General features: G+C 58.7%; 61 protein-coding genes (1 of these 61 running past the window's edge). 34 read left to right on the top strand and 27 right to left on the bottom strand.

Going from position 1 to position 54,473, the window contains the following annotated elements; all coding sequences use genetic code 11:
- Both sulA and lexA read right to left on the bottom strand, forming a co-directional pair.
- On the bottom strand, positions 1–107 hold the beginning of the coding sequence (sulA, locus tag BMZ57_RS25660; protein ID WP_010212066.1) for an SOS-induced cell division inhibitor SulA. 367 nt of this gene lie to the left of the window's left edge; only the first 107 of its 474 coding nucleotides appear in the window; the start codon lies at positions 105–107; its stop codon lies off the left edge, out of view.
- Between the two features lie 10 nt (positions 108–117).
- A complete protein-coding gene (lexA, locus tag BMZ57_RS25655) occupies positions 118–726 on the bottom strand; it encodes a transcriptional repressor LexA (protein WP_003172575.1) in 609 nt (202 codons plus the stop codon).
- 263 nt (positions 727–989) lie between these two features.
- Here lexA and BMZ57_RS25650 point away from each other — a divergent pair, with 263 nt between their 5' ends.
- Both BMZ57_RS25650 and nagZ read left to right on the top strand, forming a co-directional pair.
- Complete coding sequence (locus BMZ57_RS25650; RefSeq protein ID WP_010212061.1) at positions 990–1,697, top strand: TetR/AcrR family transcriptional regulator; 708 nt, start codon at positions 990–992, stop codon at positions 1,695–1,697.
- Between the two features lie 136 nt (positions 1,698–1,833).
- Entirely contained in the window at positions 1,834–2,844 is a 1,011-nt protein-coding gene (gene nagZ / locus BMZ57_RS25645) for a beta-N-acetylhexosaminidase (RefSeq protein WP_010212060.1), read from the top strand.
- Between the two features lie 49 nt (positions 2,845–2,893).
- Here the strand turns inward: nagZ and BMZ57_RS25640 are convergent, their stop codons facing one another.
- The 3 genes from BMZ57_RS25640 to mfd are packed head-to-tail and all read right to left on the bottom strand — an operon-like array spanning position 2,894 to position 9,624.
- Positions 2,894–5,587 (bottom strand): DEAD/DEAH box helicase, encoded by a 2,694-nt coding sequence (locus BMZ57_RS25640; protein WP_044286839.1) that lies wholly within the window; start codon positions 5,585–5,587, stop codon positions 2,894–2,896.
- Between the two features lie 9 nt (positions 5,588–5,596).
- A complete protein-coding gene (locus tag BMZ57_RS25635) occupies positions 5,597–6,163 on the bottom strand; it encodes a CsiV family protein (protein WP_010212058.1) in 567 nt (188 codons plus the stop codon).
- A gap of 11 nt (positions 6,164–6,174) precedes the next feature.
- Positions 6,175–9,624 (bottom strand): transcription-repair coupling factor, encoded by a 3,450-nt coding sequence (gene mfd, locus BMZ57_RS25630; protein WP_021490986.1) that lies wholly within the window; start codon positions 9,622–9,624, stop codon positions 6,175–6,177.
- Between the two features lie 340 nt (positions 9,625–9,964).
- On the opposite strand from mfd, the gene BMZ57_RS25625 reads away from it, so the two are divergent.
- Positions 9,965–11,428 (top strand): glyceraldehyde-3-phosphate dehydrogenase, encoded by a 1,464-nt coding sequence (locus BMZ57_RS25625; protein ID WP_021490985.1) that lies wholly within the window; start codon positions 9,965–9,967, stop codon positions 11,426–11,428.
- A gap of 161 nt (positions 11,429–11,589) precedes the next feature.
- On the opposite strand, the gene BMZ57_RS25620 is transcribed toward BMZ57_RS25625, so the two are convergent.
- Entirely contained in the window at positions 11,590–12,123 is a 534-nt protein-coding gene (locus BMZ57_RS25620) for a chalcone isomerase family protein (RefSeq protein WP_045791185.1), read from the bottom strand.
- 234 nt (positions 12,124–12,357) lie between these two features.
- Here BMZ57_RS25620 and sthA point away from each other — a divergent pair, with 234 nt between their 5' ends.
- Positions 12,358–13,752 (top strand): Si-specific NAD(P)(+) transhydrogenase, encoded by a 1,395-nt coding sequence (gene sthA / locus BMZ57_RS25615; RefSeq protein WP_010212052.1) that lies wholly within the window; start codon positions 12,358–12,360, stop codon positions 13,750–13,752.
- A 42-nt stretch (positions 13,753–13,794) separates the two neighbouring features.
- Here the strand turns inward: sthA and BMZ57_RS25610 are convergent, their stop codons facing one another.
- Together BMZ57_RS25610 and BMZ57_RS25605 are read right to left on the bottom strand one after the other, a co-directional pair.
- Positions 13,795–14,517 (bottom strand): glycerophosphodiester phosphodiesterase, encoded by a 723-nt coding sequence (locus tag BMZ57_RS25610; RefSeq protein WP_010212050.1) that lies wholly within the window; start codon positions 14,515–14,517, stop codon positions 13,795–13,797.
- A 46-nt stretch (positions 14,518–14,563) separates the two neighbouring features.
- Complete coding sequence (locus BMZ57_RS25605) at positions 14,564–15,148, bottom strand: PilZ domain-containing protein (RefSeq protein ID WP_010212049.1); 585 nt, start codon at positions 15,146–15,148, stop codon at positions 14,564–14,566.
- 94 nt (positions 15,149–15,242) lie between these two features.
- On the opposite strand from BMZ57_RS25605, the gene BMZ57_RS25600 reads away from it, so the two are divergent.
- From BMZ57_RS25600 to BMZ57_RS25590, 3 genes are all read left to right on the top strand, one after another.
- Positions 15,243–16,493 (top strand): lipoprotein-releasing ABC transporter permease subunit, encoded by a 1,251-nt coding sequence (locus tag BMZ57_RS25600; protein WP_010212047.1) that lies wholly within the window; start codon positions 15,243–15,245, stop codon positions 16,491–16,493.
- Between the two features lie 7 nt (positions 16,494–16,500).
- Complete coding sequence (gene lolD / locus BMZ57_RS25595) at positions 16,501–17,184, top strand: lipoprotein-releasing ABC transporter ATP-binding protein LolD (protein WP_017477213.1); 684 nt, start codon at positions 16,501–16,503, stop codon at positions 17,182–17,184.
- A gap of 61 nt (positions 17,185–17,245) precedes the next feature.
- Positions 17,246–18,490 (top strand): lipoprotein-releasing ABC transporter permease subunit, encoded by a 1,245-nt coding sequence (locus tag BMZ57_RS25590; RefSeq protein ID WP_010212046.1) that lies wholly within the window; start codon positions 17,246–17,248, stop codon positions 18,488–18,490.
- 106 nt (positions 18,491–18,596) lie between these two features.
- Here the strand turns inward: BMZ57_RS25590 and BMZ57_RS25585 are convergent, their stop codons facing one another.
- Together BMZ57_RS25585 and BMZ57_RS25580 are read right to left on the bottom strand one after the other, a co-directional pair.
- A complete protein-coding gene (locus tag BMZ57_RS25585; protein ID WP_021490983.1) occupies positions 18,597–19,943 on the bottom strand; it encodes a heavy metal sensor histidine kinase in 1,347 nt (448 codons plus the stop codon).
- Positions 19,940–20,620, bottom strand: coding sequence for a heavy metal response regulator transcription factor (locus BMZ57_RS25580; RefSeq protein WP_010212042.1), 681 nt, complete (start codon positions 20,618–20,620; stop codon positions 19,940–19,942). Before BMZ57_RS25580 ends, BMZ57_RS25585 begins: the two co-directional genes overlap by 4 nt.
- A 155-nt stretch (positions 20,621–20,775) precedes the next feature.
- Between BMZ57_RS25580 and copI the strand changes: the two genes are divergently transcribed.
- Positions 20,776–21,288, top strand: coding sequence for a copper-resistant cuproprotein CopI (gene copI, locus BMZ57_RS25575; protein ID WP_010212040.1), 513 nt, complete (start codon positions 20,776–20,778; stop codon positions 21,286–21,288).
- Between the two features lie 69 nt (positions 21,289–21,357).
- A complete protein-coding gene (queF, locus tag BMZ57_RS25570) occupies positions 21,358–22,188 on the top strand; it encodes an NADPH-dependent 7-cyano-7-deazaguanine reductase QueF (protein ID WP_021490981.1) in 831 nt (276 codons plus the stop codon).
- A gap of 136 nt (positions 22,189–22,324) precedes the next feature.
- Here queF and BMZ57_RS25565 read toward each other — a convergent pair whose 3' ends face one another.
- The gene (locus BMZ57_RS25565) at positions 22,325–22,591 is read right to left on the bottom strand and encodes a DUF4404 family protein (RefSeq protein ID WP_010212034.1); all 267 of its coding nucleotides are present in this window, start codon (positions 22,589–22,591) and stop codon (positions 22,325–22,327) included.
- Positions 22,592–22,701: 110 nt separating this feature from the next.
- Complete coding sequence (gene pcrP, locus BMZ57_RS25560; protein ID WP_010212032.1) at positions 22,702–23,310, bottom strand: HAD superfamily inactivated hydrolase PcrP; 609 nt, start codon at positions 23,308–23,310, stop codon at positions 22,702–22,704.
- Between the two features lie 195 nt (positions 23,311–23,505).
- Between pcrP and BMZ57_RS25555 the strand changes: the two genes are divergently transcribed.
- Positions 23,506–24,195 (top strand): MlaA family lipoprotein, encoded by a 690-nt coding sequence (locus BMZ57_RS25555; RefSeq protein WP_010212030.1) that lies wholly within the window; start codon positions 23,506–23,508, stop codon positions 24,193–24,195.
- 60 nt (positions 24,196–24,255) lie between these two features.
- Here the strand turns inward: BMZ57_RS25555 and BMZ57_RS25550 are convergent, their stop codons facing one another.
- Positions 24,256–24,552 (bottom strand): PilZ domain-containing protein, encoded by a 297-nt coding sequence (locus tag BMZ57_RS25550; RefSeq protein WP_010212028.1) that lies wholly within the window; start codon positions 24,550–24,552, stop codon positions 24,256–24,258.
- Positions 24,553–24,828: 276 nt separating this feature from the next.
- On the opposite strand from BMZ57_RS25550, the gene rssB reads away from it, so the two are divergent.
- Both rssB and rssC read left to right on the top strand, forming a co-directional pair.
- Positions 24,829–26,010 carry a two-component system response regulator RssB gene (gene rssB, locus BMZ57_RS25545; protein WP_010212027.1) on the top strand — a complete coding sequence of 394 codons (1,182 nt, stop codon included), beginning with the start codon at positions 24,829–24,831 and terminating at the stop codon, positions 26,008–26,010.
- On the top strand, positions 26,010–26,492 hold the full coding sequence (rssC, locus tag BMZ57_RS25540) for an anti-sigma factor antagonist RssC (RefSeq protein WP_010212025.1): 483 nt from the start codon (positions 26,010–26,012) through the stop codon (positions 26,490–26,492). The genes rssB and rssC overlap by 1 nt, the downstream gene beginning before the upstream one ends.
- A 212-nt stretch (positions 26,493–26,704) precedes the next feature.
- On the opposite strand, the gene tal is transcribed toward rssC, so the two are convergent.
- On the bottom strand, positions 26,705–27,631 hold the full coding sequence (tal, locus tag BMZ57_RS25535) for a transaldolase (RefSeq protein ID WP_010212023.1): 927 nt from the start codon (positions 27,629–27,631) through the stop codon (positions 26,705–26,707).
- A 387-nt stretch (positions 27,632–28,018) separates the two neighbouring features.
- Here tal and BMZ57_RS25530 point away from each other — a divergent pair, with 387 nt between their 5' ends.
- Positions 28,019–28,687: a class I SAM-dependent methyltransferase gene (locus BMZ57_RS25530; protein ID WP_010212021.1), complete on the top strand. Its 669-nt coding sequence runs from the start codon at positions 28,019–28,021 to the stop codon at positions 28,685–28,687.
- A 140-nt stretch (positions 28,688–28,827) separates the two neighbouring features.
- On the opposite strand, the gene dusA is transcribed toward BMZ57_RS25530, so the two are convergent.
- Entirely contained in the window at positions 28,828–29,847 is a 1,020-nt protein-coding gene (gene dusA, locus BMZ57_RS25525) for a tRNA dihydrouridine(20/20a) synthase DusA (RefSeq protein WP_069673296.1), read from the bottom strand.
- 102 nt (positions 29,848–29,949) lie between these two features.
- Between dusA and BMZ57_RS25520 the strand changes: the two genes are divergently transcribed.
- The 3 genes from BMZ57_RS25520 to BMZ57_RS25510 all read left to right on the top strand — a co-directional run bounded on the left by BMZ57_RS25520 (position 29,950) and on the right by BMZ57_RS25510 (position 33,114).
- Positions 29,950–31,041 carry a site-specific integrase gene (locus BMZ57_RS25520; RefSeq protein WP_069673295.1) on the top strand — a complete coding sequence of 364 codons (1,092 nt, stop codon included), beginning with the start codon at positions 29,950–29,952 and terminating at the stop codon, positions 31,039–31,041.
- 89 nt (positions 31,042–31,130) lie between these two features.
- Entirely contained in the window at positions 31,131–32,528 is a 1,398-nt protein-coding gene (locus BMZ57_RS29880; protein ID WP_069673294.1) for an AAA family ATPase, read from the top strand.
- Positions 32,515–33,114, top strand: a complete 600-nt coding sequence (locus BMZ57_RS25510) for an HNH endonuclease (protein WP_074900692.1) — start codon at positions 32,515–32,517, stop codon at positions 33,112–33,114. The genes BMZ57_RS29880 and BMZ57_RS25510 overlap by 14 nt, the downstream gene beginning before the upstream one ends.
- 37 nt (positions 33,115–33,151) lie before the next feature.
- Here the strand turns inward: BMZ57_RS25510 and BMZ57_RS25505 are convergent, their stop codons facing one another.
- The 11 genes from BMZ57_RS25505 to BMZ57_RS29375 are packed head-to-tail and all read right to left on the bottom strand — an operon-like array spanning position 33,152 to position 38,716.
- Positions 33,152–33,418 (bottom strand): pyocin activator PrtN family protein, encoded by a 267-nt coding sequence (locus tag BMZ57_RS25505; protein WP_069673293.1) that lies wholly within the window; start codon positions 33,416–33,418, stop codon positions 33,152–33,154.
- The gene (locus BMZ57_RS25500; protein ID WP_069673292.1) at positions 33,415–35,160 is read right to left on the bottom strand and encodes a DNA cytosine methyltransferase; all 1,746 of its coding nucleotides are present in this window, start codon (positions 35,158–35,160) and stop codon (positions 33,415–33,417) included. Before BMZ57_RS25500 ends, BMZ57_RS25505 begins: the two co-directional genes overlap by 4 nt.
- Complete coding sequence (locus tag BMZ57_RS29875; protein WP_254668496.1) at positions 35,157–35,834, bottom strand: hypothetical protein; 678 nt, start codon at positions 35,832–35,834, stop codon at positions 35,157–35,159. Before BMZ57_RS29875 ends, BMZ57_RS25500 begins: the two co-directional genes overlap by 4 nt.
- Positions 35,831–36,373: a phosphohydrolase gene (locus tag BMZ57_RS25490; protein ID WP_069673291.1), complete on the bottom strand. Its 543-nt coding sequence runs from the start codon at positions 36,371–36,373 to the stop codon at positions 35,831–35,833. Before BMZ57_RS25490 ends, BMZ57_RS29875 begins: the two co-directional genes overlap by 4 nt.
- Entirely contained in the window at positions 36,370–36,591 is a 222-nt protein-coding gene (locus tag BMZ57_RS25485) for a hypothetical protein (RefSeq protein ID WP_069673290.1), read from the bottom strand. Before BMZ57_RS25485 ends, BMZ57_RS25490 begins: the two co-directional genes overlap by 4 nt.
- Positions 36,588–36,986, bottom strand: a complete 399-nt coding sequence (locus tag BMZ57_RS25480; RefSeq protein ID WP_069673289.1) for a FliH/SctL family protein — start codon at positions 36,984–36,986, stop codon at positions 36,588–36,590. The genes BMZ57_RS25485 and BMZ57_RS25480 overlap by 4 nt, the downstream gene beginning before the upstream one ends.
- Positions 36,987–37,035: 49 nt before the next feature.
- Positions 37,036–37,362: a pyocin activator PrtN family protein gene (locus BMZ57_RS25475; protein ID WP_069673288.1), complete on the bottom strand. Its 327-nt coding sequence runs from the start codon at positions 37,360–37,362 to the stop codon at positions 37,036–37,038.
- On the bottom strand, positions 37,313–37,492 hold the full coding sequence (locus BMZ57_RS28965) for a hypothetical protein (protein WP_083266269.1): 180 nt from the start codon (positions 37,490–37,492) through the stop codon (positions 37,313–37,315). Before BMZ57_RS28965 ends, BMZ57_RS25475 begins: the two co-directional genes overlap by 50 nt.
- 25 nt (positions 37,493–37,517) lie before the next feature.
- Entirely contained in the window at positions 37,518–37,802 is a 285-nt protein-coding gene (locus BMZ57_RS25470; RefSeq protein ID WP_069673287.1) for a phage antirepressor KilAC domain-containing protein, read from the bottom strand.
- A gap of 9 nt (positions 37,803–37,811) precedes the next feature.
- Positions 37,812–38,393 (bottom strand): hypothetical protein, encoded by a 582-nt coding sequence (locus BMZ57_RS25465; RefSeq protein ID WP_069673286.1) that lies wholly within the window; start codon positions 38,391–38,393, stop codon positions 37,812–37,814.
- Positions 38,390–38,716 (bottom strand): hypothetical protein, encoded by a 327-nt coding sequence (locus BMZ57_RS29375; protein ID WP_139136482.1) that lies wholly within the window; start codon positions 38,714–38,716, stop codon positions 38,390–38,392. Before BMZ57_RS29375 ends, BMZ57_RS25465 begins: the two co-directional genes overlap by 4 nt.
- A 41-nt stretch (positions 38,717–38,757) precedes the next feature.
- Between BMZ57_RS29375 and BMZ57_RS25460 the strand changes: the two genes are divergently transcribed.
- Positions 38,758–39,783, top strand: coding sequence for a DUF2806 domain-containing protein (locus tag BMZ57_RS25460; protein ID WP_083266268.1), 1,026 nt, complete (start codon positions 38,758–38,760; stop codon positions 39,781–39,783).
- Here the strand turns inward: BMZ57_RS25460 and BMZ57_RS25455 are convergent, their stop codons facing one another.
- Positions 39,784–40,509 carry a LexA family protein gene (locus BMZ57_RS25455; protein ID WP_074900687.1) on the bottom strand — a complete coding sequence of 242 codons (726 nt, stop codon included), beginning with the start codon at positions 40,507–40,509 and terminating at the stop codon, positions 39,784–39,786. It abuts the gene before it with no gap.
- Between the two features lie 78 nt (positions 40,510–40,587).
- On the opposite strand from BMZ57_RS25455, the gene BMZ57_RS25450 reads away from it, so the two are divergent.
- The 17 genes from BMZ57_RS25450 (at position 40,588) to BMZ57_RS25370 (ending at position 54,376) form a co-directional block, all read left to right on the top strand.
- Positions 40,588–40,848: a hypothetical protein gene (locus BMZ57_RS25450; protein ID WP_069673285.1), complete on the top strand. Its 261-nt coding sequence runs from the start codon at positions 40,588–40,590 to the stop codon at positions 40,846–40,848.
- A 328-nt stretch (positions 40,849–41,176) separates the two neighbouring features.
- A complete protein-coding gene (locus tag BMZ57_RS25445) occupies positions 41,177–41,695 on the top strand; it encodes a phage regulatory CII family protein (protein WP_034106750.1) in 519 nt (172 codons plus the stop codon).
- Positions 41,688–41,915 (top strand): TraR/DksA C4-type zinc finger protein, encoded by a 228-nt coding sequence (locus BMZ57_RS25440; protein ID WP_074900684.1) that lies wholly within the window; start codon positions 41,688–41,690, stop codon positions 41,913–41,915. The genes BMZ57_RS25445 and BMZ57_RS25440 overlap by 8 nt, the downstream gene beginning before the upstream one ends.
- Positions 41,905–44,124 (top strand): VapE domain-containing protein, encoded by a 2,220-nt coding sequence (locus tag BMZ57_RS25435; protein ID WP_069673284.1) that lies wholly within the window; start codon positions 41,905–41,907, stop codon positions 44,122–44,124. Before BMZ57_RS25440 ends, BMZ57_RS25435 begins: the two co-directional genes overlap by 11 nt.
- Positions 44,117–44,482 carry a PA0613 family protein gene (locus BMZ57_RS25430; RefSeq protein WP_069673283.1) on the top strand — a complete coding sequence of 122 codons (366 nt, stop codon included), beginning with the start codon at positions 44,117–44,119 and terminating at the stop codon, positions 44,480–44,482. Before BMZ57_RS25435 ends, BMZ57_RS25430 begins: the two co-directional genes overlap by 8 nt.
- Before the next feature lie 527 nt (positions 44,483–45,009).
- On the top strand, positions 45,010–45,354 hold the full coding sequence (locus BMZ57_RS25425) for a phage holin family protein (RefSeq protein WP_069673282.1): 345 nt from the start codon (positions 45,010–45,012) through the stop codon (positions 45,352–45,354).
- A gap of 193 nt (positions 45,355–45,547) precedes the next feature.
- Positions 45,548–46,105 carry a terminase small subunit gene (locus BMZ57_RS25420; RefSeq protein WP_069673281.1) on the top strand — a complete coding sequence of 186 codons (558 nt, stop codon included), beginning with the start codon at positions 45,548–45,550 and terminating at the stop codon, positions 46,103–46,105.
- Between the two features lie 4 nt (positions 46,106–46,109).
- The gene (locus BMZ57_RS25415) at positions 46,110–48,107 is read left to right on the top strand and encodes a phage terminase large subunit family protein (RefSeq protein WP_069673280.1); all 1,998 of its coding nucleotides are present in this window, start codon (positions 46,110–46,112) and stop codon (positions 48,105–48,107) included.
- Between the two features lies 1 nt (position 48,108).
- Positions 48,109–48,315 carry a phage head-tail joining protein gene (locus tag BMZ57_RS25410; protein WP_069673279.1) on the top strand — a complete coding sequence of 69 codons (207 nt, stop codon included), beginning with the start codon at positions 48,109–48,111 and terminating at the stop codon, positions 48,313–48,315.
- Positions 48,315–49,796: a phage portal protein gene (locus BMZ57_RS25405; protein ID WP_069673278.1), complete on the top strand. Its 1,482-nt coding sequence runs from the start codon at positions 48,315–48,317 to the stop codon at positions 49,794–49,796. Before BMZ57_RS25410 ends, BMZ57_RS25405 begins: the two co-directional genes overlap by 1 nt.
- Positions 49,793–50,923 (top strand): head maturation protease, ClpP-related, encoded by a 1,131-nt coding sequence (locus tag BMZ57_RS25400; RefSeq protein WP_069673277.1) that lies wholly within the window; start codon positions 49,793–49,795, stop codon positions 50,921–50,923. Before BMZ57_RS25405 ends, BMZ57_RS25400 begins: the two co-directional genes overlap by 4 nt.
- The gene (locus BMZ57_RS25395; RefSeq protein ID WP_069673276.1) at positions 50,920–51,258 is read left to right on the top strand and encodes a head decoration protein; all 339 of its coding nucleotides are present in this window, start codon (positions 50,920–50,922) and stop codon (positions 51,256–51,258) included. The genes BMZ57_RS25400 and BMZ57_RS25395 overlap by 4 nt, the downstream gene beginning before the upstream one ends.
- 63 nt (positions 51,259–51,321) lie before the next feature.
- A complete protein-coding gene (locus tag BMZ57_RS25390; protein ID WP_069673275.1) occupies positions 51,322–52,317 on the top strand; it encodes a major capsid protein in 996 nt (331 codons plus the stop codon).
- A gap of 2 nt (positions 52,318–52,319) precedes the next feature.
- Positions 52,320–52,640 (top strand): head-tail joining protein, encoded by a 321-nt coding sequence (locus BMZ57_RS25385; RefSeq protein WP_069673274.1) that lies wholly within the window; start codon positions 52,320–52,322, stop codon positions 52,638–52,640.
- On the top strand, positions 52,637–53,293 hold the full coding sequence (locus tag BMZ57_RS25380; RefSeq protein WP_069673273.1) for a hypothetical protein: 657 nt from the start codon (positions 52,637–52,639) through the stop codon (positions 53,291–53,293). Before BMZ57_RS25385 ends, BMZ57_RS25380 begins: the two co-directional genes overlap by 4 nt.
- Positions 53,286–53,804, top strand: a complete 519-nt coding sequence (locus tag BMZ57_RS25375) for a hypothetical protein (protein WP_074900681.1) — start codon at positions 53,286–53,288, stop codon at positions 53,802–53,804. The genes BMZ57_RS25380 and BMZ57_RS25375 overlap by 8 nt, the downstream gene beginning before the upstream one ends.
- Positions 53,801–54,376, top strand: a complete 576-nt coding sequence (locus BMZ57_RS25370; protein ID WP_074900677.1) for a phage baseplate assembly protein V — start codon at positions 53,801–53,803, stop codon at positions 54,374–54,376. Before BMZ57_RS25375 ends, BMZ57_RS25370 begins: the two co-directional genes overlap by 4 nt.
- Positions 54,377–54,473: the final 97 nt, after the last annotated feature.

The following is a 54,473-nucleotide window of genomic DNA, read 5'->3' as shown; positions in this document are numbered from 1 at the left end:
CTCCAGGGCGCTTCGACCGTTTCCTTGAGAATGGGCGCAAGGGGTTGGGCCATGAAGGCCTCGAACAGCGACAGTTGTGTGTGTTGTGGGGTGTGGACGAGCTGCATGATGCCTCCTTTAGCGGCGAATGACGCCGACGCTCAAGCCTTCGATCACCAGGTCCTGATCTTTCAGGTTCACTTCAATCGGGGCGAACTCAGGGTTCTCGGCCAGGAGCCAGACCTTGCTGCCTTCGCGCTTGAAGCGTTTGACGGTGACTTCATCGCCGATACGGGCGACGACGATCTGGCCATTACGGGCTTCGCGGGTGGTGTGGACGGCCAGCAGGTCGCCATCGAAGATGCCCACGTCCTTCATGCTCATGCCATGGACCCGCAAGAGGTAGTCGGCGCGCGGATGGAAGAAGGTCGGGTTGATGTTGCAGGATTCCTCGACGTGCTGCTGCGCCAGGATCGGCGCACCGGCAGCGACGCGACCGATGATCGGCAGGGTCGATTCGTCGGCCTTGGCTTCGAAGCCAGGGATGCGGATACCGCGCGAGGCACCGGGGGTCATCTCGATCGCGCCTTTGCGAGCGAGGGCCTTGAGGTGTTCTTCGGCGGCATTGGGGGACTTGAACCCCAGTTCCAGCGCAATTTCCGCTCGCGTCGGCGGGTAGCCGTTGTCATCGAGGCAGCGCTTGATAAAAGCCAGAATCTCAGCTTGGCGTGGCGTCAGTTTTAGCATGTTGATCGCTCTGTCTTTTTATACAGTGACTGGGATTATATACAGTGTACTGCGCTTGGCAATCCTCCTTTTCGAGTGCGCCGCTGGACGGTCATCGTGCAGGCTTCCCACACGCCAGAGATAGCGCTGCCTACAGAGGCGTAAGGATGTGATTAAATAGCGATGAAATACATGACTGCCCGGCCGGAAAGCGAACCCGCAGGCTTGACAAGACACAACCTGAAACGTATGTTTCAAACAAGTGTTTGTCAGGCGGAGTAGCCATGGCCCAGTCGGAAACCGTTGAACGCATTCTCGATGCTGCCGAGCAATTGTTTGCGGAAAAAGGATTTGCTGAAACGTCGTTGCGGCTGATCACCAGCAAGGCTGGGGTTAACCTCGCTGCTGTGAACTACCATTTCGGTTCGAAAAAGGCCCTGATCCAGGCGGTGTTTTCGCGCTTCCTGGGGCCGTTCTGCACCAGCCTTGACCGTGAGCTTGAGCGTCGCCAGGCCAAGGCTGACCACAAGCCGACCCTGGAAGAATTGCTGGAAATCCTCGTTGAGCAGGCCCTGGTGGTTCAGCCCAGGAGCGGCAACGATTTGTCGATCTTCATGCGCCTGCTGGGCCTGGCGTTCAGCCAGAGCCAGGGGCACCTGCGGCGTTATCTGGAAGACATGTACGGCAAAGTATTTCGTCGCTATATGTTGCTGGTCAACGAAGCCGCTCCGCGTATTCCACCGATTGAGCTGTTCTGGCGCGTGCACTTCATGCTCGGTGCCGCCGCGTTCAGCATGTCCGGGATCAAGGCGTTGCGGGCGATTGCCGAGACTGATTTCGGCGTCAACACCTCCATTGAACAGGTCATGCGCCTGATGGTGCCGTTCCTGGCTGCCGGCATGCGCGCCGAAACCGGTGTGACCGACGCCGCCATGGCCGCCGCCCAATTGCGTCCACGCAGCAAGTCCGTGCCAACACCCGCCAAGGTTTGACCGCGCCGGGTGGGCGCGGCCGCTTGCATCCGCTAAGCTAGCGGCCCATGCCGAATTCAGCTATTTACTCGCAACCCGTTGTGCTCACCGTGCCTGGTGAGGGCAACGGGTTGTGTGCGTTATTTAAGGAAGGTTTATGACTGCTGCCCTGCAAGGTTCTTTGATGGTCGACGTTGCCGGCACCTGGCTCACGGCCGAGGACCGCCACCTGCTGCGCCAGCCTGAAGTGGGTGGCCTGATTATCTTTGCGCGCAACATCGAGCATCCGCGTCAGGTGCGGGCGTTGAGTGCGGCGATTCGTGCCGTGCGTCCGGACCTGCTGTTGGCCGTCGATCAGGAAGGTGGCCGCGTACAGCGTCTGCGTCAGGGGTTTGTGCGCTTGCCGGCCATGCGTGCCTTGGCGGATAACCCCAACGCCGAATACCTGGCCGAACAATGCGGCTGGATTATGGCGACTGAAGTGTTGGCCGTTGGCTTGGACCTGAGCTTCGCCCCGGTGCTGGACCTGGACTACCAACGCAGCGCCGTGGTCGGCACCCGCTCCTTCGAAGGCGACCCCGTGCGCGCCGCCGTGCTGGCCGGTGCCTTTATCCGTGGCATGAACAGTGCCGGCATGGCGGCCACCGGCAAGCATTTTCCTGGTCACGGTTGGGCCGAGGCCGATTCCCACGTTGCCATTCCCAATGATGAACGCAGTCTTGAGCAGATTCGTGCGCATGATCTGGTGCCTTTCGCGCGCTTGAGCAAGCAATTGGCGGCGGTGATGCCGGCCCACGTCATCTACCCGCAAGTCGATGCCCAGCCAGCCGGGTTCTCACGCCGCTGGTTGCAGGACATCCTGCGCGGCGAATTGCAGTTCGATGGGGTGATTTTCAGCGATGACCTGTCCATGGCCGGTGCCCATGTGGTGGGCGATGCCGCCAGTCGCATCGAAGCGGCGCTGTCGGCAGGTTGCGACATGGGGTTGGTATGCAATGATCGCGCGGCTGCTGAGCTGGCGCTGACCGCCGCCCAGCGCATGAAGGTCAAGCCATCAGCTCGAATCGCACGCATGCGCGGCCAGGCGATTGCGTCGACGGACTACAAGCAGGACCCGCGCTGGTTGGCGGCGCTTACCGCGTTGCGGGATGCTCAGTTGATCGGCTGAACACCGCGTCGCGGCTATCGCAGGCTTGCCTGCGATAGCGGTCTAACCGTCAACGCTTCTCTTGCTTGTGCGGCAATGGCGCAAACAACGCTTCAATGTCCTCATTGCCCAGTTGCCAGTCCCCGGTGGTGCGCCCGTCCAGTACGCCCGCTGCCAGGTCGGATTTCTCCTTCTGCAGGTGTTGGATTTTCTCCTCCACCGTGCCTCGGGCAATCATCTTGTAGACGAACACCGGCTTCTCCTGACCGATGCGATAGGCGCGGTCGGTGGCCTGGTTTTCCGTGGCCGGGTTCCACCAAGGATCGTAGTGGATCACCGTATCGGCTTCGGTCAAGTTCAGGCCGACGCCCCCGGCCTTCAAGCTGATCAGAAAAATCTGTAGCTTGCCGCTCTGGAAATCCTTCACCGGTGTGCGTCGATCCCTTGTCTGGCCGGTGAGCAGTGCGTAGGCCACGCCACGTTTTTTCAGCTCGACTTCGATCAGGCTCAACATCGAGGTGAACTGGGAAAACAGCAGGATCCGCCGGCCTTCCTCAAACAGCTCCGCAAGCATTTCCATCAAGCTATCAAGCTTGCCCGAGCTGCTGCCACGGGCGGGCAGGGTTGCATCGTTGACCAGGCGCAGGTCGCAGCACACCTGGCGCAGCTTCAGCAGTGCCTCAAGAATGATGATCTGGCTGCGTGCCACGCCCTTGCGAGTGATCTCGTCGCGCACCTTTTTGTCCATGGCCAGGCGCATGGTTTCGTACACGTCGCGCTGGGCCTCATTGAGGTCGACCCAGTGGATGATCTCGGTCTTGGGTGGCAGCTCTGTTGCCACCTGCTCTTTGGTGCGGCGCAGCAGGAAGGGTTTTATCCGACCGTTCAGGTGTTGCAATCGCACATCGCTGGCGCGCTTTTCGATGGGCGTGCGGTAGTCGCGGTTGAAGCTTTTTACGTCGCCCAGCCAGCCTGGGAGCAGGAAGTGGAACAGCGACCAGAGTTCGCCCAAATGGTTTTCCAGCGGCGTGCCGCTCAGGCACAGGCGCTGTCGTGCATTCAGCTCACGTGCGGCCTGGGCCGCCTTGCTGGACGGGTTCTTGATGTACTGGGCCTCATCGAGGATCAGCACATGCAGGGGCAGGGCTGAGAGCTGTTCGATGTCCTTGGGCAGCAGGGCGTAGGTGGTCAGCAGCAGGTCATAGTCCTGCAGGGTCGCGAAATGTTTCTTACGTGCTGCGCCATACAGTGCCAACACGTTGAGTTGCGGTGTGAAGTGCGCTGCCTCATCCAGCCAGTTGGGAATCAGGCTGGTGGGCATTACCACCATGCACGGTCGATCCAGGCGCCCGGCGATTTTCTCCGTGAGAATATGCGCCAGGGTCTGCAGGGTTTTGCCCAGTCCCATGTCATCCGCCAGTATCCCGCCAACCTCCAGCTGGCGCAGTGACTGCATCCAGCTCAAGCCTTCCAGCTGGTACGGACGCAAGGTCGCGTTCAGCCCTTCGGGGGCCACGCAGGTGAAGTCCTTGATGTCTCGGAGGCGCTGGGCAAAGTTGCGGATCTTCTCGCCACCTTCCCATTGCAGCGGTAGATCTTCCAGCGGGTTCAACCGAATCGCGTCGGCCTTCGCCAGGCGCAGTGTGGTGGTACCGGCGTCCTGCAGGTAGAACTCGCCGAGGGTAGCCAGCACCGGTTTCAGACGACCGTAGGGCAGGGCGACTTGCAGCGGACCATGCCCGCCATTGGGCAGGCCGGGGATGTTCACCAGGATCAGTTCATCATCGCGGCGGCGTGCGAGTTTTTCCGGGTTGAGGATCTCGGTGTGGGAGCGCATCAGGTTCAGCAGGATCGGCAGCAGGCTCAGCCGCTCACCGTTGACGATAATTCCCAGCTCCAGGTCGAACCAATCGCGCTCCGGGCCTTCATCGACGGTGGCGTACCAGTCATCGACGGCGCTCAGGTCGAAGCCGAAATCCTCATCGATCTGCAACTCCCAACCCTCGGCGCGCAAGGTCGGTGATGCATTGAGGGTGAAGTTCAGCCAGGCGCTGTCATTGACCATCTCGAACAGCTCGCCGGCGCTTTCCGGCAGCGCCTTGCTCTGGCGCGTGGCGATCTTGAAACCCAGTAGGCGCAGTTGTTCACGGTACGGCTGCTCAAGCTCCGGATGCCGCTTGATGCGCAGGCTTTGGGTTTCCTGGCGCACGATGATGTCGGCGTTTTTCTGCCCGCTGACATAGTTGCCCAAGTAGTTGAACGACAGCGCCGCGCGATGCTGGATATAGCGCTGCATCTTGCCGTTGCGCGGTTCAAAGGCACTGAACTCGACACTGGCGAGCCACAAGCGCGGCACGGGCACGACATCCTCCATCACCACCTGCGGCAACGCCACCCGGTTTTCCAGCACGGCCTGGAGTTTTTCCAGCAGCTCGGCATCTTGTGCAGCGGCCGGGTAGGCCAGGGTTTCCTGGACCTTGAGCAGCACCGCCGCGATATGTTTGCAGTTGGTGTGCACCGGGCAAGTGCAGCGGCTGTCCACCAGGATCAGCGTGCCTTTGGCCGATTCGCGCAGCGAAATGGTCTGCCGGTAGACGTTGCCGCCCGAGCCTTCGCAACTGGCGACAATGGTGCTGTCACCGCACTCGACAATGCGCACCCGGTTCTCCAGGGCATAACGTCGCCCGCGCTCCAGGCTTTGCTCTTTAAAGCGATTGGCCCACGAAGGGGCCAGGGGTTTGGTCAGCGACGCTGTCAGGGGCATGGCGCTGGATCAGTCCTGGATGTCGGGCGGTGGCGCGCTGGGGGGCTTGGCGGTCAGCGAGGTGATCTTGATCAGCAACGCCAGGTGGCCGCCGTCCAGGTAGTTGAGCTGGTTGTTCTTGGTGCGCACATCGGTCTGGCTCAAGTGTTCGCTGGCGATCACGCTGCCGTTGGCGTCGAACTGGTTGATCCAGAAGTTCGCATCGATATCGGTAAAACGCCCCAATTGCAGGCTCAACACGCCCTCGATGGGAAACTGGCCGAACTGCTCCTGGCCGTCGGTGATGGCGACTTTGACCGGCTGATCGCCGAGGTTCTGCTCCCAGGCCTTGTGCGCCAGCACCGTGTAGCTTGAGTCGGCACGCAGCTTGTCGACGATATTACTCAGGCGCGGCGGGCTCAACTTATCACCCAGGCGCACGGCGCCGGCATCCCAGTTTTCCGGCGCGGCGCGGCTGTTGATCACCGGCTCCGCGTTCTGGCGCACCAGGATCATTTCCACCTGGTAGGGGCTGTCGGCGAACGCCGCAGGTGCCGCTACCACCAACAACAGGCTCAAAATGCGGAACAGGCGCATCGGGGCGTCCTTCAAGCAGATTTCGGGATGAGGCGCTCGAACAACGCCTCCAATGTATTAAAGCGTTCTTCGGCACGTTCCATCGGCACCATGAACTTGAACAGCGTAGCCCCTTCGAACTTGTAGCGGTTGGGCTGGCCCTGGATCAGCTTGATCAGCACCAGTGGATCCACCGGTGTCTGCGCCTCAAACTCGATGCGCCCACCCTGCGGCCCGGCGTCGACTTTCTTGATGCCAAGCTGCTCGGCCTGCAATTTCAGCAGGGTCAGGCGCACCAGGTTCTTGGTCGGTTCCGGCAACAGGCCGAAGCGGTCGATCATCTCCACTTGCAGGTCCTTGAGACCTTCTTCGTCGGTGGCCGAGGCGATGCGTTTGTACAGGATCAGCCGCGCATGCACATCCGGCAGGTAGTCTTCGGGAATCAACGCTGGCAAGCGCAGGTTGATCTCCGGACCGCCGCCCAGCGGTTGATCGAGGTTCGGTTGCTCGCCTTTGCGGATGGCTTTCACCGCGCGCTCAAGCATCTCCATATACAGGGTGAAACCGACCGCCTGGATCTGCCCGCTCTGGCCGTCGCCCAGCAGTTCACCGGCACCACGGATTTCCAGGTCGTTGGTGGCCAGTACAAAACCGGCGCCCAGGTCCTGGGTGTTGGCGATGGCTTCCAGGCGCTTTTCGGCGTCGGAGGTGATCTGTTGGCGCGGCGGCGTCAGCAGGTAGGCATACGCCTGGTGGTGACTACGCCCCACCCGGCCGCGCAGTTGGTGCAGTTGGGCCAGGCCGAACTTGTCCGCCCGTTCGATGATGATGGTGTTCGCGCTTGGCACGTCGATACCGGTCTCGATGATGGTCGAGGCGATCAGCACGTTGAAGCGCTTGTGGTAGAAGTCGCTCATCACCTGTTCGAGTTCGCGCTCGCGCATTTGGCCGTGGCCGATGGCGATACGCGCCTCCGGCACCAGCTCGGCGAGGTCGGCGGCGCATTTCTCGATGGTTTTTACGTCGTTGTGCAGGTAGTAAACCTGCCCGCCGCGCAGCAGTTCGCGCAACAGCGCTTCCTTGACCGTGCTCTTGTTCTGCTCCATCACGAAGGTGCGCACCGACAGGCGACGTGCCGGCGGCGTGGCGATGATCGACAGATCGCGCATGCCCGACACCGCCATGTTCAGCGTGCGCGGAATCGGTGTGGCGGTGAGGGTGAGGATGTCGACTTCGCTGCGCAGGGCCTTGAGCTGTTCTTTCTGACGCACACCAAAGCGGTGTTCTTCGTCGATGATCACCAGGCCCAGGTTCTTGATCTTCACATCGTCCGACAGCAGCTTGTGCGTGCCGATCACGATGTCGATCTTGCCTTCGGCCAAATCGGCGATGGCCGCATTCACTTCCTTGGCCGATTTGAAGCGGCTCATGACTTCCACGGTCACTGGCCAGTCGGCAAAGCGGTCGCGGAAGCTGTTGTAGTGCTGCTGGGCGAGCAAGGTGGTGGGGACCAGAATCGCTACTTGCTTGCCGCCATGCACGGCAATAAAAGCGGCGCGCATGGCCACTTCGGTCTTGCCGAAGCCCACGTCGCCGCAGACCAGGCGGTCCATGGGCTTGGGCGCGAGCATGTCGGCGCGCACGGCTTCGATGGTGGTTTGCTGGTCCGGGGTTTCCTCGAAAGCGAAGCCGGCGCTGAAGGTGGCGTAGTCGGCTTTCGGGTCGGCAAACGCGTAACCTTCGCGCGCCGCGCGGCGTGCATAGATGTCGAGCAGTTCGGCGGCGACGTCGCGCACTTGTTCGGCGGCCTTGCGCTTGGCTTTCTGCCAGGTCTCCGAGCCCAAGCGGTGCAACGGCGCCAGGGCGTCGTCGCTGCCAGTGTAGCGGGCGATCAAATGCAGGTTGGCCACCGGTACATAGAGCTTGGCGCCCTCGGCGTATTCCATGGTGAGGAATTCGGCGGCCTGGTTGTCGATCTCCAGGGTCTGCAAGCCCAGGTAGCGGCCGACGCCGTGGTCGATATGCACCACCGGCGCGCCTTCGCGCAGCTCGGTGAGGTTCTTGATCACGGCATCGTTGTTGGCATCGGCGCGTTTTTCACGACGGCGGCGCTGCATCACACGCTGGCCGAACAGCGGGCTTTCGGCAATCAGCGCTAGAGCCGGATCATCCAGCAACAGGCCTTCGTCCAGTGGCGCGATGGTGATCGCCAGGCGCTCTTTGCTTTTGACAAAATCGGGCCAGCTGTCGACGGTTTTCGGTCGCAGCTTCAGGCGTTCGAGCAGTTCCAGCAGCACTTCGCGACGGCCTGCGGACTCGGCGGTAAACAGCACGCGGCCAGGGAAGTCGCCGAGGAAGTTGGACAGCGCTTCCAGCGGTTGCGTGGCTTTGGCCTGGATCGCCAGGTCCGGCAGTGTTGCCGCCGGGAAGCGTTCACGGCCAGCGCCGGTTTCCACATCCTGCTGGCTGGCGACCACACGCGGCCAGCTTTTCAGGCGCGCGAAGCAGTCTTCCACTGGCAGGAACAGTTCTGCAGGCGGCAATAAAGGACGGGACGGATCGACGCGGCGCTCTTCATAGCGGTTACGCACGTCGTTCCAGAAGTTTTCTGCGGCCTGTTCGATACCCGGCAGCGAGAACACCTGGGTGTCCTGGGGCAGGTAATCGAAAAGGGTGGAGGTTTCGTCAAAGAACAACGGCAGGTAGTACTCGATACCGGCCGGGGTAATCCCGCTGCTGAGGTCCTGGAAGATCGGGCAACGGCGGAAGTCCACGTCGAAGCGTTCACGGAAGCGCGCCTTGAAGCGGGTGACCGCGTCTTTTTGCAGCGGGAATTCCCGCGCGGGGAGCAGCTTGACCGAGTCGACTTTATCAATGGAGCGCTGGTTTTCCGGATCGAAGGTACGCAGGGTCTCGATTTCGTCATCGAACAGGTCGATGCGGTACGGCAACTTGCTGCCCATCGGGAACAGGTCGATCAGCGCCCCGCGCACGGCGAATTCGCCGTGCTCGTACACCGTGTCCACGCAGCGGTAGCCGCTGGCTTCCAGGCGCGTGCGCATCTGTTCCACGTCGAGCTTCTGACCGATATCCAGCACCAGGCTGCTGCCCAGCAGGAACTTGGTCGGCGCCAGACGATGCAGCGCCGTGGTAATCGGCACCACCAGCACGCCATGGGCCAGTTCCGGCAGGCGGTACAGGCTGGCGATACGCTGGGAGATGATGTCCTGGTGCGGCGAGAACAGGTCGTAGGGCAGGGTTTCCCAGTCGGGGAAGTGCAGCACCGGCAAATCGGGGGCGAAGAAGCTCAGCTCCTGCTCCAACCGTTCGGCGCTTTGGCTGTCGGCGGTGAGCAGCAGGGTAAAGCGCTTGGCTGCGCTGGCAGCCTCGGCGATGGCCAGGCTCAGGGCGGCACCGGGCAGGTTGCCCCAGTGCTGTTTACCTGCCGCGGCAGGGAGAAGCGGTAGACGCAGAACGGGCACGGAAGGTTGAGCTCCAAGCGTTGCGACAAAGTCGGTAATTGTAACGGCCCAAGGTGCCGCCTGTCAGTTTCTGACTGAGCCTATTACGGTTTATGGGAAATGTAGTGGCTAAGACAAACAATGGCGGGTTTTGACTCAATATGTAGTGCCAAAATGTACGCGTTTTTCGGAGGGTTACGGACAAGTTGTCTTGCGCGTGCCATTAGTGGCCTTCTGGAACCCGCGTATTTACTGGGCTGTAGCGGGGTGTCAATTTTCCGCAAGGGCTTTTTGTTGCTGAAGGCGCATTGCTCCGGGGGCGGTCGGGCGGCATAATGTAGCCCCTTTTTTCAGCCCCTACATGTGGAAGGTTCCCGTGACTCAGAAGCCCGACCAGTGTCTTGGTGAATGGATCGACCGTGAAGCACTCGCAGAAGCGATGATCCCGCTTATCGGTCAGCTGTACCGCAATAACAATGTGGTGAGCTCGATCTATGGCCGCAGCCTGATCAACCAGTCCGTCATCGCGATTCTCAAAGCCCACCGCTTTGCGCGTCACCGTTCCGCCGACGACAGCGAACTCTCCGTCCACGAAACATTCCCACTGCTTAAGGCCATGAGCGAGCTCAAGCTCGGCGCGGCATCGGTAGACCTGGGCAAGCTGGCCTACAAATTCCGCAAGGAAGGCGCCGGCCGTACCGCCGAGCAGTTCGTGCGTGAAGAAATGGCCGATGTGGTTGGCCAGCAAAACGCCGCTGCCCGCAAAGGCACCGACGTTGTGCTGTACGGCTTCGGTCGTATCGGCCGCCTGCTGGCACGCATCCTGATCGAAAAAACCGGTGGCGGCGACGGCCTGCGCCTGCGTGCCATCGTGGTGCGTAAAGGCGCCGAGAACGACCTGACCAAGCGTGCCAGCCTGCTGCGCCGCGATTCGGTACACGGCCCGTTCAACGGCACCATCGTCATCGACGAAGAAAACAACACCATCACCGCCAACGGTAACCTGATCCAGGTGATCTACGCGAAGAACCCGTCCGAGGTGGATTACACCCAGTACGGCATCAAGGACGCCCTGCTGGTGGACAACACCGGTGTATGGCGTGACGCCGAAGGTCTGGGCCAGCACTTGGCCTGCCCGGGTGTTGACCGCGTTGTCCTGACCGCGCCTGGCAAAGGCAAGCTGAAGAACATCGTTCACGGCATCAACCACGCTGAAATCACCGCTGACGACAAGATCGTTTCCGCCGCTTCCTGCACCACCAACGCCATCGTGCCGGTGCTGAAGGCTGTGAATGACAAGTTCGGCATCGTCAACGGCCACGTTGAAACCGTTCACTCGTACACCAACGACCAGAACCTGATCGACAACTTCCACAAAGGCGATCGCCGTGGCCGCAGCGCTGCGTTGAACATGGTGATCACCGAGACCGGTGCTGCCACCGCTGCTGCCAAGGCCTTGCCTGAGCTGGCCGGCAAACTGACCGGTAATGCGATCCGCGTTCCGACGCCAAACGTGTCGATGGCCATTCTCAACCTGAACCTTGAGAAAGCCGCTACCCGTGAAGAGATGAACGAGTACCTGCGCTACATGGCGCTGCACTCCGATCTGCATAAGCAAATCGACTTCGTCAACTCGCAGGAAGTGGTCTCCACCGACTTCGTGGGCTCGCGCCACGCCGGTGTGGTGGACGCCGAAGCGACCATTACCCAGGACAACCGCGTTGTACTGTACGTGTGGTACGACAACGAGTTCGGCTACAGCTGCCAGGTGGTTCGCGTGATGGAAGACATGGCCGGGGTCAACCCGCCTGCGTTCCCGCGCTAAGCATTAGCGTTGAATGAAAAAGCCCCGACTGGTTCGGGGCTTTTTTTATGGCTGGGGGTTTTGTGTTGTTTGGTGGGGCCTCTTCGCAGGCAAGCCAGCTCCCACATTCTCATAGGTGCATACATTCAAATGTGGGAGCTGGCTTGCCTGCGATGGGGCCTTCAGTCCAAAAGCTTGTTGCGCAGGCTGGCGGACAACCCCTCGGGCGCCAACCAAATCCCGAGGTATGCCCGCGCCAGCGCGTCATCGCGGCTGCTGAACACCACTTGCCCATTGATCTCCAGGTGCAAGCCACGCCCTGGTCGATAATCCAGGGCGTATCGATCACCGGCTTGAATATTACGAAAGCGAGCATGCAGTTTTTCCAGTTCCGGCTTCAAGCTCGCGTTGGCTTGCTGGCGTTCCAGCGTTGTATTAGCCGCCTTGATCACGTCATTGCGGTCGATGTCGCGAAAGTAATACAGCGTCAGGCGCAGCGCTTTTTGTTGTGCCCAAGCCTGCTTGGCGCTCAGGTCGGACGGGGCATACAGCGCAGCCGCGTAAACATCCGCCCAGAGGTAGGTGAGCACCGCCTGGTTTTTCAACGTCAGTTGCTGGGACTGCGCCGGAAAATCGGCCTGCTTCAGACGATCCGCCTCATTGGCCTGCACCGTGATGGACAGCATCAGTAATAAACAGAAAACGACGTGTCGCATAATTGCCCGTCCTGTAAGGGTGCTTGTCGGCAGTGTAATTGCAAATTCCTGATGTTGTAGTAAAGGCAAGACTGGCCTACGACGCGACCAAGGGTTAATGTTCGCGGCGTTGAGCCTTATATAGACTGTGCCCCGGTTCACACACTTGAGCCAAATTGTCCTTCATGACCGCTGGCCGCGGCATGATTTAGCCCGGCGTCCAACCGTACGCCTGGCCTGTTCTGAGGAGTACGCATGGCTGTCTACAACTACGACGTGGTGGTACTGGGTTCCGGCCCGGCTGGAGAAGGTGCGGCGATGAACGCCGCCAAAGCGGGGCGCAAGGTGGCGATGGTCGATAGCCGTCGCCAGGTCGGCGGTAACTGCACCCACCTGGGCACCATCCCGTCCAAGGCCTTGCGTCACTCCGTGCGCCAGATCATGCAGTTCAATACCAACCCGATGTTCCGGGCCATTGGTGAGCCGCGCTGGTTCTCGTTCCCGGACGTGCTCAAAAGCGCCGAGAAAGTCATCTCCAAGCAAGTCGCCTCGCGTACCGGCTACTACGCCCGTAACCGCGTCGACTTGTTCTTTGGCACTGGCAGCTTCGCCGACGAGCAAACCATCGAAGTGGTCTGCCCCAACGGCGTGGTCGAGAAGCTGGTGGCCAAACACATCATCATCGCCACGGGTTCGCGTCCGTATCGTCCGGCAGACATCGATTTCCACCACCCGCGTATCTACGATAGCGACACCATCCTGAGCCTGGGCCACACCCCGCGCAAACTGATCATCTACGGCGCCGGGGTGATCGGCTGTGAATACGCCTCGATCTTCAGCGGCCTGGGTGTACTGGTCGAACTGGTGGACAACCGCGACCAGTTGCTGAGCTTCCTCGACTCGGAAATTTCCCAGGCGTTGAGCTACCACTTCAGCAACAACAACATCACTGTGCGCCACAACGAAGAGTACGAGCGGGTCGAAGGCCTGGATAACGGCGTGATCCTGCACCTCAAGTCCGGCAAGAAGATCAAGGCCGACGCCTTGCTGTGGTGCAACGGCCGCACTGGTAACACCGACAAGCTGGGCATGGAAAACATCGGGGTCAAGGTCAACAGCCGTGGCCAGATCGAAGTCGATGAGAACTACCGCACCTGCGTGACCAACATTTACGGCGCCGGTGATGTGATTGGCTGGCCGAGCCTGGCCAGTGCCGCCCATGACCAGGGCCGTTCAGCCGCTGGCAGCATTGTCGACAATGGCAGCTGGCGCTATGTGAACGACGTGCCGACCGGGATCTACACCATTCCGGAGATCAGCTCGATCGGTAAGAACGAGCACGAACTGACCAAGGCCAAGGTGCCTTACGAAGTGGGCAAGGCGTTCTTCAAGAGCATGGCGCGTGCGCAGATCGCCGGTGAGCCGCAAGGCATGCTGAAGATCCTGTTCCACCGTGAAACCCTGGAAGTCCTCGGCGTGCATTGCTTCGGCTACCAGGCCTCGGAGATCGTGCACATCGGCCAGGCGATCATGAACCAGCCGGGCGAACTCAATACCCTCAAGTACTTCGTCAACACCACGTTCAACTACCCGACCATGGCGGAAGCCTATCGGGTAGCGGCCTACGACGGCCTCAACCGGCTTTTTTGAGCGGCTCCGGCCGGTGGCCTGAGCCGGCCGGGGAGACCGATTTCAGTAATTCCCGAGGGTGGCAGTGGCCAAACCGGGAAAGTCTGTAATCAGGCTATCTACGCCGAAGTCGGCGAGCCTGCGCATCAGCGCAGGTTCGTTGACTGTCCACACGGACACGTGCAAGCCCTGGCGCTGGGCTTTTTCCAGACGTTCAGGGGTGCACAACGTCCAGTTCAGCGCCAGGATCTCACAGCCGTAGTTCTGCGCGACCTTTAGCGGGTCGAGCCAGGCGTATTCGGCGACCAGGCCGCGTGACAGGTCGGGGGTGAGTTCAACGGCTGCTTTCAACACTTCCCGCGAACTTGAGGTGACGGTGACTTTGTCCATCAAGCCAAAGCGCACGGCCATTTCGCGAATCGCCAGCACGGTGGTGGCGGCGCGGGTGCGTGAAGCGCTTTTGACCTCCAGTTGCCAGTGATCGAAATCGCACTTTTCGAACAGCTCTTCCAGGCGCGGGATCGGGCAAGGGTTGACCCAGCCCGGTCCACCCTTGCGCGCGTCCATTTTCACCAGGTCCGCCGCCGAGTACTCGACGACTTTGCCGCGCCGGTCGGCGGTGCGCTTGAGGGTCGGGTCGTGGATGACCATCAGCTCGCCGTCCATGGACAGGTGCAAATCCAGTTCGCAGCGGCGTACACCGTGCTTGAGGCACTCCTGGAAGCTGGTCAGGGTGTTTTCCGGTGCTTCGCCTTTGGCACCGCGGTGGCCGTAGATCAGGGTCACAGTTGCTCCTTTACGCCAGATCGTCTGGCGGGGTGAGTGCGAGAATTCAAATGTCTTGGGCGTCGCTCTGTTCCCGCGCCAAGCGCCGTTCCTGGGCCTGTTTCTGCAGGATGTAGCGCGCCAGCAGTTGGCGTTGGGCGTCGGTCATGGCTTCGAATTCCGTGCCGACGTCAAAGCCTGCGCCTTTGGGTTCGCAATGCGTGACTCGCGCGCGCAGCAGCAGGCCGAGCGCCTGGGGCATTAGCACCAGCTTGACCGCCAGGTGTGCGCCGGCCGGCAGGGGGGTGGGGTGCTGGAAATCGATGCCACCTTCGGAAATGATCACCGGTTGCGGTGCGCCGACCTCATCCAGCAGGCCGCGCGCCATGATCTGGCTGAGCAGATCCAGGCGTTTGTTCTGCACGCGGAGGAAGGCCGCGAGGGTGCGATCCTTCTCACTGAGCTGGCGCAGCAGGTGCTGGGCTTCGAATTCACTCAGGTGCAATTCACTGAGTAAATTGAACAGTGGAGAATCATCCAGCAACACTTCCTTGCTCGCCGCCTCGGGGGCAGACAGGCTTTTGATTTGAAGTGCGATCATGTCGTCGATACGGTAGTATTCGCGGCGTTCTTCTTCATCTAATGTCGACATGGCGAACCCCAGCTAGCGGTAATGGTCAGAGTGTAAAGCTGCTTACCAGACCCCGCCACCGGGACGTCTTCTTTTCCTCCGAACAAGCCCCGACATGTTCAGACCTCTCTTCGTATTTATCGGCACGCGTTATACCCGTGCAAAGCGTCGCAATCATTTTGTGTCGTTCATTTCCCTGACGTCGATGATCGGGCTCGCCTTGGGCGTGGTCGTGATGATCGTGGTGCTGTCGGTGATGAATGGCTTCGATCATGAGATGCGTACCCGCGTGCTGGGCATGGTGCCCCACGCGACCATCGAGGGCGATGCGCCCATCAGCGACTGGCAGAGCCTGGCCGACAAGGTCAAGCAGAACCCCAAGGTGCTGGCCGTAGCGCCGTTCACCCAGATGCAGGGGTTGCTGACCAACGATGGCAAGGTGCAGAAGATCCTGCTCAATGGCATCGACCCGGCCCAGGAACGCAACGTCTCGATCATCGACAAGTTCATGTTGTCGGGCAAACTCGATGACCTGGCGCCCGGCAGCTTCGGCATCGTCATCGGCGACAAGGCCGCGGCCAAGCTCGGCGTGGGCCTTGGCGACAAGCTGACCTTCGTCGCGCCGGAAGTCACCGTGACCCCGGCCGGCATGTTCCCGCGCATGAAGCGCTTCACCGTGGTCGGCACCTTCCACGTCGGCGCCGGCGAGATCGACGGCTACCTCGGCCTGACCAACCTCACGGACCTGGCGCGCCTGCATCGCTGGCAGCCGGACCAGGTGCAGGGCCTGCGCCTGAAGTTCGCCGACCTGTTCGATGCGCCGCGCGGCGCCTGGGAAATTGCCCAGCACCTGGGCGAGTCCCAGTACTACGCCCGCGACTGGACCCGCACCCACGGCAACCTGTACCAGGCCATTCGCATGGAAAAAGCCATGATCGGCCTGTTGTTGCTGCTGATTGTCGCCGTGGCGGCCTTCAACATCATCTCCACGCTGGTGATGGTGGTGAACGACAAGAAGGGCGATATCGCCATCCTGCGTACCCTCGGCGCCACGCCGGGGCAGATCATGGCGATCTTCATGGTGCAGGGCACCGTGATCGGCGTGGTCGGCACCTTGATCGGCACGGCCGTCGGCATTCTGGCCGCGCTGAACGTCAGTGCGGCCATCGCTGGCCTCGAAACCCTGATCGGCCACAAGTTTCTCAACGCCGACGTTTACTTCATCGACTACTTGCCGTCCCAGGTTCAGGCCCAGGACGTGTTGATGGTGGGCGGCGCCGCGTTGGTCCTGAGTTTCCTTGCCACCCTGTATCCAGCCTGGCGCGCGGCACGTACCCAGCCAGCACAGGCCTTACGTTATGAGTGAATCGGGCATGAGTGAAAAAGCAATCCTGAGCTGCCGCAACCTGGGCAAATCCTACGAGGAAGGCCCGGAATCGGTGGTGGTGCTGTCCAACCTGCAACTCGAACTGCATCCGGGCGAACGCGTGGCGATCGTCGGCAGTTCCGGTTCCGGCAAAAGTACCTTGCTGAACCTGCTGGGCGGCCTTGATACGCCGTCCCAGGGCAGTGTATGGCTGGCCGGCGAAGAGCTGTCGGCCCTGGGTGAAAAGGCCCGCGGCCAGTTGCGCAACCGTTCGCTGGGCTTTGTGTACCAGTTCCACCACCTGTTGCCGGAATTCACCGCGCTGGAAAACGTGTGTATGCCGTTGTTGATCGGCAAGACCGCAATCCCGGAAGCCCGCCAGCGCGCCAAGGCCCTGCTGGAGCGCGTCGGCCTCGGTCATCGCCTTGAGCACAAACCGGCTGAATTGTCCGGCGGCGAGCGCCAGCGTGTGGCCATCGCCCGCGCCTTGGTGAACAACCCAGGGCTGGTGATGCTCGATGAGCCGACCGGCAACCTCGACTCCCATACCGCCCAGGGCATTAAGGACTTGATGCTGGAACTGAGCACCCAGATGCGCACCGCGTTCCTGGTGGTGACCCATGACATGAGCATGGCCCGCCAGATGGACCGCGTGTTGCACCTGCAGGAAGGTCATCTGGTCGCCATCTGACCCGTTTCAAGCCCGGCGCTTCAAGCGTCGGGCTTTTTCATTTTTTCAACGGTGCCCGCGAATGTTCAGACCGTTATCGATTTTTATCGGCACGCGCTATACCCGCGCCAAGCGCCGCAACCGTTTTGTCTCGTTTATCTCGATGACCTCGATGATCGGCCTCGCCCTGGGCGTCTTGGCGATGATCGTGGTGTTGTCGGTGATGAACGGCTTCCAGCGCGAAATGAGCTCGCGCATCCTCGGCATGGTGCCCCATGCGACCATCGTCGGCGTGAACCCGATCGACGATTGGCAGCCCGTGGCCGCCGCCGCGATGAAGAATCCGCAAGTGACTGCCGCAGTCCCCTTCACGCAGATGGACGGCATGTTCTCCTACAAGGGCGCGATGCAACCGATCGAGATCAGCGGCATTGACCCGGCTCAGGAGGGCAAGGTGTCGATCGTGGCCCAGCACATCGTGCGGGGCAAACTGGATGACCTGAAACCTGGCGAGTTTGGCGTGGTGGTCGGCGAAATCACTGCCCGGCGTTTCCGCCTGAATGTGGGCGACAAGCTCACCTTGATCGTGCCGGAAATCAGCACCGCACCGGGTGGCATCACGCCACGTATGCAGCGTTTGAATGTCGTGGGCATTTTCAAGGTGGGCGCCGAGCTGGATGGGTCCATGGCCATGATCCACATGGCCGACGCCGCAGAGATCCAGCATTGGCAGCCGAACCAGGTACAAAGCGTGCGCCTGGCGGTGAAAGACCTTTACGCAGCCCCCAAGGTCTCGTCGGACATCGCCGCCAGCCTGGGCGCCGCCTACAAACCTGACGACTGGACCCACACCCAGGGCAGCCTGTTCAGCGCGATGAAGATGGAAAAGACCATGATCGGCCTGCTGTTGCTGATGATCGTCGCCGTGGCGGCGTTCAACATCATTGCTACCTTGATCATGGTGGTGAACGACAAGGGCGCGGACATTGCGATTTTGCGCACCATCGGCGCCACGCCACGGCAGATCATGGCGATCTTCATGGTGCAGGGCACAGTGATCGGTATCGTCGGTACCTTGATTGGCGGCGTACTGGGCGTGATTGCGGCGCTGAACGTGAGCGAGCTGGTGGGCTGGGTCGAGCGGGTCACTGGGCAGCATATTTTCAGTTCGGATGTGTATTTTGTCAGCAACCTGCCTTCTGAACTGCAAGGTGGGGATGTGGTGCTGATTTGCACGGCGGGGTTTGTGTTGAGCTTCCTGGCGACGCTGTATCCGGCGTATCGGGCGGCGAAGATAGAGCCGGCGCATGCGCTGAGGTATTCCTGAAGCTTTAGATCGCTATCGCAGGCAAGCCAGCTCCCACACTTTGACTTGTGAATACATTCAAAATGTGTGAGCTGGCTTGCCTGCGAAAGGGCTGGCCCAGCTTGCATCAATCCCCCTTGGGCAACTCGATCACAAACCGCGTCAACCCCACCTCAGACTCACAAAAAATCCTCCCCCCGTGCGCCCGCACAATCGACTGGGTAATCGCCAACCCCAGTCCCGCATGCTCGCTGCTACCTTCACGCCGTGCGGGATCCGCCCGATAAAAGCGGTCAAACAACTTCGGTAACAGCTCCGGTGGAATGCCTTCCCCCGTGTTCTCAACCGTCAACGTCACACCTTCCGTCATCCGCACCCGCACTTCGCCGCCCGCTGGCGTGAACCGCAGCGCGTTATCCAGCAAGTTCGACAGGGCCCGGCGCAGCATGCCGCGATCACCCAGGGTATGGGCAGTACCTTCGCGAATCAGGCTGACTTGAGCGTCTTCCGCCAGTAATGCGAAAAACTCAAGCAAGGCATCCACCTCATCTGCCAGCGCCAAAGGCACGCGTTTAGGCATGAGCAAGCCATGGTCTGCCTTGGCCAGGTACAGCATGTCATTGACCAATTGCGCCATCCATTGCAGCTCTTCCAGGTTGCTGTGCAGCGCCTCGCGGTAATCCTCCAGCGGGCGCGGCTGGGTCAGGATGACTTGGGTCTGGGTGAGCAGGTTCGACAGCGGCGTGCGCAGTTCATGGGCGATGTCGGCGGAGAACGCCGAGAGGCGCTGGAACCCATCGTCCAGTCGACCCAGCATGGCGTTGAAGGCTTGGGCCAGTTCGGCCAGTTCTACGGGCATGTGTTGCTGGGGCAAACGCTGGGTCAGGGAGTGAGCCGACACACTGGCGGCCACTTCACCCATGCGTCGCAACGGCTGCAACCCACTGCGCGCGGCCCAGGCGCCGAGCAGGGCGGTCGCCAGGGCTGACAGGCCGACGGTGAGCCAGATCAGGTGCTGCATGCGCTGCAGGAAATGCTGGTGGTGGGTGATGTCGAGCATCAGCGTCAGCAGGGGGGAGTCGGGTTGGCCTGGCGTGAGTGGCGCGTTGTACACCCGATAGTCGGTGCCGGCATTTTGCAGGCTGTGCAGGCCGGGCGCGTCGGGCAAGTTCACGCCTGGCGCATCGTCCAGCCAACGCTGGCCGGCGGCGGTGATACGCACCCGCAGCTCGGGCTGGTGATTGAGTTCGGCGCGCAGTTGCGCTTCACGTCTGGCGAAGGTGCCCGGCGAGTCGACACCCTGCAACGTACCGCGCAGCGCCACCAGTTGGCTGTCGAGTTGTTGCTGGTCCAACTCAATGAAGTGCGCCTCGCTGGCGTGGTTGAACAGCACCCCGGCGATCAGCGACACCACCGCGGTGCAGGCAGCAAACAGCAGCGCCAGGCGGCTGGCGAGGGACAGACGCTTGATCAATTGAACCGCTCCTCCAGCACATAACCCATGCCACGTACGGTGTGGATCAGTTTATTGGGGAAGTTATCGTCGACTTTCAGGCGCAAGCGGCGGATCGCCACTTCGATGATATTGGTGTCGCTGTCGAAGTTCATGTCCCACACCTGGGAGGCGATCAGCGATTTGGGTAGCACCTCGCCCTGGCGCCGAAGCAGCAGTTCCAGCAGGGAAAATTCCTTGGCTGTCAGGTCGATGCGCTGGCCGTCCCGTTCAACGCGACGGCGGATCAGGTCCAGGCGCAGGTCGGCCAGTTGCAGCGCGGTTTCCTGGGGCGTGCTGCTGCCTCGGCGCAACAGGCTGCGCACCCGCGCCAGCAGTTCGGAAAAGGCGAAGGGCTTGACCAGGTAATCGTCGGCGCCCAGCTCCAGGCCATGCACGCGGTCTTCCACGGCGTCGCGGGCGGTGAGGAATAGCACTGGGATATCCAGCCCGGCGCTGCGCACAGCCTGGAGAATCTGCCAGCCGTCACGGCCCGGCAGCATCACGTCGAGGATCAACAGATCGTAGTCACCGGTCAGCGCCAGGTGCTGGCCGCTGGTGCCGTCGGCCACCAGTTCGGTGGTAAAGCCCGCCTCGGCCAGGCCCTGGCGCAGGTAGTGGCCGGTTTTGGGTTGGTCTTCGACGATCAGCAGTTTCATGGGCGGCTCTTGGCAACGGTGGACGACGGCTTTATACCTTGAGTGCCAGGGCAGGGGATCAACCTGACAAAGTTGTAATCTAGCAGTCAGCTGGCTGGCAGCGGCGCAATCTTAGAGTGCTGCCCAGGCTGTTCATATATTTCTGGAGAAGACAGATGGCGTTGCGCACACCCCTGTTATTGGCAAGTTGCCTGCTGGCGTTGAGTGTTGAAGCAATGGCCGATGCCGCCCACACCTATGCATTCGGTGAAGCGGCGCCGGCGAGCAAAGCCACGCGTACGGTGGAAGTGACGTTGCAGGACATTTCCTTTTCGCCCAAGTCCCTGGACGTGAAAGCCGGTGAGACGGTGCGCTTCGTGCTGGTTAACAAGGGCCAGTTGCTTCACGAATTCAACCTGGGCGACGCGGCCATGCATGCCGAACACCAGAAGGAAATGCTGCAGATGCAGGCCAGCGGCATGCTGACCGCCACGGGCATGGGCAAGATGGACCATGCAGCAATGGGGCATGGTGCGATGAAACACGATGATCCCAATAGCGTATTGGTCGAGCCCGGTAAAACTGCCGAGCTGACCTGGACGTTCACCCAGGCCACGGGCCTGGAGTTTGCCTGCAACCTTCCGGGGCACTACCAGGCGGGCATGGTCGGCAAGCTCAACGTCGATTGATCCGCTGGCGCTTAGGCGCGGGGGCAAAGGCTGGTAGACTGGCGCGGTTAATTTAGCCAGGTTTCCGCCATGCATCCCGCAGCCGAACATTCGCCGCTGGGCAAGTCCAGTGAATACATCTCCACCTACACCCCTTCGTTGCTGTTCCCGATCCCGCGTGCCGCCAAATGGGCCGAGCTTGGCCTGAGCGCCGAGACCCTGCCTTACAAGGGTGTGGATTTCTGGAACTGCTTCGAACTGTCCTGGCTGCTCCCGTCGGGCAAGCCGGTGGTGGCCATCGGTGAGTTCAGCATCCCGGCCGACTCGCCGAACATCATCGAGTCCAAGTCGTTCAAGTTGTACCTCAACTCGTTGAACCAGACTGCGTTTGCCGATACGACCAGCCTGGAAGCCGCTTTGCGCACTGACCTCAGTGCTGCCGCCGGCAAGCCGGTGAGCGTGCGTATCCGCAGCCTGGCCGAGATCGAGGCCGAAGGTGTGATGGCCTTGCCAGGTGTGTGCATCGATGAGTTGGATATCAGTGTCAGCAACTATGAGCATCCGCGCCCGGAACTGCTGCGTTGCGATGACTCACGTGTTGTCGAGGAGAGCGTGCACAGCCACCTGCTTAAATCCAACTGCCCCGTGACCAGCCAACCGGACTGGGGCAGTGTCGTGGTGGAATATCGCGGTTCGGCGCTGGATCACGCCAGCCTGCTGGAATACATCGTGAGCTTTCGCCAGCACTCGGACTTCCACGAACAGTGTGTGGAACGCATCTTTTTGGACTTGCAGCGTTTGCTGAAGCCGGAGAAGTTGACGGTGTATGCGCGCTATGTGCGGCGCGGCGGGCTGGATATCAACCCGTATCGCAGCACTGAGGATGTGGCGTTCCAGAACGTGCGCCTGGCTCGTCAGTAGCTATCACGCAAATCAAATGTGGGAGCGGGCTTGCCTGCGAGGGCGGTGTATCAGTCACCTGATGGATGACTGAATGATCGCTATCGCGGGCATGCCAGCTCCCACATTGGTTTCTGTGATTGCCTTGGGGATTGGTTTAGATCCCGATATTGCCCAAGGTGATCATGATATTGCGCAAGGTCCCGGAAATCACCGGGTGCTCAGCATCGAACTCGATGGCCGCTTGATTCACATCGTCGGAAATACTGGGGGTTTGCGTAGCCGGTTCCAATTCGAGTTGTAATTCGAACTTGGCAATCAAGGCTTCCAATGCATCACGTTTCTCTTCCGACAGCGGCGGTTCCTGTTCCAACTGCCCGCGCAGGATCTCGACCTGTTCTTCCAGTTTTTTGCGATCAGGCATGACGTGTTTCCTTTTATCGATAGGCACTGGCATAGACCGCGGCACGCCGAGAAAGGTCTACGGGCTGACCTTTAGATTAATCCACTGGCGTCGACTGTGCATGATCCGTGTCAGGGCTTTTCGCCTTTGAGCTGGCGCAGGCTGATATCGGCGAGGCATGTGCCGAGTTCGCCCAAGTGATCGATTACCGAGTGCACGCCCAGCCCGTAAAGGGCAACGGTGGCCTTGCCGCGCTTATGTTCGCGTTCCTGTTCGCTCAGCGCCTGCCATTGTTCGGGCGCCATGCCGCACAACGAGCCGCAGGAGGCTAGGCCGATGGTCCACAGCCCGGCATTGAGCCCTGATTGCAACAGGCGCGGTTCGCCACTGACCAATACGCAGCCTTCCAGGCGTTCGATGTTCAGTTCCATCAAGGCTTGCCAGCAGGCGTGGGGCGCGGGCCAGCGAATGGAGGAGGGCGACGTCGCCTTGAGCCAGTCGGGCAGTCCGGCGGCGAGTGGGGTAGTGATGGAGGGGGGGAGTTCATCCAGCCAGGCGCAGGGTACGCCTTGCTCCTTGAGGGCTCGCAGGATTTTCAGCGCGCCCGGTGTGGCTTGGGAGTCCGGGGAGGGCGAGTCGGTGCGCGCCCGGGAACCGAAGTCCACCAGGCAGCCACTCAGGCCAAACAGGACGGCAGTCAAAGTGGGAGCGCTGGCGATGGCTATCTCGGCGTGAGGCATGTCGACATCCCTGAAATAGCGCCAACGCTATCGAGCCGGGATGACAAGTCGATGACAGGATTGTTAATTGTAGGAATTTTGTCCATTTTAGGTCTGACGATTCCTAGTTGCTGCCTAATTGGCGACTTCCGTCATATACTGACGGCCTTATTCAGGGCATAGCGCCCATGACAGACCATTCAAGGAGCAAAAGCTATGCGCTGGAGCCACTATTTCGCTCAGTTGTCGGTGTGTGCCACTGTCTTACTGGCGCCTTTCGCCGCACAGGCTGCATCGGAAGACGATCCATGGGAAAGCGTCAACCGCCCGATCTTTACCTTTAACGACACCGTTGATACCTATGCGCTCAAGCCATTGGCCCAGGGCTATCAGTTCGTGACTCCGCAGTTCGTGCAGGATGGCATTCACAACTTCTTCCGCAACATTGGCGATGTGGGCAACCTGGCCAACAACGTGCTGCAACTCAAGCCGCATAATGCCGGTGTCGACACCGCCCGTTTGCTGGTCAACACCACCTTCGGCGTGCTGGGCTTCATCGATGTCGGCACCAAAATGGGGCTGCAACGCAGCGACGAAGACTTCGGCCAGACCCTCGGCTACTGGGGTGTCGGCAGCGGTCCGTACGTGATGCTGCCACTGTTGGGCCCAAGCACCTTGCGTGACGCGCCGTCCAAGTACGTGGACAGCTACACCCAACCGTACCGCTACATGAACGATATCGGCTGGCGCAACAGCACCTTTGGCCTGAACATCGTCGACACCCGTGCCAGCCTGCTCGACAGCGAGAAGCTGATCACTGGTGACAAGTACACCTTCATTCGTAACGCTTACCTGCAGAACCGTGAGTTCAAGGTCAAGGACGGCAAGGTCGTTGACGACTTTTAAGCTGTGACGTTTTGAAATGAAAAAGGCGACCCACTTGGGTCGCCTTTTTTGTGCGCGGTTTCAGCGCATTTTCAGGATCTTGAGGCCCAGGTGCTGGTCTTCGCCTGTGGCCCTGGTCCACACCACCTGGGTATCGGCCTCCAGGCCTTTCAGTGCCGCGTGCTCCGAATCGATGCGCACGGTCAACAGGTCGCCTACATTGAACTGGCGTGGCGCCTGCACCTGCATGCCGGAGCTGGACAGGTCCACGCACACCCCGGCGATCTCTTGTCCTGCGTGGATCAGCGACACATCGGCATCCACGCGCATGCGGATGAAATCGCGTTTTTCGGCGTAGTCGCGCTCGTGTTCGCTCATGGGCTTCATCCTTACTTTGTGTTGTGGTCGTGCCTGTTCTTATAACTCCCGGTGATTTGCGGTGTAAAGACGCTCGGCGACCATCGGCATGAGCTTGAAACCCCTGACGGATGGGAGTACCGTCTGCGCCTTAGAAGGGCACCTCTGCTTTACCGTTGTGCATGGGGAAAATCCCAATGCTTTGTAGGACAGAGAGGCTAGAAAGCGAATCCAGTACGTGCGCCCGACCCTTGTCGCGCCACCTACGCCAACCTAATTCTGGCGCCGTTTGCCCACATGCAAAAAACCAGTGCCACGCTGCTGATAATCGATGACGACGAAGTAGTGCGCGCGAGCCTCGCGGCCTATTTGGAAGACAGTGGCTTCAGCGTCCTGCAGGCCGGTAATGGCCAACAGGGTCTCCAGGTATTCGAGCGCGACCAGCCCGACCTTGTGATCTGCGACCTGCGCATGCCCCAGATGGGCGGCCTGGAGCTGATTCGCCAGGTGACTGAGCTCGCCCCGCAGACGCCGGTGATTGTCGTGTCGGGCGCCGGGGTGATGAACGATGCTGTCGAAGCCTTGCGCCTGGGTGCCGCCGATTATCTGATCAAACCCCTGGAAGACCTGGCGGTGCTGGAGCACTCGGTGCGCCGTGCCCTGGATCGTGCGCGCCTGTTGGTGGAAAACCAGCGCTACCGCGAAAAGCTCGAAACCGCCAACCGCGAACTCGAAGCCAGCCTCAACCTGCTCCAGGAAGACCAGAATGCCGGTCGCCAGGTGCAAATGAACATGCTGCCGGTCAGCCCCTGGACCATCGACGACTTCCAGTTTGCCCACCAGATCATCCCGTCACTGTACTTGTCGGGTGATTTTGTCGATTACTTCCGTGTGGATGAGCGACGTGTGGCGTTCTACCTGGCCGATGTCTCCGGCCATGGCGCTTCCTCTGCTTTTGTCACCGTGTTGTTGAAGTTCATGACCACGCGGTTGTTGTTCGAATCCAAGCGCAATGGCACCTTGCCGGAGTTCACGCCCTCCGAGGTACTGGGCCACATCAACCGGGGCCTGATCAGCTGCAAGCTGGGCAAGCACGTGACGATGGTCGGCGGCGTGATTGATGAAGAAACCGGTCTTTTGACCTACAGCATTGGCGGTCACCTGCCGATGCCGGTTTTATACACTCCAGACAGTGTGCGTTACCTGGAGGGGCGTGGTCTGCCGGTAGGCTTGTTCAACGAAGCCACCTACGAAGACCACATCCTGGAGCTGCCGCCGACGTTCAGCCTCACGCTGATGTCAGACGGCATCCTGGACCTTCTTCCAGAGCCTACACTCAAAGAGAAAGAAGCCGCCTTGCCCCAAAAGGTCAAGTCGGCGGGCGGCAGCCTGGATGGCCTGCGGCAGGTTTTTGGATTGGCCACGCTAGGGGAGATGCCGGATGATATCGCCCTATTGGTGTTGAGCAGGAATCTTTGATGAGTACCGGAAGAATCCAATTCGCCGAGCAAGACGGGACGTTTGTCCTGAAGTTTGTCGGCGAAGTGCGCCTGACCTTGTGTTCGGCGCTGGATGCGACGATTGAGCGGATCTTCACAGCGCTGAACTTCTCGGCGATCGTGATCGATCTGACCGAAACCCGCAGCATCGATAGCACCACTCTTGGCCTGCTGGCCAAGTTGTCCATTCTGTCTCGGCAGAAGGTCGGCCTGTTGCCGACTGTGGTCACCACCCACGAAGACATCACCCGTCTATTGCAGTCGATGGGCTTTGACCAGGTGTTCAACATCGTTGACCGCCCAATTCCCTGCCCGGAATGCCTCACCGACCTGCCGTCGCAAGACCAGTCCGAAGAGATCGTACGGGTCAAGGTGCTGGAAGCGCACAAGATCCTCATGGGCCTCAACGAGTCCAACCGCGAAGCCTTCCACGACCTCGTCAACGCCCTCGAGCGCCACTGATCCTCAATTGAAATGTGATCAAAATGGGGGAGGGGGCTTGCCCCCGATTGCGGTATGTCAGTCATAAATATGCTGACTGACCCACCGCCATCGGGAGCAAGTCGAATCGTCGCACCGCCCCTCCCACATTGGATTTGTGACTGGCTTGAAATTGGCAGCACAAAAAAGGGCGACACCCGCCAAGGTGCCGCCCTTTTTGCTGCTATCTGCCCTTACAGCTTGGCCGACAGCAGCGCCTCCAGCTTCTCCTGGTCCCGAGCAAACTGACGAATACCTTCCGCCAGCTTCTCAGTCGCCATCGCGTCCTCGTTGGACTCCCAACGGAACTGCGCTTCAGTCAGATGCACGCGGGCTTCACCGGCATGGCCTGGCGACAACTTGCGCTCCAGCTTGCCTTCATCCGCCGCCAGCTTCTCCAGCAAGTCCGGGCTGATGGTCAGGCGATCACACCCAGCCAGCTCTTCGATCTGGCTCAGGTTGCGGAAGCTCGCGCCCATCACCACGGTCTTGTAGCCGTTGGCCTTGTAGTAGTTGTAGATGCGCGTCACCGACTGCACGCCCGGGTCTTCAGCACCGGTGTAGTCGTTGCCGTTGGCCTTTTTGTACCAATCGTAGATTCGACCCACGAACGGCGAGATCAGGAACACGCCAGCCTCTGCACAGGCCACGGCCTGGGCGAAGGAGAACAACAGCGTCAGGTTGGTCTGGATGCCTTCTTTTTCCAGCTGCTCGGCGGCGCGGATGCCTTCCCAGGTGGAGGCGATCTTGATCAGTACGCGGTCGCGGCCAACGCCGGCTTTGTCGTACAGGTCGATCAGACGGTGCGCGCGCTTGAGTACGGCGTCAGTGTCGAACGACAGGCGGGCATCCACTTCAGTGGAAATACGGCCCGGCACCACTTTGAGGATCTCTTGACCTACCGCCACCGCAAAGCGGTCGCTGGCCAGGCCCACATCACCGTTGCAGTCCTTTACGCACTCATCCAGCAGCTTGGCATAGCCTGGGATCGAAGCGGCCTTGAGCAGCAGGGAAGGGTTAGTGGTGGCATCTTGCGGCTTGAGCTTGGCGAGGGTAGAAAAATCGCCGGTATCGGCTACGACGGTGGTGAATTGCTTGAGTTGTTCCAGCTTGGAAGTCATGGGCGTGCTCTGTCCTGTGGGTCTGATGACATTACCCGAGCGCCGGCAGGCGCTCAAGGGCGCAAATGCGTTCGATCGTTTGCGAGGGCAACAACCTGAAAACAGGCGTTTGAATGGCGGGCCTTGCTATTGAATAGGAGGGCAAAATCGGTGGCAGGTTCAACCCAATTGCCGTATGCCCACCCAACGACGATAGCGACACCTTTGTGAGCGGGTTTGAAAACATCCTTGCCGGCACTGGACGTTTCTTGTCGCGATTCAAGGACATCTCTATTCTGGTCTAATACTCATGTCATGCATGATGATGCACCCTCCGTTCAGGGCTGGACACCAGGGTATTTTCAAATACGGTCTCTCAACTAGCCTCTCGCAGTAATCAGGGAAAACATGCTAACTATCCAAGAGCTCAATGACTTCACCAGCAACCCGGAATTGACTAACAGCATCGCGCAGGTGTGGGAATTGATCGGCCAGCATTTCGAACAGGCGCAGGCCAACTTGGTGCCTGAACATGCAATGGTGCGTACTGAGTTGTCGTTCCATGAACATGTACGCCTCTTGGGCTACCTGTCTCTTCTGATTGCCGAGCTGCCAGGCGATGTGGTGGAAATTGGCGTGTGGAAGGGCAAGTCGTTGATGCTGATGAACGAGGTGTGCAATTGCGAACGCCGTATCATCGGGATCGACCCGTTCGAGTTGCCGAACCAGTTCGAAGAGTTCAGTCACTATAAGGAACTGATGCTGCCCAATGCAGAGGTGATACGCGGCTTTTCGGAACTGAGTGCCGAGCGTTTCTACAACCTTGCGCCCAAGGTTGCGCTGTTGCATATCGATGGTGGCCACACCGCGCGCAACGTGTTGCTGGATTTCCTGCTGTATTCGCCGAGCGTGGTGCCGGGAGGCTTCATCGTGTTGGACGATTACCGCGATTTCAAGCATTCGCCTGAAGTGGGGCCTGCAGTCGACCTGCTCAGGGCCGCCGGTTTCTTTCAAGGCTTCAACATACTGGGCAGTGTTCATGGCTTTGAAAACAGTTATGTTCTACAGCGCATGTAAGCGTAGGTAGTAAGTAGGTGGACGGGGGCTCCGCACTGACTACTGGCGCTTGCAAGGGTAGCGGGGCTAACTCCGATAGCGCCCCGTGTCGTCAAGACGGTGAGAACGGGGCTGCTCACGCAATGACACAAGCCAATGCATTACCGCCCTTCCAGCAAAGCCCCCGCCTGATCCAGCAACGCCAACGGATCACGTGCCTTATGAATATCCACCGACAATAACTGCCTGAACTTGCGCGCCCCCGGGAAACCGGTGCCCAGCCCCAGGATATGCCGAGTGATATGGTGCATCGACCCACCCGAAGCCAAATGCTCCGCAATATAAGGCCGCAACTGCACCAACGCCTCTGCGCGACTGATCACCGGCGCCTCACTACCAAACAACTGCTGATCCACTTCTGCCAGCAAATAGGGATTGTGATAAGCCTCCCGGCCCAGCATCACCCCATCAAACACCTGCAAATGCTCGTGACACTGCTCCAATGTCTTGATCCCACCGTTGAGCACAATCTCCAGCTCTGGAAAGTCCCGCTTCAACTGAGCCGCCACGTCATACCGCAACGGCGGAATGTCGCGGTTCTCCTTCGGCGACAACCCCTCCAGAATCGCAATCCGCGCATGCACGGTGAAACTGGTGCAGCCTGCGTCCTTCACCGTCCCGACGAAATCACACAACTGCGCATAACTGTCCCGCCCATTGATCCCGATGCGATGTTTCACCGTCACCGGAATCGACACCGCATCGCGCATCGCCTTCACACACTCCGCCACCAACGCCGGATGCGCCATCAGGATCGCGCCGATCATGTTGTTCTGCACCCGATCGCTGGGGCAGCCGACGTTCAGGTTCACTTCATCGTAGCCAGCGGCCTCGGCCATGCGCGCGCAGGCGGCCAAATCGGCGGGGACACTGCCGCCCAGTTGCAGTGCAAGCGGGTGCTCGGCTTCGTTGTGGCGCAGGAAACGGTCATGGTCGCCATGGAGGATCGCGCCGGTGGTGACCATCTCGGTGTAGAGCAGGGCGTGCTTGGAGAGCAGGCGCAGGAAGAACCGGCAGTGGCGGTCGGTCCAGTCCATCATCGGCGCCACGCTAAACCGACGTGACGGCTCTGAGCGGGAAGGGCTAGCTTTTACTGGAGATTCTACTTTTTCGGAATTCATTAATACTGATCTTTTATACAGCGGTTTTTACCCATTTTCCCTTGTTTTCTAGAGTCGGTTGCTACATTGTAGCGATCGAATTCGGCAATGTAGCAACTGGAAATGGGCACGATCACAGCACGTAAGCGCAAGGACAACTCGACAGCCTACACGGCGCAGATACGGATCAATCGGGATGGCAAGACAGTTTATCAGGAAAGCCAAACCTTCGACCGTAAGCAGGTCGCCCAGGCTTGGATCAAGCGACGGGAGACCGAGCTGGCCCAGCCAGGTGCTATTGAGCGGGCGAATCGGAAGGGGGTAACGATCAAGAAGATGATCGAGCAGTACCTGGATGAGTACGAGAAGATCCGGCCGCTGGGAAAGACCAAGAGCGCGACGTTGAGCGCGATCAAGAAAACCTGGCTGGGTGAGTTGGATGATGCAGCGCTGAACAGCCAGAAGCTGGTGGAGTACGCGCAGTGGCGAATGAGCGAGGAAGGCGGCGGGGTGCAGGCACAGACGGTTGGTAATGATCTGTCGCACCTGGGCGCTGTGTTGTCTGTGGCACGACCGGCGTGGGGGTATGAAGTTGATCCTCATGCAATGCCTGATGCTCGCAAGGTCTTGCGCAAGCTTGGCATGGTCAGCAAGAGCAAGGAGCGTAATCGCCGGCCAACGCTCGAGGAGCTGGATAAGCTCATGGGGCATTTTTTCGAGATGCAGAAGCGCCGGCCGGACTCAATTCATATGCCGAAGATGATTGCCTTTGCGCTTTTTTCCACGCGTCGGCAGGAGGAAATTACTCGGATTCGGTGGGAGGATCTCGACTGCGCTCGACAGGCTGTCTTGGTGCGGGACATGAAGAACCCTGGGCAAAAGATCGGTAACGATGTGTGGTGTCATCTGCCGGATGAGGCATGGGCGATCCTATGCACCATGCCGAAAGCTCAGCGAGAGATTTTCCCCTACAACGCCAAGTCGGTATCAGCGTCTTTCACTCGTGCATGTCCGATGCTGGAGATTGAGGACCTGCATTTCCATGATTTGCGCCATGAAGGTGTAAGCCGGCTGTTTGAGATGGATTGGGATATTCCAAGGGTGTCCAACGTTTCTGGGCACAGAGATTGGAACTCCCTGCGGAGATACACACATCTGCGAGGCCGGGGGGATCTATACAAGAGGTGGAAGTGGTTGTCACTGGCCTTGCGATGATGAAATGTAGGAATTTGATGTGTGCGTTCTTGTGATTGCAAAATGCTATCGGTACTAATACCCTGTCCAAAAAACATGGAAGGTGAGGTATGGCTAGGATTAGTTATTTCGAGCACGACGGACATTTTGTAGATTTAATTAAGCCTAGCCAGATTGGTGATGATGAAAATGTCTTCACGGTAATCGTGGGAAAAAATGGCGTTGGCAAAAGTAGATTGTTGGCAGACATCGCTAAAACTGCATCTTTTGAATATGCTTATTTGTATGATTCTAGTGGTACGGGGCTTACGTACTCTTCTCGTAATGGCCCCGATGATGACTCTAAAGTCATAGCTATCTCAACCAGCCCATTTGACAAATTTCCGAGCCAGAAAAGGAAGCTTGGAGCGGATGTTAGGTCCAATTACCGATATGTAGGTATGCGCGGTGAAGGCATGTATCAACCGTCTTCAGCGGTTTCGCTAATCGCATCTGCGTCAAAAGGACTAATAGATAAGTTGTTGGCGAGAGCTGGGTATCATAATTTATTAGCTGTTTTTGATTCATTGAATTTTTATCCGGTTGTGGATTTTGTTTTCAAACCCGGATATATCAGGTCTGGGAAGGATTATGATGAGTATGATGTTAGTCGAGTCATTGATACGAGTTTAGCAATCGACCTGAAATGCATGGAAGGTGATTATGGTATTCAGATTGATGAGCGCTATTTCCAAGTTCTTCAGGATTTACCTGTATCTAAGCGGCATGAAGCCTTTAATGCGATAAGGAAGGTTCATCAGCTTTTTACGAAGCGCAAAGCGATAGAGTTAACAGTGAATTTTTCAGGCGGGTCTGCTTCTCTTGATGGTCGCGCTGCTAATGATACTTATATCGAAGCGATGCTGGTTTTGGTTAATGCCGGTTTAATGCGTTTGATTGATCTCAAGCTAAAGAAAATTGGCTATGGTGAAATGTCACTGAAGAGGGCGAGTTCTGGTGAGCAATGCCTGATGGTTCTTATGCTTGGAATTGCTGGGCATATAACTGACGGGTCTATCATTTTAATTGATGAGCCGGAAATTAGCTTGCATCCTAGATGGCAAGAGCAGTTTATGATGTTGCTAACAACTTCTTTTTCAGCTTATAAGAGATGTCATTTTATAGTTGCTACGCACTCCCCTCAAATTATATCTAGGCTAAGAGATCGTGCGTGTTTTGTTACATCTTTGTCAAAGAATGAAGTTTATCATGCAGAAGAGTTTTATCACCGGTCGGCGGATTACCAACTAGCTGAGTTGTTTGATGCGCCGGGCATGATGAATGAATATATTTCTCGTCTTGCGTTCAACCTTTTAGCAAAGGTTAAGGCTAGTAGATCTGTAGATAGTCGTTCGGCGGAGGATCTTTTCCGTTTGAAGGAGTTGGGTCGTCAGGTCGAGTCAGACGATCCGGTAAAAGAACTTATTATCTCGGTGGCCGAGTTGTGTGATAAATATGCCAATAATTAATGTTCCCGTTGTTCTCAGTGCTGAGGCGCTTGCTGTAATTGAAGAGAAAAAAAAGGAACAAGGCTTCTCACATACTAATTGGAGCGATGCTGAACTGCAGCCTGTGCGAAGTGAAATAAGAAATCATTATCGTGAGGTGCAGCGTTTGGCCTGTGCTTATTGTCAGGCTCCAGTTTCTGCCCGTTCAGCATCTGGTGCGCCCGTGGAGCATATAGTTCCTAAGTCTCAGTATTTGCGGTTTATGTTTGAGCCGAAAAATTTGTGTGTTATATGCCCTGATTGTAATGAGTATAAGAGTAAGAGAGAAGTTTTAGCTGATCCTGTAATGATCGCAGATAGGGTGGGTTATCCTACGGATCGTCTTGCATTTAGAATAATGCATCCTCATTTTGATGTCTACGATGATAATATAATAAAAAGTAATCGTCTATATGTTGAGTGCTCCGATAAAGGGGGGTATACAATATATATTTGCAATTTGAATAGGTTTTATAGGAAGTTTGGCCGGTGTGACGAATTTGTAAATGATGCAGCATTGGTGCAGCAGTCTGAGTTGTTTTACGAAGAGGGCGCGGTCCAGCTTTGAACCAAAGCCCAGCGGAGTAGGCTGGGCTTGAAAGGGTCTAGTGATTTCCAATCAGTTTGTTTAGGTCGTTAACTGCTGATTGTCTTTGGCAGTCTATGTATTCGGCGAGATCTTTTAAATGTATGCCGAGTCCCGCCTTTTGGCTTTCGGCGCCTAAGCGAACGATTGGGATTTTTATTTCACCAGTCATTTGCTTTTGTTTGAATTTTTCTACCGTCAAATTCATATAGTCCGTGCAAACTCGGTTTAGTGGAATTACGGCCTGGCCGTCATATTGCGCCATGAGCAGAAACAAAGTGTTCATGCGGCTTCCTCAATATGGGAGTCAAGGTTTTTATTAGCGTTTGCATATACCAATGCCATCATCGGCCACGGCGACACTGAGTTCCCCACCATCAACACCTGAGTCTTGTTGCTGAACTTCCGGCCGTCGTGCCCTCGATCAATCACGTAGTTGTCGGGGAAGCCCTGCGCACGGTAAAGCTCACGCGGGGTAAGCATGCGCATGCCGATGTCCACGATCACATACGGCGTGCCCTTGATCGTCACCGTGACAAGCGCCAGGCGGTCGCGCGTGGTGATGGTCGCGACTGGGTTGCGCAGGTCGTAGGTGTTGTCGCTGCCGTAATAGCCCATCAGAAAGGCGGCGACCCGCATAGCGCCGGCCTCGACCTCTGGAGCGAGTTTGTACTCAACCAGCGCGTGATGTTCGGCGCCGGCCGTGATGGTCGGTACCAGTTCGTCCATGCCCCTGCCTACGCAGTTCCTGCGAAGTGTCGATAGGTGGGCGGTGACGACTTGCTGCTGACTGCCTGTGGTAGTGAGGGCTGTCAGGGGTTTCACAGGGTGATGCGCAGGTGTCTCGTTGAACTCGCAGTTGTGCTGTGCAACATAGGCTACGGCCAGCGCGAAGTGTCCGCCCTTCACGCCGCTGCAAATTGTGCGCAGGGGATCATCACCTGGCATGTTGCGTTGGCTGCTGCCATTGGCATGTTCGGTGATGAAGGGCGCGAGCTGGGGAGTGACAAGTGCAAAGCCCTGAGCGCCTGTAATGGCCTTTGCTGGGTCGTCCACAGATTGGCAGCGCGCCAGGTCGTTGCCTGTGTGGTTCACGGTGACGATGAACGGGTTCTTGTGCTCGATGACGTAGCGCTTGGCGCCTTTGCGCAGGCGCTCCATCGTGTTGGTCACCAGTGGTCGCTTGACGCCTGCAGCACGGCCTTCTTCCTTGGTAAGGAAAATGCTCGGGCACGGGATCGACCAGTCGATGCAACTGGCGGCGGTGCGGTATGCAGACTGCCCCTTGCCCGGGTTCTTGAAGTGAGTAGGTTCTGGCCAGCGCAAAGGCTGTCCGTCACGGCGGGCGATCTTAAACAGGCGTTCGCGTGTAGTCGCCGCGCCGAAGTCGCAGGCCTTGAGCTTGCCGTACATCAGGTCGTATCCCATGGACCGCAACAGGCTTATGAAGCGGCGCCAGGTTTGGCCTTTACGTTTCGGGTCGGGCACTAGGTACTGCTCTTGCACCGGCACTCGCTCGCCGGCAGCGGCGACAGTCAAATCCCGGCGGACCACTCGGCCAGTAACTGGGCAGCGCTTGGCGATCAGCGGGCCCCATTGAAGGATCTGCACTACGTTTTCCATGGTGATCATGCGCGGACTGACCTGGCCGGCCCACTTCAGGATGACCCATGACTGCGAGCGGCTGGTAGTGCTGCGCGCCTGACCGCCAGCTGCAAGGCTGTGGTGGGTGCATTCAGGGCTGGCATGCAGGTGGGCAACTGGGCGGCCGCGAGTTGCCACACGCGGGCACACGTCGTAGACGTCGGTGATGTAGTGCTCGGCGCTTGGGTGGTTTCGCTTGTGCATGCTGATCGCGTCGGGGTTGTGGTTGATGGCGATGTCGACCGGCATGCCGGTGCCCATCTCCTGTCCCATGGTGGCGCCACCACCACCGGCGAAAAGGTCAACGCGGATCTCGCCGGCGAAGTCGAGACCGAATTGGGTTTTGACGGCTGATGTGATTGGGGCTGGATTGAAGGCAGTCATACCCGTTGCTCCCTGACATACAGCGGATCCGCGCCGATGAACACTTCTTCCGGTGCCTCCGGCCACTCCTCGCGGATAGTGTTGAACTCGCCTTCGTTCCAGATTCGAAGGAAAGTCATGCCCTCTTCTGCAGAGAGAGCGAACTGGATTGCTGCTATCGATGCTTCGTTGTCTGCATGACTGGCTGTGCCACAAGGCGAGCGTGTGTAGAGCGGGACTTTGTATTTTGATACTGCTCCAGAGCGGACCACGGCGTGTCGATCTGTACCGCCTTGTATGTACTCAAGATCCTTCAGGCCGATATGGCATATTGGTTGTGCATCGACCTGAGTCTCGTTGTGGACTCCATTTGAATCAGTCAGACGGAATCCAGCTGCATGGATTCGCCCAGCTGTCTGACGGCCCACTCCGTGGATGCTCATCAGCGCTTTGAGTTCGGCTTTATACCCCACGGCAGGCTGCGCGGGCAGGCGTTCCTGAGCGTTCAGCGTTGCATCAGCGAGCGCTGCCCCGCGCAGCTTTTCGTGGGGTATAAGTGCCTCGGCGGTGGCGCTGGAAGGAGCAATAATGCCTGCTGCTGCGCAGCAGAGACTGTTTGTTTCTAGCGTGTCGACACTGTCTGCAGCGCAGAGCAAAGCGGGCAGAGAAGGGAAGTTATCCTGTTGGTTCTTCATGCCGCTTTCCTCCGGTGTTCGATAGCGAGTTGGTCCATCAGGCGCTGGTGGTAGGTGAGCCGGGCTTCTGCGGCGGACCATGGGCGGATGGTTTCAACCATGGGTTCGATGCCGACCAAGCAATCCCAGATGGCCGGATCGGGTGGCATCAGGTCACGGCGTTCGGTCGCAAGTGCAATCAGGTCGGCCTTGTAGATGCAGGCGGGGAGTTCTGGGGCGATGTCGAACCGTTCGCACACGCGCCACCAGATACAGTCCTCGAAATGCTGGTAGGCGCTAATCCACTGCTTGAGTGGTCGCGTCATGTCACCCACGTACGCCTCGGCGGCGTCGTGAAGTAAGGCCGCGAGTTTGTGTTCTTCCGGCACCAGCTCGGCGACGATGCAGCTGTGTTGGGCCACGCTGTAGAACTCGCGGGTGTGGCCGTTGAATCGGCACAGGTGGGCCAGTGCGTGCGAGATGTCCCGTGGGGCGATCATGTCGGCGTCAGGCTCGAACAAGTCGAAGCGTTTTCCGGTGGAAGTGAGGATCCAGTTCATGCGGCTTCCCTCACTAGGTCGGTCAGCAGCAAGGCGTCGTCGGTCGCCTTGTGCAATTGGTGCAGAGCCTCATAGCCGATTAGGGTTTTCAACTGGCGGTCGAACTCTTTGCTGTAGCGTCTTAGAGCGCGCAGTTCCTTGGTGGCCTTGGCATGTTGCTGCTGCAGTGTGCCGGCGGCTTGGGGTGTTAGACGAAGTGTTGGGATGGCCTGGCTCATGCGGCGTCCTCCTGAAAGAAGGAATCCAGCCCAGCTGCCATGCTCAGGGCTTTGTCGCGTAAGGCGAGTGCTTGCGTTGCTTGGCTTTCAGATTTAACAGCTCGGAAGGTATCAGCTGCTAGCTTGAGCTTTTCAGCTATGGCGAGAAGGTCAAGGCGGTCTTGTGGTTCCCGGTACAAAATGTGTTCAAGACGCTGGCAACGCGTCGACATCTTTTCGATAGAGGTTGCATACGCGGCTGATGCATTGTCCTGACCCATGGTGAAACCGTCAGAGTGGCCGTCTTCGTAACCTTCATTTTTACCGTCAGTGAGGCCGCCCCGGTAGCCGACCCAGTAGAGGATCGCGGCGGCGATAATGATGCTGATCAATGCGCAGATTTGAATTGCAGTCATGTGGTGTGCTCCTGGTAGTTACGTTGGCTGGTGGTGGCAGCCGTTGGAGTTACTGGTCTAGCTCGGTTGAGTCGTTTTGCGGTCGTGGCATGTCCTCGTCTGCCTTGTAGGCGCGGATGTCGATCAGTGCTGCGACGTGTTTGATGTGGACATACCGCAACGCCTTCAAACTGTGATCCAGTGTGGTCACCGGCAGCTGAATCCGGCCGCTGTTGATCGCCTCGGTGAAGGTCTTTTCGTTGAGGTTCTTGAAGTAATGCACGCGCAGCTTTTCCAGGGGGATGAGCACGTCGCCGAAGAGTTGGTGCAGCATCTCAACGGTCGCGCTATCCGGTGCCGGTTGCAGTCGTAGCGGCGTTTGACTGTTGTTGCTCATGGGCGGCGGCCTCCTTGCGTTTGAGTCGTGAAGGGTGGTTCCAGGCATTCAGGCAATGGCGTTTGGTCAACTCCCGCAGATGCTCCGGCACTTCGAGGAGCGCGGCGTTGCGCTCCTCGCGTGTGCGCATGGCGACGATCTGGCGGGCGTACTCCCTAGGCCACGTCACGGTTGTCTGCCGGGATGGCAGGCAGGTCGAGGCCCAACTGCTCCGCGAGCCAGCGGATGCCGGCTTGCCGGACCTTGGTCGATTGGCTGTACTGCATGCCGGCGGTTTCGTGGAACCAGTTGCTGTCCTTGACTCGTAGGTACTCGCGATCCCGCACCGGGAAGGCTGGTAGATTGCGGTCGGTGAGCAGGCCCTTTTCACGCATGAGTGCGATCAGCTTGGGGCGAGTGAGGCCGAAGTATTTCGCGGCTTTTTCCAGGCTACGTTCCATGTCGTCCTCCTAGGCTGCGTGCGCGGCGGGTGTCGCCACGGCAGCCAGGTGGGTGATGGATTCGGCCACCATGGAGTAGATCTCCACGTCGCTGCCGTACACCGTGAAGCACTTAGTGCGTGGCTTCTTGACGCCGATGCTCATGATCGTGGTGATACCCGTGCGGGTTTTGTTGCGGTGGATTGCCAAGTTGATCGGTTGCTCGAAGCCCATATCGAGGCTGATGGCACCGCCGGTTTGCACCAGGTCGAACACCTGCTGCTTGTGTTCGGTCTCGAATCTGCCGTAGCGGCGGTCCGCGTGTGGCAGAGAGGATGGATCGGTTGGGTTGGTTGGCCCGTTGACGATCTCCTCAATGAAGTCCGCAAGCTTGAGGTGCATCTTCTTTGTATTGGTCAGGGTCAGCGTGTGGCGTTCGCTGCCCAGTTCAACGGTGAAGTGCGTGTCGACTTTGCGGCGCTCGACGTTCAGGCGAAAGGCCAGGGTGTCACCCTGTGTTTCGGCGCGCAGCAGGTGGTTGAAGGTTTGGGTCAGGCTGACCTGGGCCTTGAGCAGGGTCAGGGTACGGTTGTCGAGCGTGTACTTTTTCATGCCGCGTGCCCTCCGCCGTTTGGATCGAAGGGGGCGGGTGCGTAGCGCTGGCTCAGCTTGGGTTTGGACGCGATGAAGACGCAGCCGCAGTCTTGTGCCAGGCGGCGAATTTCGAAGATGCGGGAGGGGTTAGCAGCGGCCGGGTGGACGTGCAAGGTGGCTGTGGTGTGCATGGTGTTGCCTCGCTCTGTGGTGGAAGAGTGAGTCAGAATATCAACTGATGGTTGCTGAAAGTCAACAACCGATGGTTGATATTTTGTTTGTTCTATATGATCGCGATAGATTGCTGGAGGCGTATGGCCATTAATCGGCATCTCAGTCATCAGAGGGATGCCCAAATCTGCATTCGAGGGGAGGGCTTAGGATGGGCTGGCCGGGTGAGCAATTATTGTCGAGACTTTGGGAGTCTCTAGCCGATAAAGGTGTGGGGTCTTTACTCAAACCGGGGCAAATGCGGAGGGAGGGTCTTGTGCATCTTGAGTTAAAACGTGCTGAGTTATTAAGTCTCGCTCAAACAGAAAGAGATGCAGAAGATATTAAAAGCGGTCGAAAAGATATATCTGAGTTATCAATGAGTCTAGGGTTGGCAAAAGAGGCGACATTGAAGCCCTTGAGCGTCGAAAGAAAAGAACCAGTTTTGAATATTCAAGATGCATTGAAGTATGGGCGGGAGTTTGTTGTAAGTGACGCTGTACGTCGTGAAATAAATACGTCTGGATCGATAATCTTTGCTGAAGAAGCATTGTGTAATGATAGCGATCCTGCGCCTGATTCTAAAGTTGACGACGACTGGCTGTATAGGTGGAGAGATTACACAGGTGAAGTGTCTGACGCTGACCTGCAGAAAATATGGGGGCGATTGCTTGCCGGTGAGATAAAAACACCAGGCACCTATTCTTTAAGATGTTTGGATTTTCTTAGAAATCTTTCCCAGGCAGAAGCTGAATTAATTGCTAAGATTTCGGCGTCAGTAACCAATGGGTTTATTTGGCGGCCAGACGATAATATTTATCCTATCTCATTTGATGAGGTGCTTACGCTTCAGGAGATGGGGTTGTTAATAGGTGCCGACTCTATTGGTCTTAACTTCACTCTGAGTAAGAATGTCCAGCCGAATGGCAGTTGGTTATCCATCTTGCACTCTTACGAGAAGTGTTTGATTGTTCGGGGTGAACCCGATACTTATGAGAGTTTACTTCAGATAAATGTTATTTCTGTCTCGGGGTTAGGAAGGCAAATCTTAGGTCTTGGAGACTTCAAAGCGGATTCGGCTTATCTCCAAAAGTTTGGCAAGTATATTTCTTCGTTAGGAGCTAAAGTTTCTATTGCAACTAGTGCTCCATCTGCACCAGGATATGTGAGTTGGAAGGATGAAAGAATAGTGGTGTAATCATTCTGGAATAAATGAGCCAACAACTTTTCCGCAGATGTGAGTCTCTTCCGTAATATCGATGATTGGGTATTGCGGATTAATTGGTCTCAAGAATTGCCGTCCCGCATCCTCTACTAAAATTTTGAATGTGGCTTCATTGGTGCGGGGGACTCTAGCGATCACTCGATCCCCTGTCTTTGTTTCAGCTTCTGGATCAACGAAAATTATGCATCCTGTCGGGTAACTACGACCTGGCCCAGGATTTGTCATAGAGTCTCCAAGAACTTTCAGGGCATAACCACTTTCGCTGATTGGAACAGGGCATGACAGCCAAGACTCGCCATCATTTTGCTCAAAATTCGCCTCGCACCATGCGCCGGCTTGTACCCAAGAAATCAGCGGGACTTTGCCAAAGCGTCGCGTCACCTCATGGACGTTGTTTTCGATTACATCGTTAAGTGGGCGAACGTTACTATTAATCGTCCGCTCTTTGGGAGGCACACCATATTGCAGCCATTCTCTTCGCACTTTTAGCCACGTACACAGCACAGCCATGCTGTCTGCCTCAGGGATAGATTCGCCATTAAGCCACTTACTTATCGCCTGAGTGCTTTTCTCGAGCCCGACTTTAACTAGGTGCTTATGAATGTCCACCCCCCGTCCCCTGGTGCGTACACCGGCATCGTCGAGTGCTTCGTGAAGGCGCGCCGTGAAAGCTGCCCGTAGCTCGTTCTTATCAACCATGAGTTGATACTCTCACAGGGGTTGCGCAATAGTCAGTTGATGTTAATATCAACCGCGAGTTGATAAATGGAGGTTGCCATGTTGGACCCCGCAGATTTTCCGAACGCCATCGCGTTCGCATTTGAAGCAGTAGGCGGCATTGGTGCCGCCGCCAAGGTGTGTGAAAGGAGTTATCAGGCGCTCAATAAATGGCGCTTGGCTGCCAGCCTTCCTCGCACCGATTACACCGGTGAAACCCACTATGCAAAACTTTTAGCGACCGCTGCTGAGCAGAAGGGCAACGCGTTTGACGCTGCCTGGTTGCTCAATGCATCGGCCCCGCAGAAAGCTGCAGCGTAGATAGAAAAAAGGCGACCCAAGGGCCGCCCAGTTCCTCCCGGCACACACCACCACAGTGCTGTCGGGTCGCGACGAAGGTAGGAGGGCACACCACATGCAAACCACCTCCCTTTATCGCGATTCCAAGACACGGATGTCTTGGGTTGCTGCCTTTTCCACCACAGATTAGGCAGCTGTTGCGCCAGAGGTGAGCAACGGATTGTTCGCCTCGGCACGGTGCCGGTTTCGATCCCTAGATCTAGCCGGCGTTTGGGCCCTTTCAAGCCACGCGGCAAATGTAACACCACTGCATGTCGCGGGGCACTGGCAACTTTGTAGGATTAATGCCATGAGCCGAGTAGCTTTAAGCTGTGTTGAGAGAGCGCAAAAGGAAGTCCTGACGCTCGAATTAGCCCTGTACCACGCCGCACGGGACTATCCCGGCGGAGCCGCTGCAATCGCCGCCACCACCGGTCGAAATGCCACCACGCTGCAGCACAAGTTGTCTCCCACCCATCCCTCACACACCGTCAACATCCAAGAGTTCGGCGAGATCCTCGAACTGACCAAGGACCGTCGCATTCTCGATGCGGTGCATGGTCTTGTCGGTGACACGATCTGGCAGGAGCTGGCCGAGGCGTATACCAACGACATGCCTGAAACCCTCACCACGGGGATCGCGCAGTTCTTTCGGCAGGTTGCGGATTTGTCCGAGACCTGGGCCAAGCACATTGGCGACGGCAAGGTCGATGACGGCGAGCTGGCCGAGATTCGCCAGTTGGTGTTTCGCGGTATCCAGGGGTTGTTGGGCATGTACAACCGCGCCCGCTACGTAAACCAGACGACTCGTGGGGTGGAACGTGGCTGATATCGCTGACTTTGCAAATGACCTAGTGCAGGAACGGATCGATCAAGCCGTGGCTGCACGCTTGGCGCTGATGTCCAGTACGGCCCAGCACTCCCTGATGTTCTGTGATGAGTGCGACGAACCTATTCCTGAGGCGCGCCGCTTGGCACAACCCGGTTGCACGCTGTGCATTGGGTGTAAAACCGCTGATGATCTGAGGTCTTCCCGTTATGCTCGATGACGTGCTCAATCAGTTCGCGGACTACGGTCTCGAGCCTGTTCAACCCCTCGTATTCGGAAAACTCACCCGCTGCAAAACTACCCAGGATAAGGGCAAGGAAAAGAACGGCTGGTACGTCATTCACGAACACCGCACCGAAAAGAACGAGACGCTGATCTTCGGCAGCTTCGGTGACTGGCGCTCCGGCGACACCCAGAAGATCAAGGTCAAGGCCGGGCGCATGAGCCCGGAAGAGCGCGAAGTCATGCGCGCCCGCCAGGAAGACGCCAAGCGCAAGGCCGCCGAGATCGCGGCCAACGCTTCACGTCGAGCGGCCAACCGTGCCGCCGGCCTGTTCAAGCGCATGCCCGAAAAGGGCAAGAGCGCCTACCTGGATCGAAAGCAGATCGTTGGCTTCAAGGTCCGCTATGCGCCACGTAGCGGCGCTTTTTTGGTACCCATGTGCAATGTGCGCGACCAGATCGTCGGCCTGCAGGTGATCTTCCCCGCGAAGCAAGAGGACACCGGTCGGGACAAAGCGTATTGGCCATACGGCATGTCGAAGGAAGGCGCCTTCCACCTGATCGGCCCACACCCTGAACCCGGCGAGCCAGTGCTGGTGTGTGAGGGCTACGCCACTGGCGCAAGCCTGCACATGGCGACTTCGCTGACCGTCGCCATCGCCTTTGACGCGGGCAACCTGCTGCCGGTCTCCAAGGCCATGCGCGAGCGTTTCCCCGGCTGCCCGCTGATCATCTGTCGCGATGACGACTGGAAGACCAAACGCCCCAACGGCGATCCCTGGAACCCAGGCGAAGAGAAGGCCAACAACGCTGCGCTGGTTGTCGGCGGCCAGGTGGTTGCCCCGGTGTTCTCCGGCGAGCGCGAGGTCAAGTGGACCGACTTCAACGACTTGCACGTCGCCGAAGGTTTGGAGGCCGTCCGCCGCCAGGTGCTGGCGGTGGTAAAGCCTCCTGCAGCTGGCGGTTGGAAAGACCAACTCGCCCGCACCGAGAACGGCTCCCTGATCGCGCACATGCAAAACGTCGAGCTGATCCTGGGCAACGACGAGCGCTGGGCCGGTGTCATGGGTTACAGCGTGTTCAGCTCCAAGATCGTCAAACTGCGGTCTGCCCCCTTCGGTGGTGGTGCCGGCGATTGGGCCGATATCGATGACATGCGGGTTATGAAGTGGCTCGCGCAGCAATACAACCTGCGGGTCAAAGCCTCCCATGTGATCGAGGCGGTCAGCGTGGTTGCCCACGACCATGCCTTCCACCCGGTGCGCGAGTACCTCGGGAAGCTGGAGTGGGACCGCGTGCCCCGTATCGAAACCTGGCTGACCGACGTGCTGGGCGTTCATGCCAGCGAGTACTCGGCGAAGGTCGGCAAGCGCTGGCTGATCTCTGCGGTCGCTCGGGTAATGCGCCCAGGCTGCAAGGCTGACTCAGTGATGATCCTCGAAGGCGGGCAGGGTGCTGGTAAGTCCACGGCCATGGGCGTCCTCGGCGGTGAGTGGTTCATGGATACTCCTTTTGCCCTCGGCGACAAGGACAGCTTCCAGGCGATTCGCGGGAAGTGGATCGTCGAGCTGGGCGAGCTTGATAGCTTCAACAAGGCTGAGAGCACGAAGGCCAAACAGTTCTTCTCCGCATCCACTGACACCTACCGCGAAAGCTACGGCCGCAGAACGAATGACGTGCCACGCCAGTGTGTTTTCGTGGGCACCACCAACCAAGAGGAATACCTCAAGGACGCCACGGGCAACCGTCGCTATTGGCCGGTGTTCTGCAACAAGGTCGACCTGGAGCAACTGCGCGAGATCCGCGACCAGCTATGGGCCGAGGCGTTGTTCTGCTTCGAGGCGGGCGACATCTGGTGGGTGAACAAGGACGAATCCAAGATGTTCGCCGAGGCCCAGGACGAACGCTTTGTGGTGGACGAATGGGAAGGACCAATCCTGGCCTGGATGGAAGAGTCGCAGATCGGCGAGACCGCCACCGGCAACGAGATCCTCACCCAAGCGCTCAAGCTGGACTTCGGTCATTGGGGCAAACCCGAGCAGATGCGGGTCGGGGCGATCATGCATCGGCTGGGTTGGCGCAAGCGGCGCATGCCGGCATTGCCCAAGAGCGGGGTGCGGCCATGGGCCTATGAAAAGCCTGCGGGCTGGGGGCGTGGGTCTGCGTTGCAGCAATCGGTGATCGAGGAGCCATGCTTCGATGATTAAGCGAATCGACGAGATGCTCAAACTATGGGCGCAGGATCTGCACTCACCCATGCCGGAAAACATGGGAGGGCCGAGTGGCGGCAACATGATCGCCATGCTGATGGAGTGCAAGGGTGAGCTGATACGTGGCACACGCGGCAGTCGGGTGCTGCTGGATGAATCGGCCGACATCGAGCTGATCGTCAACAAACACTTGCCGCCGCAGCTGTCGGTCGTCGTGCGCGAGCACTACTGCAACCACGAAAGCTTCCTCTCGCAGAAGATGCTGCATTGCGGTTGCAGTGCGCCGACCTATTACCGGCGCCTCCACGAAGCCCACGTCTCCATCGACGGCATGCTGATGGGGAAGGCTGCATGACCCTCGGCGTCACTGCGCGTGCCTCTGTCCTACTGTCCGCCCTTGTCCGACTGCCATTTAGCGCAGTTGGACAGGCGCAGGCCGCGCCCTTGTTGACCTGTCCTACTGTCCAACCTCCACTCGCCCCACGCACACATGAGCATAGCGGGCACGTAATCGCGCCCATGGCGCGCACGCGTGCTTTTAGCTTTCTCTCTATACACAAGAGAAAAGTAAAAAAGGTAGGACAGTAGGGCAGAGCCCCGTATTCAGGCGCCTGTAGCTGTCCTACTTCGATTCAGAATAGTGGGACAGGTCAGACAGGGCATCAGAAGCGATAGCCGATTGAATGCGTTGTCCCTCCGTTGCACCTGCGTCATACCCATGTCGCACCCGTATTGCTCCATGGCATTAAAACCCGCTTGCTGCCATGATAATCCACCTGTAAAAAGTACCCATCTTCGATAGGTGCGACCGCAAGCAGCGGGACACACCACCACACTGAACCCGGCCATTGCGCCGGGTTTTTGCGTTTATGGGGTAGGGCGATGACGAACGAGCAGCAAGCGCTTATTGAGATGCCGGTCTGGATGGTGATCCTACTGTCCTTGGTCGGCGGGATTTCCGGCGAGGCATGGCGGGCCGACAAGGCGGGGGTGAGCGGTTGGTCTTTGGTTCGCCGCTTGCTGCTCCGCTCCGGGGCCTGCGTGGTCTGCGGGCTTTCCACCATGATGTTGTTGCACGCCTCGGGCATGTCGGTGCTGGCGGCGGGGAGCATTGGATGCCTTACCGCGATGGCCGGCGCCGATGTCGCCATCGGCTTGTACGAACGCTGGGCCGCCAAGCGGCTGGGCGTGTGCGATGTGCCGCCCTCGGGCAGCGGTCAGGCATGATGTGCTGGAGGCCACGGAATACGTGGCCTACACCAAAATGAAGCGCCGAAAAGTCGCCGGGGACCCTGGGGGCATTCGAGGGACACGGGGCATGAAACCCGCGGGAAAGTGTTAGCGAACAGTTCACCAGCTTAGTGAACCGAGGTGAACAGGTGAACTACTCCGGATTCATTGGTGAACAGGAGATTCCATCATGACCGTAATTAGCAAAACGGAGTTTGCGGCACGACGTGGCTGGGCCAAATCTTATGTTTCCAAGCTGGCTAATCAGGATCGCCTGGTGCTGACCGATGACGGCAAAGTAGAGCTGGAAGCTACCGAGGCATTGCTGGCGGAGTCGGCGGATCCCAGCAAAGCCGCTGTCGCCGACCGTCATAACCGGCTTCGTCTTGAGCGAGAGGCGAAAACAGCCGCCGAAGAACCTGCGGTGCCGCAAGTTGGGCAAGCGGTAGACTTTCAGAAGTCTCGCGCTCTGCGAGAGCACTACCTTGCTCTTCAGGAGCAAGACAACTATCGCAAACAACAAGGCACCCTGGTGGATCGCGAAGCAGTGGAAACAGGTGCCTACAATGCGGGCCGTCTGTTGCGTGATCAACTGCTTGGGATGCCCCCAAAGCTTGCCCCAGAGCTGGCTGCAATGACCGACCCTTGGGTAATCGAAAGGCATTTGACAGCTGCCATCCGGCGTTCGCTGGAGGACGCTGAACGTATGTCTACTTCTGACCTTGAACATGCACTAACCATGAGTTAACCCCATGCACACGGAAATTCCTGATGGTGCAGAGGTGTACCGTGAGGCGTATTTCCGTGGGCTCCAGCCCGATCCGGACGTCTGGATTGACCAGTGGGCTGACGAATACATGCGGATCCCGCGTGACTCGGGTGCCGCTGAGCCAGGCCAATACCGAACCTCGCGTACACCTTATGCTCGCGAGCCCATGCGTTGCCTTTCGCCGGCTCACCCATGCAAGCGCGTGATAACGATGGTCGCTTCCCAGTTAATGAAAACGCAGATCGGATTGAACTGGATGGGCGGCTTAATCCATATGGCGCCGTCCAACATTCTTGCGCTGCTTCCCAGCCTAGGACTGGCGAAACGGGTGTCGTCTCGGATCAGTAAAACTATCAAGGCCACTCCCGTGCTACGCGAGCGTGTTGCCTCCAGCCGGTCGCGAGATTCACGAAACACCATGGACACCAAGGAGTTCGAGGGCGGCTCGCTGTATGTCACCACTGCGGGCTCTGCGGCCAACTTGGCCGAGTTGTCGGCGCGCTACATCTACGGCGATGAAGTTGATCGCTGGGAGGTCGACGTGGGCGATGAGGGTGACCCTATCGAACTAGCGGAAACGCGGGGTAGTACTTTTGGCCGCAACGCAAAGTTCTATTTTTCGAGCTCGCCGACGATTAAGGGCGCGTCACGCATTGCCGATCTGTTTGAATCCAGCGACCAGCGTTATTACTACGTGCCATGCCCCCACTGTGGCCACATGCAGGTGCTTCAATGGGAAAACCTTCTCTACTCAGCCGACTTTAGCTTGGTGCATTACAAATGCGCTGCGTCCGGTTTGGACTGCGATGTGTTGATCGAAGAGCACTTCAAGGGACAGATGTTAGCCAAGGGTGAATGGCGCTCCCACACCCAAGGCGATGGTGAGACCGTGGGATTCCACCTCAATGCGCTGTATTCGCCGCCGGGGTGGATGGATTGGCGGTCGCTGGCTAAGCAGTTCGAAAAGGCCAAAAAGGCTCAGGCTAAGGGTGACCTTGAACCCATGCAGGTGTTCTACAACACTCGTCTGGCAAAGGTCTGGGACAGTGCACAAGAGCAGACGAAGGCATCGGTCCTGATTGAGCGGGCTCGTAGGGAGGGTTTCTCCCTCGGTGCGGTACCTGCTGCTGTGATGATGATCACTGGCTCTGTCGACGTGCAGGCTGATCGCCTGGAATTCATGGCAATGGGCTGGGGTGTCGGCATGGAGCGCTGGGTCATCGATCACCGAGTAATCGCCGGTGACCCATCAGATGAGCGTACCTGGGCTGTCCTCGACGAGCTGCTCAAGGAGCGCTATCGACACCCTTGCGGCGTTGGCCTGGGCATTCTTGCGGTTGCTGTCGACTCCGGTGGCCATCACACGGATGAGGTGTATCAGTTCTGCCGCGTACGGCGTTGGCGCAACATCTTCGCCATTAAGGGCGCGAGCAAGCCCGGCAAGCCGGTGATCGCTCAGCGGCCTTCGATGGTTGATGTGACCTGGAAAGGACAGACCGAACGCGGTGGCGCAGAGCTGTGGTTTGTCGGCACCGACACAGCAAAGGACTGGATCTACAACCGCTACCCGTTCGAATCCGGGCCAGGCGCACTGCACTTCGCCAACGACTTGCCGGACGAGTTCTTCGCCCAGTGCGTGGCCGAGCGCAAGGTTGCCAAGTATGTGCGGGGCCACAAGCGTATCGAGTGGATCAAAGGCAAGGCCGAGCGCAACGAAGCGCTCGATCTGATGGTGTACAACCTGGCGATGGCGCATTACCTCGGCATCAACCGTTACCAGGAGCACGACTGGGAGCGGGTGCGGAACTCGCTGGCCCAGGCCGGTTTGTTCGATGAAAAGGTGGTCGAAGCCGAACGTGTCACGGTCGCCGAGCAGGCTCCCGAGATACCGAAGCCTGCACCGCAACCCGTCGCCCAACCGCGACCCGCTGCACCCCCACAACGCCGCAGCTCCACCAGCGGTTATCTGAAGAGACGCTGATATGTCGTTTACCCCAAAGCACCTCGAAGCCATCGAGCGCGCCATCGCACGCGGTGAAAAGACCGTGCGCTACAGCGACCGCACGGTGGAGTACCGCTCCATCGACGAACTGCTCAAAGCCCGTGACGAGATCCGAACGTCACTGATCAACGCTGCCGGACCGCGCTCTCGCGTGATTCGACTTACCCACGGAGGCAAGGGACTCTAATGGCCCGACATTATCCGACGCTCACCCGTAATGGATTCTTGCTGCCGTCGAACATCAAGGCCAGTTACGAAGGCGCCGGGGAGGGCCGGCGCTCGGCCAGTTGGGAAGCCAGCGACAGCGGCATCAACAGCATCAACACTCCAGCCCTGCGCAACCTGCGCGCTCGCTCGCGGGCGGCGGTGCGCAATGATCCGTATGCGTTCAATGTCATCGACAAACGCGTCAGCAACCTGATCGGCACCGGCATCACGCCTAGGCCGACGACGGATGACGCGGCACTGCGCAAAATCAAGCAACAGCTGTGGGATGACTGGGTGGATGAGGCCGACGCCGACGAGCTGACGGACTTCTACGGCATGCAGGCCCTGGTGGCGCGCACCGTGGAAACGGCCGGAGAGTGTTTTGTGCGGCTCAGGCCGCGCAGTCCGAGCGAAGGCTTGGCGGTGCCTCTGCAGCTGCAGGCGCTGGCCCCTGAGTTTGTCCCACACGACAAGTTCGAGACCGCCAAAAACGGCAACGTGATCCGCGCCGGGATTGAGTTCAACCCGGCCGGAAAGCGAGTGGCGTATTGGATGTACCTCTCGCACCCACGGGATTCGTCGTCGTTGAACACCGGCTACAACCAGCTGGTACGTGTACCAGCGGCGCAGGTACTGCATATCTTCGAACCGATGGAGCCCGGACAGTTGCGCGGCGTGCCGCGTTTGGCCCCGGTGTTGAAGCGCCTACGCAGCCTGGATAACTACGATGACGCGGTGCTGTTCCGTCAGGAAGTGGCGAACCTGTTTGCCGGTTTCATCAAGCGGCCATCACCGGAGATGGGGCAACAACCGCGTGACCCTGTCACGGGGCAACTCCTGACCACCGACCGCGATGGCTTCACGCCGATGGTCGCCCTGGAGCCCGGCACCATGCAGGAGCTGGGGCCAGGTGAAGAGGTGGAGTTCTCCAAACCACCTGACGCCGGCAATAACTACCCGGACTTTATGCGTCAGCAGCTGATGGCTGCGGCGGCAGGGTCGGGCACGCCGTACGAGATCCTCACCGGCGACATGCGGGAGGTCAACGACCGGGCGCTGCGAGTGGTGCTCAACGAGTTCCGGCGCCGTCTGGAGCAACTGCAATTCGGCGTGTATGTGCATCAGCTGTGTCGCCCGGTGCGAGCTGCCTGGATGGACATGGCGGTGCTGTCTGGCGCCCTGGTGCTGCCGGACTACGCGCAACGTCGGCGTGAATACCTGCGCACGCGTTGGGTGCCGCAAGGGTGGGCCTACATCCAACCGGTGCAGGACGTGCAGGCGCGGCGGATGGAAGTACAGGCGGGCTTTGCCTCACGCAGCGAGATGGTGCTGCGTACCGGCTACGACGCTGAAACGGTCGATATGGAAAACGCTGCTGATCTCGTCAGGGCCACGGACCTTGGCCTCCACTACACGACTCTTGAAGCCATCGAGGTGATCGATGACAAGGAACAACCATGAGTAAAAAAGTTAAACCCCGCGTTTATGACAAGGCGGGCAAGCAGGTAAAAGTCGCCGATAAAAGCTGGTACACCTTCCAGGCCAGCGGCGAAGCCGAGCAGCGCAACATCGAGATATTCGTCTATGGCGAGATCGGCGCTTGGGGCGTCACCGCCAATCAGTTCGTGCAGGATCTGCGCGCTATGGATGATGGTGCGTCACCAGTGATCGTCGCGTTCAACAGTATCGGCGGTGACCTGTTTGATGGCCTGGCGATCCACAACGCGCTGTCGCGATTGGGCGAGCGCTGTACCGGGCGCATTGATGCGCTGGCAGCCAGCGCCGCAAGTGTCGCGGTGTGCGGCGCTCACCGGGTAGTGATCGCGGCCAACGCCATGTTGATGATTCACAACCCCTATACCTTTACCGGTGGCGATGCCGAAGACTTCCGCCGCGTCGCCGATGTGCTGGACCAGACCCTGGAAGCGATCATCGCGGCTTACAAAGCCAAAGCGCCGGATATCGATGAGGCGGAGCTGCGGCGCATGGTCAACGCCGAGACCTGGCTCACTGCCAATGAAGCGGTAGCGTTGGGTCTGGCTGATGAGGTGGGTGACGGCCTAAAGGTCAGCGCCTGTCTCGGACAGGGCAGTGTGTTGCAGCGCTTCCAGAATGCCCCGCCCGAGCTGCTCGCCCAACTAGATGAGGAGCCTGAAGTAGAACCGCCTGAGCCAGATCCTGCCCCTGTGCTGAATGCTGCCAAGTTGGCGCTGATGATCACGCAGGGATGTGCAGCGGCCGGTATCAGCAACCTGGTGGACCCGATACTCGCTGCGACGAAGCTGGAAAGCGAAGCGGTGATCCAGGCAGCTCTGAGCAATGCAAAAGCCTTGCACGGCCTCTGTGTCGCGGCACGACTGCCAGAGCTGACCTGCGAATTCATCACGGCGGGCTTGGATGAAGCTGCAGTTCGTGCGCGGCTCTTCGACAAGCTGGTCGGCAGTGGTGGCGGGTTTGAAATCAACAACAGCCTGCCGCTGGACGATGATCCAGCCCCAACGATCAAGGCCAAACAGGTCGACACTCACTCAATCTGGGCAACCCGTCAGGCGGCGCAGAACGGTAACTCGAAAGGAGCAAGAGCATGAAAATTGAATCGATGCACGCAGGTGAGTTCCTGCTGTCCGAAGGCGCTGGCACGATTTCCCGCGAAGCTATCAACGTCGCTGCCGGCCCTGCGTTGGAACCTGGACAGATCCTCGGTTTGGTCACTGCTACTGGTGAGTTCGCGCCATATAACCCCACAGCTGAAGACGGTAGCGAGAACGCCCAGGCGATCCTCTTCGGACCATTAAGCATGTCGGACGTGGTGCGCCGAGGACGTGCGGTGGTGCGTCTGGCGGAGGTCAGCGAAGCACACTTGACCGGCCTGGACCCCGCCGCTGAAAAAGCGCTGAACGCTCGAAACGTGATCGTCCGCTAGGCGAATCGTTCAACCCCTTCAACCCGCATTTTGCGGGTTTTTTGTTTTCTGGAGACATGTTTCATGGCTGACATTCAAATCTTCAATGACGATGCGTTCTCGGTATCTTCGCTGACCGCCGCAATCAACGAACAGGAGTACGTGCCTGGACGTATCGGCAGCCTGGGTTTGTTCCAAGAGGAGGGTATTACCACCCTTACGGTACAGATCGAAAAGGACGGTGACACCTTGGCATTGGTGCCGGCGGGTGAACGGGGTACGTCCGGTCTGGTGGTCGGTGGTACCAAGCGCACGCTGATTCCTTTCAATACCGTACACCTGCCACAACGCTTCACTATCAAGGCTGATGAGATCCAGGGCATTCGTGCCTTCGGCACGCGTTCCGAGCTTCAGTCGGTGCAGGACGTGGTCAACAAGCGACTGGCCAAGGCTCGTCGACAGTTAGACGTTACTCACGAGTTTCAGCGCCTTGGTGCGCTTAACGGCAAAATCTACGATGCGGATGGCAAGACTGTGCTGCTCGATTTGTATGACCGTTTTGGCGTTAAGCGAAAGTCGTTGTCGATGGGCTTGGTCGGTGAGACGAAGTCGTTTCGCGTGCAGTGTGGTGAGGCATTGGATATGCAAGAGGACGCATTGGGCAGCGTGACCCGCAGCGGCTCTCGTGCTTTCTGCGGTAAGAATTTTTGGAATGCGCTTTTGGAAATTGAGGAGGTGAAAAAAACTTACCTCAACACCCAACAAGCAGCTGCTTTGCGAGGTGATGCTCGTGAAAGTTTCGACTACGGTGGCATCACCTGGGAGCGTTATCGCGGCAAAATCGCCGGGATGACCTTTGTGCACGATGACAAGGCGCTGCTGATCCCTGAAGGCGTACCGGACTTGTACATTTCGGTATTCGCACCGGCCGACTACATGGAAACAGTCAACACCGAAGGTGTTCCGTATTACAGCAAGATCGAGCCACTGCCTTTCAACAAAGGCATGGCCGGTGAAGCTCAGTCCAACCCGCTGCACATGTGCACGCGGCCCTTGGCGCAGATCCTGCTGGACATGTGACCGTGGCCTTCCGCGATCTGATCGACGATATCGACGATGTGGTCTTCGAGACCTTGGGCGACAGTGCCCAGATCGAAGGCCGCGCCGAACCGGTGTTGGGCATGTTCTCGGCACCCTGGAAGCAACCCGCGTTCGGCAAGGTCCACTCCGCCATACGCGAGCCTCGCTTTGAGATCCGCGTTAAGGATTCGGAAGGTCTCATCAAAGGCCTTCGGGTCACGGTCGACGTGCCGGCACTAGATGGTGGTGGCGAATACGACCTGCTGCACCTGGAGCCCAACGGCAATGGACTGGTGGCCCTGATCTTGAGGAAACGTGCATGAGCGTCGGCAGTTACGTACATAAGACGCGAGACAGCGGGATGCTCAACATCCAGCCGTCAGCGGTGCACTCCCAGGCGTTACGCGAGTTCGGGCAGTTAGTGCCCAAAGCTGCTGCAGCGGCCCAGCGTCGAGCAATCAATAAGACGCTGGGCAGGCTGCGCACTCACATCGCCCGAGCAGTTGGTAAGCAGGAGCGGATTGCCATCGGCGCCGTCCGGCAACGCCTTCGGGCGTACCCGGTCAGCGGCGGGGCGATGCGCGGCAAGTTGTGGTTCGGGGTCAACGCAATCGAGGCCAGTCGGATCGGGAAGGCTCGGCAAACCCGTGCCGGTGTGTCAGTGGCAGGGCGACGTTACCAAGGCGCGTTCTTCAAGCAGGTGTATGGGGGCAGCCCTGATATCTGGATCCGCACGTCGAGCAAGCATTTCAACGCCACGGACTACCCAGGCAGTACACAGGGGCGGCGCAGCTCTGGCTTCATCGCGGAAAGCGATAACCGCTTTCCGCTGGCGAAAGCCAAGGTGTCGCTTGACCAAGTGCGACCGCACTTCGATAGCTGGGTCAAACGCGCCGATGAAATCCTGCTGGAGATCCTCAAGCAAGAACTCAACTTTGAACTGCAGAAGTACCTCAAGGGGGTCGCCCGTGTCTGATCAGCCTTCCAGCCTTGACCAGTTGTATGGGGCCATCGAGCAGCATCTGCAGGAACATCTACCGGGGATTCAGGGCGTGTCGTTCTGGCCGGATCTGTCGGCGGAGACCACCCTCCCAACGCCCGTGGTGCTGCTGGAAATGGCCGAGATGGAGCCGGCGCAGGACACCGGTACCGGTGAAACCTCGCTGACCTGCAAGTTCGAGGCGCGAATCATCGTCGACTCGATCAGCACGGACCCTCAACGGCAAGCTGTGCAGTTGGCGTCTCAATTGGCGGTAGTTTTGCGGGGGCAAAGCTGGGGCTTGGAGGTCGACTGCGCGCAGTTCGTACGCTCCACCCAGGACTGGACCAAGCCCGAACTGGACGGCTACTTCGTCTGGCTGGTGGAGTGGGATCAGACCATTTACCTGGGCGTCGAGGAGTGGCCGTGGCCGGATGAACCGCCGGGTTCTCTGGTCATCGATCTGGGGCCGGGTGTTGGGCAGATCAAGCCGGAGGAACTGCAATGAGTTACGCCACAGCTCAGCATGATCGGATGATCGCTTCCACGGTGATGCCCTGCGTTGTTGTGGCGGTAGATTTGCCTGCCGCCATGGTGCGTGTGCAGTCGGGCGAATGGACCAGCGCCTGGGTTCGCTGGCACAGCCAGGCGGCTGGCAAGGCGCGCCACTGGCGAGTGCCGAGCCTGGGCGAGCAGGGCGCGCTGATCAGCCCTAGCGGCGAGCCGGCGATGGGCACGTTCCTCCCCGGTCTGTACGGCAATGCCGGCGCGCAACCGGACAACCGTGACCATGTCGAGGTTTGGCGGTTCGACGATGGCGGCTCCCTGGTCTACGACTGGGAGGCCCACAGCTACACCATCGACCTGCCGGCCGGCACCGTCACGGTCAAGGTAGGTGGCTCGGTGCTTGAGATGACACCGGACAGCACACGACTGGTATCGGGCGCGATCAACCTGGTGGGCACCATCACCATCGACGGTACAACCCAGATTAACGGCAAGTTGAATACGACCGGCGACATCAACAGTGCTGGCAAGGTCATCGACGTCGGCGGCAACACGCCGAACCATAAACACTGATCCCGACCCGCCTAGTGCGGGTTTTTCGTTTTAGGAGCATCCATTGATGAGCAGGAACAAACCCGACAGCCAGGACGAGATTGGGCCAGGCCGCGTG

Source organism: Pseudomonas simiae (assembly GCF_900111895.1).
GTDB lineage: Bacteria > Pseudomonadota > Gammaproteobacteria > Pseudomonadales > Pseudomonadaceae > Aquipseudomonas > Aquipseudomonas simiae.
Note: the sequence above shows the minus strand (reverse complement) of the source record. Positions and strands in the feature narration are given on the sequence as shown.

Bases quoted from the DNA above. Each gene is read 5' to 3' on its own strand.
- lexA (WP_003172575.1), bottom strand. From the start codon at position 726: ATGCTAAAACTGACGCCACGCCAAGCTGAGATTCTGGCTTTTATCAAG.
- BMZ57_RS25650 (WP_010212061.1), top strand. From the start codon at position 990: ATGGCCCAGTCGGAAACCGTTGAACGCATTCTCGATGCTGCCGAGCAA.
- nagZ (WP_010212060.1), top strand. From the start codon at position 1,834: ATGACTGCTGCCCTGCAAGGTTCTTTGATGGTCGACGTTGCCGGCACC.
- BMZ57_RS25640 (WP_044286839.1), bottom strand. From the start codon at position 5,587: ATGCCCCTGACAGCGTCGCTGACCAAACCCCTGGCCCCTTCGTGGGCC.
- BMZ57_RS25635 (WP_010212058.1), bottom strand. From the start codon at position 6,163: ATGCGCCTGTTCCGCATTTTGAGCCTGTTGTTGGTGGTAGCGGCACCT.
- BMZ57_RS25625 (WP_021490985.1), top strand. From the start codon at position 9,965: ATGTGGAAGGTTCCCGTGACTCAGAAGCCCGACCAGTGTCTTGGTGAA.
- BMZ57_RS25620 (WP_045791185.1), bottom strand. From the start codon at position 12,123: ATGCGACACGTCGTTTTCTGTTTATTACTGATGCTGTCCATCACGGTG.
- sthA (WP_010212052.1), top strand. From the start codon at position 12,358: ATGGCTGTCTACAACTACGACGTGGTGGTACTGGGTTCCGGCCCGGCT.
- BMZ57_RS25605 (WP_010212049.1), bottom strand. From the start codon at position 15,148: ATGTCGACATTAGATGAAGAAGAACGCCGCGAATACTACCGTATCGAC.
- BMZ57_RS25600 (WP_010212047.1), top strand. From the start codon at position 15,243: ATGTTCAGACCTCTCTTCGTATTTATCGGCACGCGTTATACCCGTGCA.
- lolD (WP_017477213.1), top strand. From the start codon at position 16,501: ATGAGTGAAAAAGCAATCCTGAGCTGCCGCAACCTGGGCAAATCCTAC.
- BMZ57_RS25590 (WP_010212046.1), top strand. From the start codon at position 17,246: ATGTTCAGACCGTTATCGATTTTTATCGGCACGCGCTATACCCGCGCC.
- BMZ57_RS25580 (WP_010212042.1), bottom strand. From the start codon at position 20,620: ATGAAACTGCTGATCGTCGAAGACCAACCCAAAACCGGCCACTACCTG.
- copI (WP_010212040.1), top strand. From the start codon at position 20,776: ATGGCGTTGCGCACACCCCTGTTATTGGCAAGTTGCCTGCTGGCGTTG.
- queF (WP_021490981.1), top strand. From the start codon at position 21,358: ATGCATCCCGCAGCCGAACATTCGCCGCTGGGCAAGTCCAGTGAATAC.
- BMZ57_RS25565 (WP_010212034.1), bottom strand. From the start codon at position 22,591: ATGCCTGATCGCAAAAAACTGGAAGAACAGGTCGAGATCCTGCGCGGG.
- pcrP (WP_010212032.1), bottom strand. From the start codon at position 23,310: ATGCCTCACGCCGAGATAGCCATCGCCAGCGCTCCCACTTTGACTGCC.
- BMZ57_RS25555 (WP_010212030.1), top strand. From the start codon at position 23,506: ATGCGCTGGAGCCACTATTTCGCTCAGTTGTCGGTGTGTGCCACTGTC.
- BMZ57_RS25550 (WP_010212028.1), bottom strand. From the start codon at position 24,552: ATGAGCGAACACGAGCGCGACTACGCCGAAAAACGCGATTTCATCCGC.
- rssB (WP_010212027.1), top strand. From the start codon at position 24,829: ATGCAAAAAACCAGTGCCACGCTGCTGATAATCGATGACGACGAAGTA.
- rssC (WP_010212025.1), top strand. From the start codon at position 26,010: ATGAGTACCGGAAGAATCCAATTCGCCGAGCAAGACGGGACGTTTGTC.
- tal (WP_010212023.1), bottom strand. From the start codon at position 27,631: ATGACTTCCAAGCTGGAACAACTCAAGCAATTCACCACCGTCGTAGCC.
- BMZ57_RS25530 (WP_010212021.1), top strand. From the start codon at position 28,019: ATGCTAACTATCCAAGAGCTCAATGACTTCACCAGCAACCCGGAATTG.
- dusA (WP_069673296.1), bottom strand. From the start codon at position 29,847: ATGAATTCCGAAAAAGTAGAATCTCCAGTAAAAGCTAGCCCTTCCCGC.
- BMZ57_RS25520 (WP_069673295.1), top strand. From the start codon at position 29,950: ATGGGCACGATCACAGCACGTAAGCGCAAGGACAACTCGACAGCCTAC.
- BMZ57_RS29880 (WP_069673294.1), top strand. From the start codon at position 31,131: ATGGCTAGGATTAGTTATTTCGAGCACGACGGACATTTTGTAGATTTA.
- BMZ57_RS25510 (WP_074900692.1), top strand. From the start codon at position 32,515: ATGCCAATAATTAATGTTCCCGTTGTTCTCAGTGCTGAGGCGCTTGCT.
- BMZ57_RS25505 (WP_069673293.1), bottom strand. From the start codon at position 33,418: ATGAACACTTTGTTTCTGCTCATGGCGCAATATGACGGCCAGGCCGTA.
- BMZ57_RS25500 (WP_069673292.1), bottom strand. From the start codon at position 35,160: ATGACTGCCTTCAATCCAGCCCCAATCACATCAGCCGTCAAAACCCAA.
- BMZ57_RS29875 (WP_254668496.1), bottom strand. From the start codon at position 35,834: ATGAAGAACCAACAGGATAACTTCCCTTCTCTGCCCGCTTTGCTCTGC.
- BMZ57_RS25490 (WP_069673291.1), bottom strand. From the start codon at position 36,373: ATGAACTGGATCCTCACTTCCACCGGAAAACGCTTCGACTTGTTCGAG.
- BMZ57_RS25485 (WP_069673290.1), bottom strand. From the start codon at position 36,591: ATGAGCCAGGCCATCCCAACACTTCGTCTAACACCCCAAGCCGCCGGC.
- BMZ57_RS25480 (WP_069673289.1), bottom strand. From the start codon at position 36,986: ATGACTGCAATTCAAATCTGCGCATTGATCAGCATCATTATCGCCGCC.
- BMZ57_RS25475 (WP_069673288.1), bottom strand. From the start codon at position 37,362: ATGAGCAACAACAGTCAAACGCCGCTACGACTGCAACCGGCACCGGAT.
- BMZ57_RS28965 (WP_083266269.1), bottom strand. From the start codon at position 37,492: ATGCGCACACGCGAGGAGCGCAACGCCGCGCTCCTCGAAGTGCCGGAG.
- BMZ57_RS25470 (WP_069673287.1), bottom strand. From the start codon at position 37,802: ATGGAACGTAGCCTGGAAAAAGCCGCGAAATACTTCGGCCTCACTCGC.
- BMZ57_RS25465 (WP_069673286.1), bottom strand. From the start codon at position 38,393: ATGAAAAAGTACACGCTCGACAACCGTACCCTGACCCTGCTCAAGGCC.
- BMZ57_RS29375 (WP_139136482.1), bottom strand. From the start codon at position 38,716: ATGACTGAGATGCCGATTAATGGCCATACGCCTCCAGCAATCTATCGC.
- BMZ57_RS25460 (WP_083266268.1), top strand. From the start codon at position 38,758: ATGGGCTGGCCGGGTGAGCAATTATTGTCGAGACTTTGGGAGTCTCTA.
- BMZ57_RS25455 (WP_074900687.1), bottom strand. From the start codon at position 40,509: ATGGTTGATAAGAACGAGCTACGGGCAGCTTTCACGGCGCGCCTTCAC.
- BMZ57_RS25450 (WP_069673285.1), top strand. From the start codon at position 40,588: ATGTTGGACCCCGCAGATTTTCCGAACGCCATCGCGTTCGCATTTGAA.
- BMZ57_RS25445 (WP_034106750.1), top strand. From the start codon at position 41,177: ATGAGCCGAGTAGCTTTAAGCTGTGTTGAGAGAGCGCAAAAGGAAGTC.
- BMZ57_RS25435 (WP_069673284.1), top strand. From the start codon at position 41,905: ATGCTCGATGACGTGCTCAATCAGTTCGCGGACTACGGTCTCGAGCCT.
- BMZ57_RS25430 (WP_069673283.1), top strand. From the start codon at position 44,117: ATGATTAAGCGAATCGACGAGATGCTCAAACTATGGGCGCAGGATCTG.
- BMZ57_RS25425 (WP_069673282.1), top strand. From the start codon at position 45,010: ATGACGAACGAGCAGCAAGCGCTTATTGAGATGCCGGTCTGGATGGTG.
- BMZ57_RS25420 (WP_069673281.1), top strand. From the start codon at position 45,548: ATGACCGTAATTAGCAAAACGGAGTTTGCGGCACGACGTGGCTGGGCC.
- BMZ57_RS25415 (WP_069673280.1), top strand. From the start codon at position 46,110: ATGCACACGGAAATTCCTGATGGTGCAGAGGTGTACCGTGAGGCGTAT.
- BMZ57_RS25410 (WP_069673279.1), top strand. From the start codon at position 48,109: ATGTCGTTTACCCCAAAGCACCTCGAAGCCATCGAGCGCGCCATCGCA.
- BMZ57_RS25405 (WP_069673278.1), top strand. From the start codon at position 48,315: ATGGCCCGACATTATCCGACGCTCACCCGTAATGGATTCTTGCTGCCG.
- BMZ57_RS25400 (WP_069673277.1), top strand. From the start codon at position 49,793: ATGAGTAAAAAAGTTAAACCCCGCGTTTATGACAAGGCGGGCAAGCAG.
- BMZ57_RS25395 (WP_069673276.1), top strand. From the start codon at position 50,920: ATGAAAATTGAATCGATGCACGCAGGTGAGTTCCTGCTGTCCGAAGGC.
- BMZ57_RS25390 (WP_069673275.1), top strand. From the start codon at position 51,322: ATGGCTGACATTCAAATCTTCAATGACGATGCGTTCTCGGTATCTTCG.
- BMZ57_RS25380 (WP_069673273.1), top strand. From the start codon at position 52,637: ATGAGCGTCGGCAGTTACGTACATAAGACGCGAGACAGCGGGATGCTC.
- BMZ57_RS25370 (WP_074900677.1), top strand. From the start codon at position 53,801: ATGAGTTACGCCACAGCTCAGCATGATCGGATGATCGCTTCCACGGTG.